General features: G+C 38.5%; 47 protein-coding genes, 4 tRNA genes and 2 pseudogenes (1 of these 53 running past the window's edge). 30 read left to right on the top strand and 23 right to left on the bottom strand.

Annotated elements, in window-relative coordinates:
• Together ACH8JV_RS12785 and ACH8JV_RS12780 are read left to right on the top strand one after the other, a co-directional pair.
• Nucleotides 1-25, top strand: the 3' end of a protein-coding gene (locus ACH8JV_RS12785; protein ID WP_396521594.1) for a poly alpha-glucosyltransferase. It extends 1,631 nt beyond the left edge of the window; the window shows 25 of its 1,656 coding nt (coding positions 1,632-1,656); its start codon lies beyond the left edge, outside the window; its stop codon occupies nt 23-25.
• Complete coding sequence (locus ACH8JV_RS12780; RefSeq protein WP_396521592.1) at nt 22-1,746, top strand: CapA family protein; 1,725 nt, start codon at nt 22-24, stop codon at nt 1,744-1,746. The genes ACH8JV_RS12785 and ACH8JV_RS12780 overlap by 4 nt, the downstream gene beginning before the upstream one ends.
• Here ACH8JV_RS12780 and ACH8JV_RS12775 read toward each other — a convergent pair.
• Entirely contained in the window at nt 1,743-2,459 is a 717-nt protein-coding gene (locus tag ACH8JV_RS12775; RefSeq protein ID WP_311069499.1) for a metalloprotease, read from the bottom strand. The genes ACH8JV_RS12780 and ACH8JV_RS12775 overlap by 4 nt on opposite strands.
• A 79-nt stretch (nt 2,460-2,538) precedes the next feature.
• Here ACH8JV_RS12775 and ACH8JV_RS12770 point away from each other — a divergent pair, with 79 nt between their 5' ends.
• Both ACH8JV_RS12770 and ACH8JV_RS12765 read left to right on the top strand, forming a co-directional pair.
• Nucleotides 2,539-2,868: an MGMT family protein gene (locus tag ACH8JV_RS12770; RefSeq protein WP_396521590.1), complete on the top strand. Its 330-nt coding sequence runs from the start codon at nt 2,539-2,541 to the stop codon at nt 2,866-2,868.
• Nucleotides 2,869-2,892: 24 nt separating this feature from the next.
• A complete protein-coding gene (locus tag ACH8JV_RS12765; RefSeq protein WP_311069498.1) occupies nt 2,893-3,639 on the top strand; it encodes a hypothetical protein in 747 nt (248 codons plus the stop codon).
• Nucleotides 3,640-3,677: 38 nt separating this feature from the next.
• Here the strand turns inward: ACH8JV_RS12765 and ACH8JV_RS12760 are convergent, their stop codons facing one another.
• From ACH8JV_RS12760 to carA, 5 genes are all read right to left on the bottom strand, one after another.
• On the bottom strand, nt 3,678-4,115 hold the full coding sequence (locus ACH8JV_RS12760; RefSeq protein WP_233929902.1) for a universal stress protein: 438 nt from the start codon (nt 4,113-4,115) through the stop codon (nt 3,678-3,680).
• A gap of 120 nt (nt 4,116-4,235) precedes the next feature.
• A complete protein-coding gene (locus ACH8JV_RS12755; protein ID WP_396521588.1) occupies nt 4,236-4,868 on the bottom strand; it encodes a CatB-related O-acetyltransferase in 633 nt (210 codons plus the stop codon).
• Between the two features lie 75 nt (nt 4,869-4,943).
• A complete protein-coding gene (gene greA, locus ACH8JV_RS12750; protein WP_191010364.1) occupies nt 4,944-5,420 on the bottom strand; it encodes a transcription elongation factor GreA in 477 nt (158 codons plus the stop codon).
• 87 nt (nt 5,421-5,507) lie between these two features.
• The gene (gene carB, locus ACH8JV_RS12745) at nt 5,508-8,738 is read right to left on the bottom strand and encodes a carbamoyl-phosphate synthase large subunit (RefSeq protein ID WP_396521587.1); all 3,231 of its coding nucleotides are present in this window, start codon (nt 8,736-8,738) and stop codon (nt 5,508-5,510) included.
• Between the two features lie 14 nt (nt 8,739-8,752).
• Nucleotides 8,753-9,892 (bottom strand): glutamine-hydrolyzing carbamoyl-phosphate synthase small subunit, encoded by a 1,140-nt coding sequence (gene carA / locus ACH8JV_RS12740; protein ID WP_191010362.1) that lies wholly within the window; start codon nt 9,890-9,892, stop codon nt 8,753-8,755.
• Between the two features lie 313 nt (nt 9,893-10,205).
• Between carA and ACH8JV_RS12735 the strand changes: the two genes are divergently transcribed.
• Complete coding sequence (locus tag ACH8JV_RS12735) at nt 10,206-10,793, top strand: hypothetical protein (RefSeq protein ID WP_396521586.1); 588 nt, start codon at nt 10,206-10,208, stop codon at nt 10,791-10,793.
• A gap of 58 nt (nt 10,794-10,851) precedes the next feature.
• Here the strand turns inward: ACH8JV_RS12735 and ACH8JV_RS12730 are convergent, their stop codons facing one another.
• Together ACH8JV_RS12730 and yhbY are read right to left on the bottom strand one after the other, a co-directional pair.
• Nucleotides 10,852-11,388 (bottom strand): DOMON-like domain-containing protein, encoded by a 537-nt coding sequence (locus tag ACH8JV_RS12730; protein ID WP_396521585.1) that lies wholly within the window; start codon nt 11,386-11,388, stop codon nt 10,852-10,854.
• Between the two features lie 14 nt (nt 11,389-11,402).
• Nucleotides 11,403-11,726 carry a ribosome assembly RNA-binding protein YhbY gene (gene yhbY / locus ACH8JV_RS12725; RefSeq protein WP_000729551.1) on the bottom strand — a complete coding sequence of 108 codons (324 nt, stop codon included), beginning with the start codon at nt 11,724-11,726 and terminating at the stop codon, nt 11,403-11,405.
• A 199-nt stretch (nt 11,727-11,925) separates the two neighbouring features.
• Between yhbY and rlmE the strand changes: the two genes are divergently transcribed.
• The 4 genes from rlmE (at nt 11,926) to ACH8JV_RS12705 (ending at nt 16,041) form a co-directional block, all read left to right on the top strand.
• Nucleotides 11,926-12,576, top strand: a complete 651-nt coding sequence (gene rlmE / locus ACH8JV_RS12720; protein WP_000235573.1) for a 23S rRNA (uridine(2552)-2'-O)-methyltransferase RlmE — start codon at nt 11,926-11,928, stop codon at nt 12,574-12,576.
• A 134-nt stretch (nt 12,577-12,710) separates the two neighbouring features.
• Entirely contained in the window at nt 12,711-14,606 is a 1,896-nt protein-coding gene (gene ftsH / locus ACH8JV_RS12715) for an ATP-dependent zinc metalloprotease FtsH (protein WP_263614916.1), read from the top strand.
• Between the two features lie 134 nt (nt 14,607-14,740).
• Nucleotides 14,741-15,592, top strand: a complete 852-nt coding sequence (gene folP / locus ACH8JV_RS12710; RefSeq protein ID WP_396521584.1) for a dihydropteroate synthase — start codon at nt 14,741-14,743, stop codon at nt 15,590-15,592.
• A 134-nt stretch (nt 15,593-15,726) separates the two neighbouring features.
• Complete coding sequence (locus ACH8JV_RS12705; protein WP_004699637.1) at nt 15,727-16,041, top strand: DUF5713 family protein; 315 nt, start codon at nt 15,727-15,729, stop codon at nt 16,039-16,041.
• A gap of 418 nt (nt 16,042-16,459) precedes the next feature.
• Here the strand turns inward: ACH8JV_RS12705 and ACH8JV_RS12700 are convergent.
• Nucleotides 16,460-16,545, bottom strand: a tRNA-Leu gene (locus ACH8JV_RS12700).
• A 196-nt stretch (nt 16,546-16,741) separates the two neighbouring features.
• Here ACH8JV_RS12700 and ACH8JV_RS12695 point away from each other — a divergent pair.
• The gene (locus tag ACH8JV_RS12695; RefSeq protein WP_396521583.1) at nt 16,742-18,505 is read left to right on the top strand and encodes an alkaline phosphatase D family protein; all 1,764 of its coding nucleotides are present in this window, start codon (nt 16,742-16,744) and stop codon (nt 18,503-18,505) included.
• Nucleotides 18,506-18,606: 101 nt separating this feature from the next.
• On the opposite strand, the gene ACH8JV_RS12690 is transcribed toward ACH8JV_RS12695, so the two are convergent.
• Both ACH8JV_RS12690 and ACH8JV_RS12685 read right to left on the bottom strand, forming a co-directional pair.
• A tRNA-Leu gene (locus tag ACH8JV_RS12690) sits at nt 18,607-18,692 on the bottom strand.
• Between the two features lie 11 nt (nt 18,693-18,703).
• A tRNA-Cys gene (locus ACH8JV_RS12685) sits at nt 18,704-18,777 on the bottom strand.
• A gap of 152 nt (nt 18,778-18,929) precedes the next feature.
• On the opposite strand from ACH8JV_RS12685, the gene folD reads away from it, so the two are divergent.
• Nucleotides 18,930-19,778 (top strand): bifunctional methylenetetrahydrofolate dehydrogenase/methenyltetrahydrofolate cyclohydrolase FolD, encoded by an 849-nt coding sequence (gene folD, locus ACH8JV_RS12680; protein ID WP_396521582.1) that lies wholly within the window; start codon nt 18,930-18,932, stop codon nt 19,776-19,778.
• Nucleotides 19,779-20,013: 235 nt separating this feature from the next.
• The gene (locus ACH8JV_RS12675; protein WP_396521581.1) at nt 20,014-20,682 is read left to right on the top strand and encodes a class I SAM-dependent methyltransferase; all 669 of its coding nucleotides are present in this window, start codon (nt 20,014-20,016) and stop codon (nt 20,680-20,682) included.
• A 22-nt stretch (nt 20,683-20,704) separates the two neighbouring features.
• Here ACH8JV_RS12675 and ACH8JV_RS12670 read toward each other — a convergent pair whose 3' ends face one another.
• Both ACH8JV_RS12670 and ACH8JV_RS12665 read right to left on the bottom strand, forming a co-directional pair.
• Nucleotides 20,705-21,127 carry a hypothetical protein gene (locus ACH8JV_RS12670; protein WP_348889197.1) on the bottom strand — a complete coding sequence of 141 codons (423 nt, stop codon included), beginning with the start codon at nt 21,125-21,127 and terminating at the stop codon, nt 20,705-20,707.
• Between the two features lie 116 nt (nt 21,128-21,243).
• Nucleotides 21,244-22,575, bottom strand: coding sequence for an MFS transporter (locus ACH8JV_RS12665; RefSeq protein WP_396521579.1), 1,332 nt, complete (start codon nt 22,573-22,575; stop codon nt 21,244-21,246).
• Between the two features lie 373 nt (nt 22,576-22,948).
• Between ACH8JV_RS12665 and glpK the strand changes: the two genes are divergently transcribed.
• Nucleotides 22,949-24,457, top strand: a complete 1,509-nt coding sequence (gene glpK, locus ACH8JV_RS12660) for a glycerol kinase GlpK (protein WP_396521577.1) — start codon at nt 22,949-22,951, stop codon at nt 24,455-24,457.
• Between the two features lie 149 nt (nt 24,458-24,606).
• Nucleotides 24,607-26,124: a glycerol-3-phosphate dehydrogenase gene (gene glpD / locus ACH8JV_RS12655; RefSeq protein ID WP_396521575.1), complete on the top strand. Its 1,518-nt coding sequence runs from the start codon at nt 24,607-24,609 to the stop codon at nt 26,122-26,124.
• A gap of 41 nt (nt 26,125-26,165) precedes the next feature.
• Here the strand turns inward: glpD and ACH8JV_RS12650 are convergent, their stop codons facing one another.
• Complete coding sequence (locus tag ACH8JV_RS12650; RefSeq protein ID WP_233929914.1) at nt 26,166-27,998, bottom strand: phosphoenolpyruvate carboxykinase (GTP); 1,833 nt, start codon at nt 27,996-27,998, stop codon at nt 26,166-26,168.
• Nucleotides 27,999-28,389: 391 nt separating this feature from the next.
• Between ACH8JV_RS12650 and ACH8JV_RS12645 the strand changes: the two genes are divergently transcribed.
• The 4 genes from ACH8JV_RS12645 (at nt 28,390) to groL (ending at nt 32,236) form a co-directional block, all read left to right on the top strand.
• Complete coding sequence (locus ACH8JV_RS12645; protein ID WP_396521573.1) at nt 28,390-29,328, top strand: diacylglycerol/lipid kinase family protein; 939 nt, start codon at nt 28,390-28,392, stop codon at nt 29,326-29,328.
• Nucleotides 29,309-30,067 (top strand): metallophosphoesterase family protein, encoded by a 759-nt coding sequence (locus tag ACH8JV_RS12640; protein ID WP_396463441.1) that lies wholly within the window; start codon nt 29,309-29,311, stop codon nt 30,065-30,067. The genes ACH8JV_RS12645 and ACH8JV_RS12640 overlap by 20 nt, the downstream gene beginning before the upstream one ends.
• A 185-nt stretch (nt 30,068-30,252) precedes the next feature.
• A complete protein-coding gene (gene groES, locus ACH8JV_RS12635; RefSeq protein WP_000065579.1) occupies nt 30,253-30,543 on the top strand; it encodes a co-chaperone GroES in 291 nt (96 codons plus the stop codon).
• 58 nt (nt 30,544-30,601) lie between these two features.
• Complete coding sequence (gene groL / locus ACH8JV_RS12630) at nt 30,602-32,236, top strand: chaperonin GroEL (protein WP_134263511.1); 1,635 nt, start codon at nt 30,602-30,604, stop codon at nt 32,234-32,236.
• A gap of 172 nt (nt 32,237-32,408) precedes the next feature.
• Here the strand turns inward: groL and ACH8JV_RS12625 are convergent, their stop codons facing one another.
• Complete coding sequence (locus ACH8JV_RS12625; protein WP_004699662.1) at nt 32,409-32,783, bottom strand: diacylglycerol kinase; 375 nt, start codon at nt 32,781-32,783, stop codon at nt 32,409-32,411.
• 107 nt (nt 32,784-32,890) lie between these two features.
• Here ACH8JV_RS12625 and ACH8JV_RS12620 point away from each other — a divergent pair, with 107 nt between their 5' ends.
• On the top strand, nt 32,891-33,853 hold the full coding sequence (locus ACH8JV_RS12620) for an MBL fold metallo-hydrolase (RefSeq protein ID WP_263614438.1): 963 nt from the start codon (nt 32,891-32,893) through the stop codon (nt 33,851-33,853).
• Nucleotides 33,854-33,897: 44 nt separating this feature from the next.
• Here the strand turns inward: ACH8JV_RS12620 and ACH8JV_RS12615 are convergent, their stop codons facing one another.
• Nucleotides 33,898-35,037 (bottom strand): glycerophosphodiester phosphodiesterase, encoded by a 1,140-nt coding sequence (locus ACH8JV_RS12615; RefSeq protein WP_396521571.1) that lies wholly within the window; start codon nt 35,035-35,037, stop codon nt 33,898-33,900.
• A 264-nt stretch (nt 35,038-35,301) separates the two neighbouring features.
• Between ACH8JV_RS12615 and ACH8JV_RS12610 the strand changes: the two genes are divergently transcribed.
• On the top strand, nt 35,302-38,397 hold the full coding sequence (locus ACH8JV_RS12610; protein WP_396521569.1) for a multidrug efflux RND transporter permease subunit: 3,096 nt from the start codon (nt 35,302-35,304) through the stop codon (nt 38,395-38,397).
• Nucleotides 38,398-38,469: 72 nt separating this feature from the next.
• Nucleotides 38,470-39,045, top strand: a complete 576-nt coding sequence (locus ACH8JV_RS12605; RefSeq protein ID WP_396521567.1) for a DUF4112 domain-containing protein — start codon at nt 38,470-38,472, stop codon at nt 39,043-39,045.
• A gap of 39 nt (nt 39,046-39,084) precedes the next feature.
• Here the strand turns inward: ACH8JV_RS12605 and htpX are convergent, their stop codons facing one another.
• Nucleotides 39,085-39,990 carry a protease HtpX gene (gene htpX / locus ACH8JV_RS12600; protein WP_004699673.1) on the bottom strand — a complete coding sequence of 302 codons (906 nt, stop codon included), beginning with the start codon at nt 39,988-39,990 and terminating at the stop codon, nt 39,085-39,087.
• 257 nt (nt 39,991-40,247) lie between these two features.
• Nucleotides 40,248-41,114: a lytic transglycosylase domain-containing protein gene (locus tag ACH8JV_RS12595; protein ID WP_396521565.1), complete on the bottom strand. Its 867-nt coding sequence runs from the start codon at nt 41,112-41,114 to the stop codon at nt 40,248-40,250.
• Between the two features lie 504 nt (nt 41,115-41,618).
• Between ACH8JV_RS12595 and ttcA the strand changes: the two genes are divergently transcribed.
• The gene (gene ttcA / locus ACH8JV_RS12590; RefSeq protein ID WP_107972573.1) at nt 41,619-42,524 is read left to right on the top strand and encodes a tRNA 2-thiocytidine(32) synthetase TtcA; all 906 of its coding nucleotides are present in this window, start codon (nt 41,619-41,621) and stop codon (nt 42,522-42,524) included.
• Nucleotides 42,525-42,732: 208 nt separating this feature from the next.
• Nucleotides 42,733-43,116: an SCP2 sterol-binding domain-containing protein gene (locus ACH8JV_RS12585; protein ID WP_001110719.1), complete on the top strand. Its 384-nt coding sequence runs from the start codon at nt 42,733-42,735 to the stop codon at nt 43,114-43,116.
• A gap of 92 nt (nt 43,117-43,208) precedes the next feature.
• Here the strand turns inward: ACH8JV_RS12585 and ACH8JV_RS12580 are convergent, their stop codons facing one another.
• Nucleotides 43,209-44,321: a transglycosylase SLT domain-containing protein gene (locus ACH8JV_RS12580; RefSeq protein ID WP_107972574.1), complete on the bottom strand. Its 1,113-nt coding sequence runs from the start codon at nt 44,319-44,321 to the stop codon at nt 43,209-43,211.
• A gap of 373 nt (nt 44,322-44,694) precedes the next feature.
• On the opposite strand from ACH8JV_RS12580, the gene greB reads away from it, so the two are divergent.
• The 3 genes and pseudogenes from greB to ACH8JV_RS12565 all read left to right on the top strand — a co-directional run.
• Nucleotides 44,695-45,189, top strand: coding sequence for a transcription elongation factor GreB (greB, locus tag ACH8JV_RS12575; RefSeq protein ID WP_396463447.1), 495 nt, complete (start codon nt 44,695-44,697; stop codon nt 45,187-45,189).
• An 89-nt stretch (nt 45,190-45,278) separates the two neighbouring features.
• Nucleotides 45,279-45,368: transfer RNA gene (locus ACH8JV_RS12570), tRNA-Ser, on the top strand.
• Nucleotides 45,369-45,723: 355 nt separating this feature from the next.
• A pseudogene (locus ACH8JV_RS12565) lies at nt 45,724-45,875 on the top strand (heme-binding protein); the annotation flags it as partial.
• 84 nt (nt 45,876-45,959) lie between these two features.
• Here the strand turns inward: ACH8JV_RS12565 and ACH8JV_RS12560 are convergent.
• Nucleotides 45,960-46,856 (bottom strand): LysR family transcriptional regulator, encoded by an 897-nt coding sequence (locus tag ACH8JV_RS12560; RefSeq protein WP_396521563.1) that lies wholly within the window; start codon nt 46,854-46,856, stop codon nt 45,960-45,962.
• A 135-nt stretch (nt 46,857-46,991) separates the two neighbouring features.
• On the opposite strand from ACH8JV_RS12560, the gene ACH8JV_RS12555 reads away from it, so the two are divergent.
• Nucleotides 46,992-48,560: an MFS transporter gene (locus ACH8JV_RS12555; RefSeq protein ID WP_396521561.1), complete on the top strand. Its 1,569-nt coding sequence runs from the start codon at nt 46,992-46,994 to the stop codon at nt 48,558-48,560.
• A gap of 564 nt (nt 48,561-49,124) precedes the next feature.
• Here the strand turns inward: ACH8JV_RS12555 and ACH8JV_RS12550 are convergent.
• Nucleotides 49,125-49,598, bottom strand: a pseudogene (locus ACH8JV_RS12550) (SgcJ/EcaC family oxidoreductase).
• Nucleotides 49,599-50,242: 644 nt separating this feature from the next.
• Between ACH8JV_RS12550 and posA the strand changes: the two are divergent.
• A complete protein-coding gene (gene posA / locus ACH8JV_RS12545; protein ID WP_396521559.1) occupies nt 50,243-54,241 on the top strand; it encodes a delta-poly-L-ornithine synthetase PosA in 3,999 nt (1,332 codons plus the stop codon).
• A gap of 110 nt (nt 54,242-54,351) precedes the next feature.
• Here posA and ACH8JV_RS12540 read toward each other — a convergent pair whose 3' ends face one another.
• Together ACH8JV_RS12540 and ACH8JV_RS12535 are read right to left on the bottom strand one after the other, a co-directional pair.
• On the bottom strand, nt 54,352-55,158 hold the full coding sequence (locus ACH8JV_RS12540) for a hypothetical protein (RefSeq protein ID WP_284079706.1): 807 nt from the start codon (nt 55,156-55,158) through the stop codon (nt 54,352-54,354).
• A gap of 166 nt (nt 55,159-55,324) precedes the next feature.
• Nucleotides 55,325-55,633 (bottom strand): hypothetical protein, encoded by a 309-nt coding sequence (locus ACH8JV_RS12535; RefSeq protein WP_396521557.1) that lies wholly within the window; start codon nt 55,631-55,633, stop codon nt 55,325-55,327.
• A 268-nt stretch (nt 55,634-55,901) separates the two neighbouring features.
• Here ACH8JV_RS12535 and ACH8JV_RS12530 point away from each other — a divergent pair, with 268 nt between their 5' ends.
• Both ACH8JV_RS12530 and ACH8JV_RS12525 read left to right on the top strand, forming a co-directional pair.
• Nucleotides 55,902-56,237: a hypothetical protein gene (locus ACH8JV_RS12530; protein WP_396521555.1), complete on the top strand. Its 336-nt coding sequence runs from the start codon at nt 55,902-55,904 to the stop codon at nt 56,235-56,237.
• Nucleotides 56,238-56,378: 141 nt separating this feature from the next.
• On the top strand, nt 56,379-57,119 hold the full coding sequence (locus ACH8JV_RS12525) for a hypothetical protein (protein WP_396521598.1): 741 nt from the start codon (nt 56,379-56,381) through the stop codon (nt 57,117-57,119).
• Nucleotides 57,120-57,671 lie beyond the last annotated feature (552 nt).

Raw genomic sequence — 57,671 nt, 5'->3', positions numbered from 1 at the left:
AGATTTCGAAGGAGAGGAGACATGACTGATCCTCTTTTTGAAATTAAGTTATTGGCAGCTCTCGATAATACGAACTTTGATGATGCAGTTTGGGAGTTTGAAATTGATGGAGACATCTCAACTTTATTGCTCATTGATTATGCATTAGATCAGTTTCATCAAAAAAATATCAAAGCAGATAAGACCTATGTTGTATCTGAGCAAAAGCTTAAGCAAATGGGTGAGCAAAATTTAGGTTTAGAAAAAAATGAAACGTATACATTTGTCGAGCTCCTACAATTCTTAATTTTTACTCAGGCAAATGATGTCAAACATGCTTTAAGCAATATGCTTTTTGGTTCCGTTGAGCAAGCACAATTGGCCTTGTCTCAAAGAGCAGCAAACTATCATTTAACTTTAAATCCATCTCATCAATTAAAAAAACTCTTTCTATTAGTACAGCACATTTATAGCTATCCAGCCGAGCTAAAAAATCTTTTCTTTATTAAAAACCTTTCCTTTAAAAATAAAGTATATCAACCCATTTCGCCTTTGCTTGCTCATCCGGTACTCACTTCAGTTTTATATATCTCATATACAGTTAGACAAATTTATATTACTTATCTTGAAGATAACCAGAGCATTGGCTTTTTCTCTTTTTTAGATGACATTCACCGTCTCGAACATTTAGTTCCTTATTATCACTGTTTCAAAGAAGAGCACGTAAAGGCGAAGAGTTGTACTTCACAGACTGGGATCATCAATATTCTTGGAGATACTTATTTTGGTGAAATGTATACTGAAAAGCGAAAATCTAGAGGGAAAATAGATGCTCTACAACAATATGGATATCACTATTCATTTGAAAAAATACAGCCATTTTTAGGTAAAAATGACATAAACATAGCTAACTTTGAAGCAGTCTTTTCTCTAGAAAACCAATCACCATTAAAAGATAAAAAGCCATTCATTCTAAAAGCCGATGCTAAAAAGACATTAGAAGAGTTTAAGAGCATTCATTTGAATTATTTGGTGTTGGCAAATAATCATTTGAAAGATTATGGCGATGAAGGGCTGGTCTATACACTACAACAGTTGGAACAGGCGAATGTTTCATATATAGGTGCTGGACTAAATCAAAAAGATGCCCACAATTACTTTGAAATATCTTTTGAAAATAAGCACTATGCGATTTTTAATGGTTACTGGCATAGAGACACCGCTTATCTAGACTATGATTTCTATGCATTAGGATCGCGAAGAGGAGTAGCTTGTTTAAATGGAGTTTTACTTGAGCAGATGGTACGTTATAAACAGACTCATCCTAAGCATAAAATTATTGTTATTTGCCATTGGGGAATCGACTTTAAACCTCCCACAAAAGAGCAAATTAAACTTGCCGCTATTCTTACACAGGCGGGAGCTGACCTGATTATTGGTCATGGTGCTCATACTATTCAACCCATTCAGATCATCAACCATAAGCCAGTTGTGTTGGGTATTGGTAATGCTGTGTTTAATAGTGATGGAGAGTATGAACAGCAAAGTGCTTTGCCATTTGGCTGTATAGCGAGACTAGATCTAGCAAAGGACTTGCTTCGACTTTATCCAATTTATACGAATAACTTAAAAACTTTTTGGCAACCGTATCCTGTAGATACTGAGGATTTCTCAAAGGCCAGTACTTATATGACATCTTTACTGGCCCATGAAGATTACATTACTACTAAAGATAGCTTTGGGGCGTATATTGAAATTAAATTTTAAGTATATTGTTTATAACTAGATAAAATGGTTTGAAGCTGTGCTTGAGTAAAGCCTAAGTTTCTTAATCCACCACTGCCTAATTTACATTCAGCACTGGCCATAATATTGGTCGGAGTAGTTTTAGTAGCATTAGGTGCACATACATGTTTTAAGCCGAAAGCATGACCCATTTCATGAATACTACCTGCTTGAATATTGTAATTTAAACGATTCCAGTCTAATAAAATAAAAGGTTTTCCGTTATTACGGAATGTCCGACTGGTAACATCATCAAACTCTAAGTTTTTTGAATATGCATCGTATATAAAGATGATGACTTCTTTACGTGCTGTGCGTTTAGGGAAACATGCATTGGCACTTGCGGGAATAGAGCCTATAGAAATAGGACGAGCTTGGTTTATTTCATTACCAAGTTCGCAGTGCATTTTTGAAAAATCTTGGTAAGAAATATAACGATTTAATTTGAAATTAAAGATTTTATTTCCTTGGTCATCTAAATAATATTTATTTAAGATGCGGACTTCTTTTCGCATTTGTGTCAGATTATCAAAACGTGCAGCAGAAGGATTGTCAGTAGTAAAAACGAAAGTGACTGGAACTACAGGTCTATTATTGGCAGGCTCCTCTGATAAATCTGGCGTTTGTAGAGGAGGGCGGGTCGTACAAGAAACACACAGAAGTGTCCCTGTAATCATCAGCAAGGTTTTTTTCATATTCATCGCATTGTCTCTGCATATTCTTTTAAAGAGATTTAAAGTAAATTTTTATATGATATGAACGATGTCAATTTTTATGGATTCCATTTTGACAACTCAGTATGAACTACATCGACAAATTTTAGAAGTCATCGCTCTCATTCCATATGGAAAAGTAGCAACTTACGGACAAATAGCACGTATGGCTGGGTTACCTAAACACGCCAGACTAGTGGGTTATGTTCTTAAACATCTTGAAGCAGATCATCAAGTTCCTTGGTACCGTGTTATTAACTCACAAGGTAAAATTAGCCTAAGTAAATTTAATGAAAAAGGTGAAAATGTTCAGCAGTTAAAGCTTGAAGCAGAAGGAATCTATTTGTTGAATGGCAAAGTGAGCTTAAAGCAGTTTGCATGGCAACCTTAAAATTATTAAAGAGAACAAATACAAATGCAGAATTATAAATGGCGGAGTCTAGCCATATTACTATTAGGTTTAACAGTGCAATCGAGTTTTGCAGAGCAGGCTATTTCAGCTCAACCTTTTATAAATGTGAAAGCTTCATCACAAGATATACATTCGATTTGTCAGCAGTTGAGTCAGAAATGTAGCGATGAAGCTAAGCTATGGAAATCCAAAAATACACAAGATCAGATTTATTATTTAATAGATGAGACTCCGCAAATTGCTCAAGTTAAAAAGCTAAATAACCAATACACAGTAATAAATCAGTGGAACTTTAAAAATTATGAACATAGTAATAAAGAGCCACACTCTGATGATTTAGGCCCTAATGGACTCAAAATCTTTCCAGCACTATATCCACTTAATAAAAGTGAATATGCCATAGCAGTGCTAAATATATGGTTTACTGGTTATTCTGGAGGAGGGCGTTTTGAGGAAAATGCTGATTTTGTTGAGCTTAAGCCTAAAGGGCAGTATCAGGTTGCATTAAAAGATATTAATTTTTCTTCGAGTGAAATGATTCGGGCATGTTTTTCAGAACAAGAGTATAAGAAGTCACCGCATTGCCATGATGAAAAATGGATGACATTAAATATTAGGTTTAAAGATATCGGTCAATCTTACTATTTATGGCAGTTAAATTATAAAAATTATTCTTGGGATGCTTTTAAAAGTAAAAAAACGATAACGGTTGAGCAATCAAGAGAAGATGTTATTCCTTTTAAAAAATAGGTGCCTATCTGGCTGAATTGAGCCAGACAGGCATTTTTTTAGCGAACAATTAAAACTGGAATATGACTTTCACCTAAAACTTTTTGTGCGACACTTCCTAATACAAGTTTTCGCACACCTGTACGGCCATGAGAGCCCATTACAATCAGGTCAGCATTAAGCTCTTGTGCAGCTTGAATAATTTCTTCGTGAACAACGAAACCTTCAAGTAATTTGGTTTCTACAGTAAGCCCTTCTTGTAAAAATTGTTGTTTGGCTTGTTCTAAAATATCGAGTAAGTATGTTCTAGTCCGCTCAATTAGTTCATTGGTTTGACCAGTCTTCACATAAAGATCTGCAATAATTGGATCAAGTGCCATGACCTGTACGATAGTAATTTTACTATTTAATGCTTTTCCAAGTTTTATCGCTTCTTTCATAGCGACCATAGAAGTTTCAGAACCGTCAATTGGTACAAGAATATGTTGATATAACATGAGATTGTTCCTTATTGTAATGATGCTTATTTATTCAATACTTTATACTTCTTTTCTTACGATTTAAATTCGAGCTCGTAATCATTTGTGATTTTAAACAATAAAACTTGAGAATACATTTTATTTGTCTCGTAAATTTTCAATATGAACTGTTAGAGCATCAATATCATCAGTTTGCAAATATTCCCGCATTTTTAAAACTCGTTTTTCATCTAATTCATAAAGCTTTAAAGCGAGTAGTTTCTCTATTTGCTCGGGAGGAAAACGGTATTTAATAATTGTTGCTGGTACACCACCAACAATTGCATAGGGTGGAATGTCTTTTGTTACGACGGCTCCAGTTGCAATAACAGCACCTTCACCGATTTTTACACCTTGCATAATCATTGCACGGCTTCCAATCCAACAGCCATCTGCAATTATAGTATCACCAGCAGCTAAAAAACTGCGGGTATCAAAAGGGAAAGTCGAAATCCAGTCTGGTCTATGAAGCTGATTACCACCCATCATAATCATGCACTCAGCCCCAAAACACACAAAATTACCAATATAAAGCTGATCGATAGGTTTGTCTGGGGTCGAAGCTTTGTCGTGTAAATAGCGTACGACACAACGTTCAAAACCTTGATCCCAATAGGCTGAGTAGTAAGAATAATTACCTTTAATATGGATATTCGGATTTTTTACAGTTTTGGAAATAAACTCAAATTCGCACCAATGACGGACTGGTGTGTTAATCAGAGGCGTATCCATAATCTATTATCCAAAAAATGAGCTAAACCATATTAAATAAAAACCCCTCAGGAAGAGGGGTTCAAGGGCAGTATCTTAGAGATATTCTACACTTACAACTTCATACTCAACTTCGCCTTGAGGAGTGGTGATTTTTACTTCATCACCTTCATTTTTACCCAAAAGGCCGCGAGCGATTGGTGAGTTCACTGAGATTTTATTAATTTTAAAATCAGCTTCGTCATCACCAACAATTTTATAAGTCTTGCGTTCTTCAGTATCAAGGTTTTCAATCGTTACCGTAACACCGAATACAACACGACCGTTTTGTTCTAAGTCTTTAACATCGATGACTTGTGCAGCACCCAATTTTCCTTCGATATCTTGGATACGGCCTTCACAGAAACCTTGCTGTTCACGAGCAGCATGATACTCTGCGTTTTCTTTTAAGTCCCCATGTTCACGTGCCTCAGCAATCGCTTGAGTAATACGTGGACGTTCAACAGATTTCAGATGTTGTAATTCTTTCTCTAAGGCACTTTTACCTTCAGGGGTCATTGGATAACGTTGCATTTCGGTCCCTCTTAAGTTGAGAAAACACAGTTAAAAAAATGAAAAAATCCCGCCACCGATAAGGTGGCGGGACTTATCGGAAAAAAATTAACCTACAGTTAAATCTTGCAAGCGGTATACATCCATTGGCAATTTCACAGCAAAGGCTTGGCAAACCGCTTCTGCACCATTGATAGTCGTTGTGTAATACACTTTGCCTTGTAGGGCAGCACGACGGATCATTGCAGAATCATATTGAGCTTGTTTGCCTTCAGTAGTGTTGACAATAAGGTGTATTTCACCATTTTTCAAGCGGTCAACAATATGTGGACGTCCTTCAGTTACTTTATTTACAGGTTCACATTCCAAACCTGCTTCTTTAAGTACTTTATACGTTCCACCTGTTGCTACCAGTTTGAAACCATATGCCACGAACTTTTTAGCGATATCAGCAATATATTTCTTATCAGATTCACGAACAGATAAGAAAGCAATCTTTTCTTCGCCTTCAGTTGGTAGGCCTGGTAAACGATCATTCGAACCTAAAACGGCTTTATAGAACGCTTCGCCAAATGTCTTACCAACGCCCATTACTTCACCTGTAGATTTCATCTCAGGCCCAAGCATTGGGTCTACGCCTTGGAACTTAGCAAATGGGAAAACAGCTTCCTTCACAGCAAAGTGAGTTGGAATGATTTCTTTAGTAAAGCCTTGAGATTCAAGTGATTGACCTGCCATACAACGAGCAGCTACTTTTGCTAAAGATTCACCAATACATTTTGATACGAACGGAACAGTACGTGATGCACGTGGGTTTACTTCAAGAACGTAAATATCATCGCCTTTAACTGCGAACTGAACGTTCATTAAACCAACTACACCAAGTTCTTTCGCCATAGCAACTGTTTGACGACGCATTTCATCCTGAACTTCTTTAGAAAGAGAGTAAGGAGGAATAGAACATGCTGAGTCACCAGAGTGAATACCAGCTTGTTCGATGTGCTGCATGATACCGCCGATTACGACATCTTTACCGTCAGATACGCAGTCAACGTCAACTTCAGTTGCATCATCAAGGAAGTGGTCAAGAAGAACAGGCGCTTCATTAGAAGCCTGTACCGCTTCACGAAGGTAACGTTTAAGTTCATCTTCGTTATACACGATTTCCATTGCGCGACCACCCAATACATAAGATGGACGAACAACTAACGGATAACCAACTTTCGCAGCTTCAGAGATACCTTCTTCAGCAGATTTTACGATGCTGTTGTTTGGTTGGCGAAGCTGTAAACGTTGAATCATTTGTTGGAAACGTTCACGGTCTTCTGCGCGGTCAATTGCATCTGGAGAAGTACCGATAATAGGAGTACCAGCTTCTTCTAAAGCACGTGCTAACTTAAGTGGAGTCTGACCACCGTATTGTACGATTACGCCTTTTGGCTTCTCAGTACGTACGATTTCAAGAACATCTTCAAGTGTTACAGGTTCGAAGTATAAACGGTCAGATGTGTCATAGTCGGTAGAAACAGTTTCAGGGTTACAGTTCACCATGATTGTTTCATAACCGTCTTCACGCATTGCTAAAGCAGCGTGTACACAGCAGTAGTCAAATTCGATACCTTGACCAATACGGTTTGGACCACCACCAATTACCATGATCTTGTCACGGTTTGATGGATTTGCTTCGCACTCTTCATCGTAAGTTGAATACATATATGCTGTACCAGATTCAAACTCGGCAGCACATGTATCAACACGTTTGTAAACTGGATAAACACCCAAGTTCCAACGTTGCTTACGGAATTGCTTTTGAGAAATACCCATAAGGTTCGCAATACGAAGGTCAGATAAACCTTTACGTTTGAACGAACGGATATTTTCAGCAGTTAGATCACCAAAACCTAAAGTTTTTACTTGAGCTTCTGTCTTAACGATATCTTGAATTTGGATCAAGAACCAACGGTCAATCTTAGTTGCTTCAAATACGTCATCTAAAGAGAAGCCATGACGGAATGCATCTGCTACGTACCAAATACGCTCAGGACCCGGAACTTTAAGCTCTTTTAAAATGGTTTCTTTTACATTTGTTGCACCAGCTTCGATTTTTTCATCGAAACCGCTTACACCAACTTCAAGACCACGTAATGCTTTTTGTACAGATTCTTGGAAGTTACGGCCAATTGCCATGACTTCACCAACAGATTTCATCTGAGTGGTAAGAACTGGTTCTGCTTGTGGGAATTTCTCGAAGTTAAAACGAGGAATCTTCGTTACAACATAGTCGATTGATGGTTCAAAGCTCGCAGGAGTTACGCCGCCAGTGATGTCATTTTTCAATTCATCAAGGGTATAACCAACAGCTAGTTTCGCAGCAATTTTTGCAATCGGGAAACCAGTTGCTTTAGAAGCAAGAGCAGACGAACGAGATACACGAGGGTTCATCTCGATCACAACCATACGGCCGTCTTTCGGGTTAATACCGAACTGAACGTTAGAACCACCTGTCTCAACACCAATTTCACGAAGAACCGCAACTGAAGCATTACGCATCAATTGGTATTCTTTGTCAGTTAATGTTTGAGCTGGTGCTACAGTGATTGAGTCACCTGTGTGAACACCCATTGGGTCAAAGTTTTCGATCGCACATACGATAATACAGTTGTCGTTTTTGTCACGAACAACTTCCATTTCGTATTCTTTCCAGCCAATTAAAGATTCATCAATCAATAATTGGTGAGTAGGAGAGAGGTCGAAACCGCGTTCACAAATTTCAAGGAATTCTTCACGGTTATATGCAATACCGCCGCCTGAACCACCCATTGTAAATGATGGACGGATAATTACTGGGAAACCAAAGCGAGCTTGGATTTCCAATGCTTCTTCCATGGTTTCAGCAATAGCAGCTTTTGGACATTCCAAACCGATTTTGCGCATAGCGATGTCGAAGAGTTTACGGTCTTCAGCTTTTTCAATCGCTTCTTTCGTTGCCCCAATAAGTTCTACGTTGTATTTCGCTAATACGCCGTTTTCATCAAGTGCAAGTGCGCAGTTCAATGCAGTTTGTCCACCCATAGTTGGAAGGACTGCATCTGGACGTTCTTTTTCAATGATTTGAGCAACAGTTTGCCAAGTAATTGGCTCAATGTAAGTTGCATCCGCCATTGAAGGGTCAGTCATAATGGTCGCTGGGTTAGAGTTAACCAAAATAACACGGTAGCCTTCTTCACGAAGTGCTTTACATGCTTGAGCACCTGAGTAGTCAAACTCACATGCCTGTCCAATCACAATCGGGCCAGCACCAATAATTAAGATGCTTTTAATATCCGTACGTTTAGGCATTATTCGCTCCGTAATTACTGTTTAGATGCTTCGATAAGTTCGATGAAGTGATCGAACAAAGGTGCACAATCATGTGGACCAGGACTTGCTTCAGGGTGACCTTGGAAGCTGAAAGCTGGTTTGTCAGTACGGTGGATACCTTGTAAGGTGCCATCGAACAATGATTTATGCGTTGCTTTTAAGTTAGCCGGTAATGTCTCTGCATCTACAGCAAAACCATGGTTTTGAGAGGTGATCATCACTGTACCGTTTTCAAGATTTTGTACAGGATGGTTTGCACCGTGGTGACCATGATTCATTTTTACAGTTTTTGCACCAGAAGCGAGTGCCAAGATTTGGTGTCCTAAACAGATACCAAATACAGGTAATGTTGTGGTTTCAACAATAGTTTTTACAGCTTCGATTGCGTAGTCACAAGCCGCTGGGTCGCCAGGACCGTTTGAAAGGAATACGCCATCTGGATTAAGTGCTAATACTTTTTCAGCCGGAGTTTCAGCAGGAACAACTGTAAGTTTGCAACCGCGGTCTGCAAGCATACGCAAGATGTTGGTTTTGACACCATAATCGTATGCAACCACATGGTATTTTAACTCAGGTTGAGTAAAGCCCTTACCTAATACCCATGAACCTTCAGACCATTCAAAACCTGTAGGATCACAGCACTCTTTGGCAAGGTCTAAACCATTTAAACCACCAAAAGCGCGAGCTTTAGCAATCGCTTCTTCTTCAGTAATATTTTCGCCAGCAAGGATGCAACCATTTTGTGCACCTTTGTCACGTAAGATACGAGTGAGTTTACGTGTATCAATATCAGCAATTGCAACAACATTGTGCGCCTGCAAATATTCACCTAACGACTGCTCAGAACGAAAGTTACTGTGTAGTAGTGGAAGGTCACGAATAATTAAACCATTCGCCCATACTTTATGGATACGACCAGATTCAACGTCTTCTTCGTTGCAACCAGTGTTACCAATATGAGGGTAAGTTAATGTCACAATTTGTTGTGCATAACTTGGGTCAGTCAAAATTTCTTGATAGCCTGTCATGGCTGTGTTAAAAACGACTTCTCCAGTCGTACTTCCCGTTGCGCCGATTGACGTTCCTTTAAAGATCGTTCCATCTGCGAGGGCTAAAATGGCGGGGGTGCTCAAACCAAAGCTCCTGAATTTCGGCTGTAAAAAAGCGAGTAGACCTAAAAAAGATAGGCGATGTTCTAAAAAAACATGCCCCTCCCTATCGGTCTGCCCGCTTGTAACTTAACAGCGCATTATACGCATGGAACCCTAAAAAGTCTATTTATTTTCTATTAAAAAATATAATTCCTTGCTTGCTTTTTGCAAAAAAATTCATCCGCTTGTCTGAAATTGATACTTTTAGCAAATTGTCTAACAATCTGGTGGCTGAAATAAGTCAATTCCACTTATTGTAATGCTAGTTAAAAAATAAACAATATGAGGAAATAGCATGAGCAATAATCAAGTTTCAAAAGATATAGCTGAGAATGCTTCGTCTGTAGCAGAGTCGGTTAAGACTGAAGTAACTGAAGCAAAAGAAGCTGTAGCGAAAACAACAACTCGAGCTAAAAAAGCAGTGAGTACTAAAGCAACACAGGTAAAAGAAGTTGTAACTGAAAAAACAGAACAGGTGAAAGAAGTCGCTCATGAAGCAACTTCGCAAGTTAAAGAAGCTATTGCAGAAACTCAAGAACACGTCAAAGCTGTAATTAGCGAGACTGAAGAAAAAATTGAGGCTGAAACTCAAGAGTTGAATCAGAACATTCAAAACCAGTTTGCTCAGATTAAACAAGATATTTTGCAACGTCTTGATGTGATTAAAGCTCAGTTCAATACTTCTCAAGAAGGACTGAATGAATTGAAAAATACATTGAAAGCTGAAATTAATGCATTAATTGAAGATTTAACGAAAGTGACTAAAGAACTTAAGGGTGACATTAGTCAAATTTCTTTAAAACATAAAGACTCTTTAAGTGAGAGCTTAAAGCGCACTAAAAATAATGCGGTTGAGGCTTGGAACAAAGCAAGAGACCACTAAAGATTTAAGATTAAAATTCAATAAAAAAGCGAGAATTAATTTCTCGCTTTTTTATTTTTTAAAACTGATGCAGCCAATCACGTTTATTGTGAAAATCAGCATTTTTTCCACTATGCTGCATTGCATAGTACTGCATACCATCTTTTGTTTTTAAAACAGCAGTTAAACCTAAATAAAGATTTGCCCATTTCAAACTGTACTGCTGCATAAACTGGCCTAAATCAAGACTTACATTTAAACCATAATGGGTACGTTTGAGATGATTTAGTTCAATATCGTAAGCAACGAGGGGAGGCATGCTTTCTGGATATCGATATTCTTCAAACTGGTAGGTCTGCCATGCTTGAGAAGGGGAAAGGTTAATTTCCCGGTAGAAATCTTCATCATGCACGCCGATAAAAATTTCAAAACAAGTCTCTTCCCACAAAAAATCTTGACGAGGATGAGCCGCGACTTCTTGGGGCCAGATAATAAGTTGGTTTGGATCACGAATCCAAAAACCCACATTTAATGTATGCGGGGCTTGCTGTTCAATTGCGCCAACAACAGAAACAGCATGAAAACGATCAAAAGCTGAAAGTTCGTAACTTGCCATAAGTAGTCAATAAGTTAGTTTGCTAAGTGAGCGTGACGAACGAGGTTAGATAAATGTTGGTTTTGCTTAGCTGCTTTTTTGTAGAGTAAAACGATTTTACCGATTTTTTGCACAGCTTCAGCACCAGTCGCTTCTACAATTGCATCAATTACAGCTGCACGAGCTTCGCGGTCTTCACCAGCAATTTTTACTTTGATGAGTTCATGATCATTTAAAGCACGAAGAGTTTCTTCGATTACAGCATCTGTTAAGCCTTGTCCACCAATCATGACAACCGGATTAAGCACGTGACCAATTTGACGTAAACGTTTACGTTCATGAATAGATAAAGCGGCCATTAAAAATACCTGATTTTAAAAACGACTTAGTATAGCAAAAAACTTAAAATCAAATGTACGAAAAACTGTATAAATAATCGATCAACATTATTGGAAAAAAACTGTAAAAGTTATTGAGATTAGGTTACATCCGTACTGTAATGAGAGTAATTTTCACGTACAATGAACAATCAGAAGTTTTTTTGATATTTAGTGAGTTATGGCAACACGCATCACAAACCAAAAATTGTCTAAAAGTAGTCGTGCGTGGATGAGGGAACATCTAGACGATCCTTTTGTAAAAAAAGCACAAAAGGAAGGATATCGTGCACGAGCAGCATATAAACTTCTTGAAATTCAAGAAAAATATAAGTTGATCAAGCCAGGCATGACAGTGGTTGATTTGGGAGCAGCTCCTGGGAGTTGGTCGCAAATTGCTGGGAAACTTGTTGGTAGCAAGGGTTTAGTTATTGCTTCCGATATTTTGCCTATGGATGCTTTGCCGGATGTCACTTTCTTACAAGGCGACTTCAGAGAAGAAGCTGTATTTGAAAAATTGTTAAATATTTTAAACGGAAGACAAGTAGACATTGTAATTTCTGATATGGCCCCCAATACATCAGGTAATAGGGCTGTTGATCAACCTAGACAGATTTACTTGTGTGAACTTGCTTTAGACTTTGCTCAGAAAGTTTTGGGTCCCAATGGACAGTTTGTTGTTAAAGTGTTCCAAGGCGCAGGATTTGATGAGTTTCGTAAACAAGTCGTTGATAGTTTTGATGTGTTAAAAACAGCAAAACCAGCAGCTTCTCGGGCACGATCTAAAGAAGTTTTTTTGGTTGGACAAGGGCGTAAGAAAGCATTGCAATAAAGTTTACTTGCCAAGCTCCTAAAAATTGTGCATTTTGTATCTTTTAGGTTATCCGCAAGCAAGACAATTGCTGTTTTTAAGACGATCGGCCAAGATTGGGCATGATCAAATTAGATCGATATGGGAATAAAGCTTTGAGCGATTACTTCAAGAATGCCGTATTGTGGCTAATAATACTGGGTGTTCTGATTTTAATTTTCAGTAATATCAGTGACCGCAATAAGCCTACTGCAATGAAATATTCAGATTTTGTTGCAGCGGTGAATGCTGGCCAAATTAAGCAAGTCACGATTGACGGTTTAAATATTAGTGGTGAAAAAACTAACGGATCTCAGTTTGAAACTGTTCGTCCGCAAGTTGAAGACACTGAACTTATGCCAAGCTTAAATAAGCAAAATGTTGTTGTAGAGGGCACAGCACCACAACGTCAAGGCATTTTGATGCAACTTCTCATTGCTAGTTTCCCTGTACTGTTAATCATTCTGTTATTCATGTTCTTTATGCGTAACATGGGTGGTGGTGCAGGCGGTAAAAATGGTCCGATGAGTTTTGGTAAATCGAAAGCAAAAATGCTTTCCGAAGACCAAATCAAAGTGACTTTTGCTGATGTTGCCGGTTGTGATGAAGCGAAACAAGAAGTTGTGGAAATTGTAGATTTCTTAAAAGATCCTGCAAAATTCAAACGCTTGGGCGCTACGATTCCACGTGGCGTACTTATGGTTGGTCCTCCAGGTACTGGTAAAACGTTATTAGCTAAAGCAATTGCTGGTGAAGCAAAAGTTCCATTCTTCAGCATTTCTGGTTCTGACTTTGTTGAGATGTTCGTGGGTGTGGGTGCGTCCCGTGTCCGTGACATGTTTGAACAAGCAAAACGTCATGCACCATGTATCATCTTTATCGATGAGATTGATGCAGTAGGTCGTCACCGTGGTTCGGGTACAGGTGGTGGACACGATGAACGTGAGCAAACCTTAAACCAAATGCTTGTAGAGATGGATGGTTTTGAAGGTAATGAAGGCGTAATCGTTATTGCTGCAACAAACCGTGTTGACGTATTAGATAAAGCGTTATTACGTCCAGGCCGTTTTGACCGTCAAGTTATGGTCGGTTTACCTGACATCCGTGGTCGTGAACAAATCCTGAATGTACATTTGAAAAAGTTACCTTCAGTCACTGGCGTAGACGTTAAAGTTTTATCTCGTGGTACACCTGGTTTCTCTGGTGCTCAGTTGGCGAACCTGGTAAATGAAGCCGCTTTGTTTGCTGCTCGCCGTAATAAGAACACTGTCGATATGCATGACTTTGAAGATGCAAAAGATAAGATCTATATGGGTCCAGAACGTAAATCAATGGTTTTACGCGAAGAAGAACGTCGTGCAACTGCTTACCATGAAGCTGGGCACGCAATTGTTGCTGAGATTTTACCGGGTACTGACCCTGTGCATAAGGTAACGATTATGCCGCGTGGTTGGGCTTTAGGTGTAACTTGGCAGTTACCTGAACAAGATCAGATTAGCCACTATAAAGACAAAATGTTAAATGAAATTGCAATTTTGTTTGGTGGCCGTATTGCCGAAGAAGTCTTTATTCAACAGCAATCGACTGGTGCTTCAAATGACTTTGAGCGTGCTACGAAAATGGCACGTGCGATGGTAACGAAGTACGGTATGTCTGACAAAATGGGTGTTATGGTTTACGAAGATGAAAACCAAAATGGATTCTTTGGTAACGTAGGTAGCCGTACAATTTCTGAAGCTACTCAACAACAGGTTGATCAGGAAGTACGCCGTATTTTAGATGAACAGTATAAAGTTGCTCGTGATATCTTGGAAAACAATAAAGATATCGCACATGCAATGGTTAAAGCTTTGATGGAATGGGAAACCATTGATCGTGAGCAAATCCGTGACATCATGGAAGGACGCGAGCCTCAACCACCTAAAGTTTATATTGCTGAAAATCCGGTATCGGCATTTGAACCACCGAAAGATGGCCCATCTACTCCACCGCCATTACCAGCGATGAATTAAGTTAAATAATGAAAAAGCCACAGTCATGTGGCTTTTTTTTATTTGTATTAAAACTGGGTAAAGCTGAAAAGAAATCAACAGCATGTAACGTATAGTCTTGCTAAAATAATCGCTGTTTTTAACCGGAGCTTTTTATGCAGTTAATATCTTTACCCAAGCAGATTTTACAGTGTGGGCAGCTTCAATTAGATTTATCTCAGCCACATGTTATGGGTATTTTAAATGTCACCCCAGATTCTTTTAGCGATGGTGGTAAACATAACCAATTAGACCAAGCGGTTGGCTACGCGCTTAATATGATTGAACAAGGCGCTACTATTATTGATATTGGGGGGGAGTCTACCCGACCTGGTGCTTCGGAAGTCGCAGTAGAAGAAGAAGTACGCCGTGTGGTGCCTGTCGTTGAAGCTTTATCTCATCATAATGTTATTTTATCGATTGATACGAGCCAGCCAGAAGTTATTCGTGCAGCAAAAGCAGCAGGGGCGCATATTTGGAATGATGTTCGTGCCTTGACACGTCCGAATGCTTTAGGAACTGCTGTAGAGTTAGATATCCCTGTAGTGATTATGCATATGCGTGGTGAACCAACCACAATGAATCAGTTGGATCAGTACACTGATGTAACACTTGATGTGATGCAAGAGCTGCAACAACGCATTGATGAGGCTTTGGCTGCCGGGGTAAAAAAGCATAATATTATTGTTGACCCTGGATTTGGTTTTGCAAAAAATGCTCAGCAAAATTTAAAACTATTAAAAGAATTTTGGAAACTTAATGAATTGGGCTATCCAATTTTATCTGGTCTTTCTCGTAAAAGGTTTATCGGGGAGGCTTTAAAAGGAGCTGCGGCTGATCAGCGTGCTGTAGGAAGCGTTACTGGGCATTTGTTAAGTATTCAGCAAGGGGCGTCCATTGTAAGAGCACATGATGTGAAAGCGATGCATGAGGCTGTTTTAGTTTGGCAGGCTATGCAACAAGCTTGAAATGTAATTTTGGAAAAGTAGACTAGATCATTGTCTATTTAAATAAAGTGGAAGAGTGAGTCGGGTAAAAATCTCGTGATTTTTGTGAAAATATGTTATAAGCGGCAAGTTTTTGCTGTTGTGTAATCTTTTGTATGTTCGAAGACCTACTTCTCCCGATGTTTGATGATGAATATTATCCAGATATTTTGGTCGCTGAACTTAAGCAGTTAATTGAACAATTTGCCAAAAAAGTTCAAAAGCCTGCTTTAGCCGATCAAGATGTTTATCGATATGCTCATCAGACTGTAAATGAAATTAATGAAATGAAACCGCAGTTTGAAGATCTGGATTCATCGCTTGATGATAGTGCTGCTGATTATATTGCTGAGGCAATGATGATGGTGGTACAGGATGCAGGATTTTTAGATCTTGAAATGGAAGAGCTGGTTATGAATCGAGAGTGGTAATTACTCTCGATTCTCAAAATTTTTGATCGCATCTAATAAATGACATGATGTTCCGAGATGAACATCAATTACTTTCTCAACTTCTAAAGTTAAATTTCCATTCCGCTGTTTATTTACATCTGCTACTACGCTTATCCAATAGTTTTTTTCATGCTGCTGTAATGCTTTTAATTGAGTGATTACGTCTTGGGATGTTTCAATTAAATAATCATCTTGAGTAATAAAACAGCGTATAAAATGCCACTAATTATTTTTGAATGAGATTGTGCCGTTAAAAATATCTCCAGCATTTGCAATGGATATAAAGAGTAATGTGTTTATAAATATTAATATTCTTATCGTAAGTGTCATTTTTAACAGGCATAAAAAAACCAGCTTACGCTGGATTCTTTGTAGCACCAAATTCAATAGTTGAAAATGGTGCCCGGGGCCGGACTCGAACCGGCACGCTTTGAGGGCGGGGGATTTTAAATCCCCTGTGTCTACCTATTTCACCACCCGGGCATGAGCGCAATAATAGAGGACAAGTGCGCGATTGGCAAGAGAAAATCAGAGAGTTTGCTTTATTTTCAATCAGTTCTTGTTTGTATTTATATAAATTAATCAATTTTTGTCATGATTTGTTCATCAAACTGAGATCAGCTGTTCATCTTATGTACTTAAGTTTAAAGCACTCATTGCTTAAAACTTAGAGAATTTTATGTCAGAGAAAATTTCACGCCGAGAATTAATTCAAAAAAGTCTACTCGGTTTTGGGGCTTTATCTATGCCTGTTGCTTTTACAGGTTGCAACGACGGTTCCGATGATGATAGTCCGCAAATACAAGCAGATTTTCTTCATGGTGTCGCAAGTGGAGACCCCTTGCAAGATAAAGTCATCTTATGGACACGTGTAACACCTACAGACTTAGGAGTGCGCTTAAAAGTTGTGTGGGAAATTTCAACCGATAATCAGTTTAAACAAAATTTAAAGACGGGAATGGTTGAAACAAGCAAGACTGATGACTTTACAGTGAAAGTTGATGCAACTGGTTTGCAAGCAGATACGGTGTACTACTACCGTTTTAAGTTTGGTAGTAAGGTCTCACCAGTAGGGCAGACGAAAACATTACCAACATCGACCAATAAAGTAAGCTTTGCAGTATGTTCTTGCTCGAACTATCCTGCGGGTTACTTTTATGTTTATCGTGAAATGGCAAAGCAGAATGTCGATGTCATTATTCATTTGGGTGACTATATTTATGAATATGGGGCAGATGGCTATGCGACAGAGGATGCTGCAAAACTAGGTCGTACGTTACCTGCTGACAACAATAAAGAAATTATTAAATTAGATGATTATCGCAAACGCTATGCACTTTATCGTCAGGATAAAGATTTACAGGCAGCTCATCAGCGCCATCCTTTCATTGTAATTTGGGATGATCATGAGTTGGCGAACGATGCGTGGCGTGATGGTGCAGAAAACCATCAAAGTAACGAAGGACCTTTCTCGGATCGTAAATTAGCTGCTCTGCAAGCTTATTTTGAATGGATGCCGATTCGTCCAGTTTCTAGTACGGACCATTTAAATATTTATCGCCAGTTTAACTTTGGCTCACTTGTTCAATTAACCATGCTAGATACGCGTATTATCGCGCGTGATAAGCAGCTTGAATATAAAGACTACATGACAGCCTCGGGCTTGGATATTGCAAAATTTCAAGCAGATTTAACAAATCCGGCGCGTACTTTAATGGGATATACGCAAAGAGATTGGTTGGTCGATAAATTAAAGCAATCTACAGCAACATGGAATGTAGTAGGGCAACAAGTCTTAATGAGTAAAATGTGGATTCCAGCTGAGTTATTGGCATCGTTAGGGCAAATTAATTCAGGAGGAACTTCATCTGAAGCACTCGCTAAGATGAACGCACAAATTACCGAGTTGGTCACTTTAAAACTTCGTTTACAACAAAATGATCCAACATTAACAGCTCAAGAAAAAGCAAGGATTATGACGGTGGCACCTTACAATCTGGATGCTTGGGATGGTTACTATGCTGAGAGAGAGTTTGTATACGATAAATTGGCAGAGTTTAATAAAAAGATGATTGTACTAGCAGGAGATACGCATAATGCATGGGCATCTTACTTGTATAGTCAAAAAGGAAAATATGTTGGAGTTGAACTTGCGACGAGCTCTGTATCATCTCCTGGTTTGGAAAAATATTTAAGTATTCCTTTGGCACAGTTACAGCAGTTTGAATTTGCATTTACTACATTAATTGATGAATTGGCCTATTGTAATTTAAACCAACGAGGATACTTGCTAGTTACTTTGGATCAGGCACAAGTTCACTCGGAATGGGTATTTTTAGATTCTATTAAAAATGCTGAATATCAAATCGATTCAAGTAGACAAAATGATATTGTATTGGATCTGAATTTGATGCCGTTAAAACAAGGTCAAAAGACGGCTTAAAATTTTAGAAAAATAGAGGGTTACATAGTAGCCCTTTTTTTAGACATAAAAAAACCAGCTTACGCTGGATTCTTTATGACACCATATTCAGTACTTGAAGATGGTGCCCGGGGCCGGACTCGAACCGGCACGCTTTGAGGGCGGGGGATTTTAAATCCCCTGTGTCTACCTATTTCACCACCCGGGCTTTACCAAATTTGGAGGCGGAGGTCGGAATCGAACCGGCGTCCACGGAGTTGCAGTCCGCTGCATGACCACTCTGCCACCCCGCCTACATTTGGTGATGCACATATTAGCAACCTTTACAGAAAAAACAATACTGTTTTGAGCGAAGATGCACATAAAAACAGCATCTAGAATAAAATTGTCGAAATTATCATGTATTATTAGCACATTAAATTCATGTCTACCTTGGAGATGTGCTGTGGCATTGGTTTTAGACGGTCGTGCATTAGCAAAGCAAATTGAAGAAAATTTGTTGGTACGTGTTGAAGCTTTAAAAGCGAAAACAGGTCGTACCCCGATTTTGGCGACTATTTTAGTTGGGGATGATGGTGCATCTGCAACTTATGTACGTATGAAAGGTAATGCCTGCCGCCGCGTAGGTATGGATTCATTAAAAATCGAATTACCACAAGAAACGACAACAGAACAATTATTAGCTGAAATTGAAAAGCTTAATGTCAATCCAGATGTTCACGGTATTCTTTTACAACATCCAGTTCCTGCACAAATTGATGAGCGTGCGTGTTTTGATGCGATCTCATTAGCGAAAGATGTCGATGGCGTAACCTGCCTTGGTTTTGGCCGTATGGCAATGGGTGAAGCTGCGTATGGTTCAGCAACTCCTGCTGGCATTATGACGATTCTTAAAGAAAACAATATCGAAATTGCTGGCAAACACGCGGTTGTAGTTGGTCGTTCAGCAATTTTAGGTAAACCAATGGCAATGATGTTGTTGCAAGCAAATGCGACGGTAACGATTTGTCATTCACGTACACAAAACTTACCTGAGCTTGTGAAACAAGCTGACATTATTGTTGGTGCTGTAGGTAAAGCTGAACTTATTCAAAAAGACTGGATTAAACAAGGTGCAGTTGTTGTAGACGCTGGTTTCCATCCACGTGATGGTGGCGGTGTTGGCGATATTCAATTACAAGGTATTGAAGAAATCGCTTCTGCTTATACACCAGTACCGGGTGGTGTTGGTCCAATGACAATCACAACTTTGATTCGTCAAACTGTAGAAGCTGCTGAAAAAGCTTTAGGTTAATTTATTCATGATGGCGTCCTAGCATTTAATGCAAATGTTAGGACCTCGTATGCTACTTTTCTTTCGGGATGAGTAGCGAAGCTATGCAAGACCAAAACCGTTGCTGTAATTAATACAGTTGAATTGAACTAACGTATTTTTTAGTAACTAAAGGCTATCATGTTATAAGCCGTAGTTTTAGTCTTGCTCGCAATGTGGTTAATCAAATAGTAATTATAAATTGTTGAGCTTATTTATGAGCTGCACCTTTCAATTGCCCAAAGCCCCAGAACATTTACTTCAAGCCTTACATGAAGTGATTCCTCACTGTGAATTAATGGCACAACAGTTGCCTGAAACACCAATCTCTTTATGGTTGATTCCACCTGTTTTCCCAACTGATCGTTTAGACGATGAAGTTATTCGTCGTATTTGGAATGACACGCCATATTGGATTTTCTGTTGGGCATCTGGTCTGGCGATGGCGCAGTGGATACTTGCAGAGCCGCATCATGTTAAAGACAAAGTGGTATTAGATTTTGGCGCGGGTTCAGGTGTAGTTGCTATTGCTGCGAAAATGGCTGGAGCAAAACGAGTAATCTGCTGTGACATTGATCAGGTTAGCCTAAATGCTTGCCGTGAAAATGGATTGCTTAATGGAGTAGAGCTCGAATATCTGGACGATTTATATAAAGCTGAACAAGTCGATGTTTTATTGGCTGCCGATGTTTTATATGACCAATGTAATCGTTTCTTTTTAGATGAGTTTTTAAAGTTTGCACCAGAAGTTTGGGTAGCAGATAGCCGAGTTAAAAATTTTAGTCATCCAAAATATGAAAAAATTGAAGAAAGAAGTGCTACTACGTGGCCAGATCTGGATGAAGCAAGAGAATTTAGAAACGTAAGTTTTTATAAGACGCTGTAAAAGAACAGCGTCTTTTTTTATATTATGAACAAGTATAACGAACCACTTTTAACGTGCTTGGGCGAGCTTCAAGTGCTTGGCGAGTCGCATAGTCTTCACCATTATTTAAACTAGGTGTGTTTGATAAACCAAAAGAAGCACGAGTTTCACCAAGTTTAATTCCATACTGCTCATCTTTAGCTGGGTTTGGAATTTCGTTGATACTTAAAATTGATAATTTATAAACTTTCTGAGCACCTAACACATTCTGACAAGCACGTTGTAATTTACGCTCATCAAGTTGCTGGTTACTACGACCAGCTAAAGTATAAGCTAAAGTCGCTGAAGTTTTAGTTTGGTTTTCAATCTGATAGCCAGTTGAACCATTATATTGGCGAGGTGTAGTCTGGCAAGCAGTTAAAATAAACATACTACTTAATGCCAAACATAAAATACTTTTATTCATCAGTATCGTCCTTATTTTCTTATATGAAGTATCTCATAAAATAGAAGTGTTGTTTGTGCTTATTCGCTTGGTTAGAGCCAATATTGAATGACAATATTGGCTCTAATTGTAAAATATTAATGCTCTTTAATTTTTGAATGATGCTTGGTGTCTTTCATAAATATATAGATCAGTAATGAAATGAAAATCATAATACTGACATAAATAAAGAACCATGATTCATGACCAGCTTCTTTGAAACTTAACGCGAAAAACTCGGCTGTGCCACCGAATAAAGTATTGGCAATTGCATAAGGTAACGCGACCCCCAAAGCTCGAATATGTGCAGGGAAAAGTTCGGCTTTTACGACAGCGTTAATTGAGGTGTAGCCGGTAACCATTACAAGCCCACCTAAACATAACCAGAATGCTGTCCAGTAGTTATGCGTGTTTGCGAGTGCATCAAACAAAATATAGGTGAATAAAACACCTGTTACCCCGAATGCAATCATAAGCGGTTTACGGCCAATTCGATCCGATAATGCACCTGCCAGTGGCTGTAAGCACATAAAGATGAATAGGGCTAAAGTGGTAATTTGAGTAGCTTCAGGTTTGGTAAAACCAGAAGTATTCACTAAATATTTCTGTAAATAGGTGGTGTAAGTATAAAAAGCTAAAGTACCACCAGCAGTTAAAAATAATACGGTGAATGCTTCTTTTGGGTAATGCTTAAATAAAGCAAACATGCCTGATTTTGGTTGGTCTGTTTCTGCTTGTGCATTTTTAAAAGATTGGGTTTCCATTAAACCGCGGCGAATACGGAACACAACAATTGCTAAAAGAGCCCCGATGAAAAATGGAACACGCCATCCCCAGTCATGTAATTGCTGCTCTGTTAGTACCATTTGTAAAATGAGAAGTACACACAAGGCAGTGAGCTGTCCGGCAATTAAAGTGACATATTGAAAGCTTGAGAAGAAACCACGTCGGTCTTTTTCTGCCATCTCACTTAAATAAGTGGCGCTTGCACCATATTCACCGCCTACGCTTAAGCCTTGAATTAAACGTGCAACAACCAGTAGTAATGGGGCGAATACACCAATGCTTTCATAAGATGGTGTAACTGCAATGAGTAGAGAGCCAACACACATTAAAGTAACGGAAAGTGTAAGACCCGCTTTACGTCCTTTACGGTCTGAATAAATCCCCATAATCCATGCGCCGATGGGACGCATAAGGAAACCTACTGCGAAAATTGCAGCTGCTTGAAGAAGTTGAGCAGTTTGACTTCCTTTTGGGAAAAAGGCATGAGCAAAATAGAGCGTAAATGCGGCATATACATACCAGTCGTACCATTCGACAAGGTTACCGGCAGAACCGCCCAAAATTGATTTTAGACGAGTTTTTGTATCTAAATTAGAATGTGGAGGTATTGCGGTAGAAGGTTGATCAACCATGAGTCGCTCCATGTTTCGCTTGGGTTGAATGCTAAAAAAAGAGAAGATTTATTCCGTTTTTACATGTTATCTAGAGGAGTATTTCACTTTATTTTTTTTATGTCTGTAAAACAATGTTTATTATTTAAGCAAAGGAATAAGTTGAATATTTATGTGATTTCAAATTGGCCGATCAGTTCATTTTGATGATCTTATTCGGATCTTTGGCCTATTATTTTTTCCAAGTAGTAAAAACTGATAAAGAATGAGTAATGTTTGGACGAAGAAAACCTATATCTCTTAAAAATAATGATATATTCCAAAGAAAATTTTAAATAAATACAGTTAGGCATGATGTCTTAGCATTGTGGACTAGATGTGTGTGGATAATGAAAGGGACATTCAGATGTCAAATTGCCCGAAAAAATATATTGTTGCTTTTGATCAGGGAACAACAAGCTCAAGAGCAATTGTTTTAGACCATGATGCGAACGTTGTGAGTATTGCTCAAAAAGAATTTACCCAAATATATCCTCAGCCGGGTTGGGTTGAGCATGACCCTATGGAAATTTGGGCAACACAAAGTGCGGTATGGGTAGAGGCATTGGCTCAAGCTGGCATTAAGAGCGAACAAGTTGCGGCAATTGGGATCACAAACCAGCGCGAAACCACAGTTGTTTGGGACAAAAAAACAGGCAAGCCGATTTACAATGCGATTGTTTGGCAAAGTCGACAGACGACTGAAATATGTAATCAATTGCATAAAGCAGGTTGGCAAGAATATATCCGTAAAACAACGGGTTTAGTCATTGATCCTTATTTTTCGGCCACAAAAATTAAATGGATTTTAGATCACGTTGAAGGAAGTCGTGAGCGTGCTGAGCGGGGAGAGTTGTTGTTTGGTACGGTGGACACGTGGCTCATTTGGAAACTAACCAATGGCGCTGTTCACGTCACTGATTTTACCAATGCTTCACGAACCATGCTGTTTGATATCGAAAAGCTTGAGTGGGATGAAAAGCTTTTACAGGCCTTAGATATTCCTAGAGCAATGTTACCTGAAGTTCGTAGTTCATCTGAGGTTTATGGATATACACATACTATTAGTGGGCAAGAAGTAGGGATCCCAATTGCGGGAATTGCAGGTGATCAACAAGCTGCGCTTTTTGGTCAAATGTGTGTTGAGTCAGGACAGGCTAAAAATACTTACGGTACTGGTTGTTTTCTTTTAATGAACACGGGGAAAAAGATTGTCCGATCAGAGCATGGATTACTCACAACTATTGCATGTGGTGCAAGCGGTGAGGTGAACTATGCTTTAGAGGGCGCCGTGTTTAATGGTGGTTCTTGTGTACAGTGGCTACGTGATGAGTTAAAGGTCATTAAGAACGCTAAAGACTCAGAGCTTTATGCAACACGTGTAAAAGACAGTAATGGTGTATATGTGGTTCCTGCTTTTACTGGATTAGGTGCACCATATTGGGACCCGACAGCTCGAGGGGCAATTTTTGGGCTGACACGTGGTGCCAGTATTGAACATATTATTCGTGCAACTTTAGAGTCCATTGCTTACCAGACAAGAGATGTACTTGATGCTATGCAGCAAGATGCAGAAGAAGAGCTTCGCACACTTCGAGTTGATGGGGGAGTAACGGAAAATAATTTCTTGATGCAATTCCAAGCCGATATTTTAGCAACACCAGTAGAACGCCCAATAATGAAAGAAACAACTGCTTTGGGTGCAGCTTTCCTTGCAGGTTTGGCGACGGGTTTTTGGCAGGATCTTCATGAGTTAAGAAATAAATCTGCCATAGAAAAGGTATTTGAGCCAAAAATGTCTGCTGAACAATCTGAGCTGATTTATAAAGGTTGGCTTAAGGCGGTTAAGCGTAGTCAAAATTGGGCTGAGGATTGATTTTTTCTTAAATTAATTAAATTGTAGAGTAATCAATTAATGGCTAAAGGTTTGCTAATTCAAATTTGATTATTCTACTTTTTAGATTGTTGTTTCATCAATTTGATGTTTTAATTTTTATAAGATCAACAATAAAAAGAATATGAGAAATGACAATACAATCTAATGATTATTCAAAAGTATATGATATTGCCGTAATTGGTGGCGGTATTAATGGTGTCGGTATTGCTAATGATGCAGTAGGCCGTGGATTATCGGTATTTTTATGTGAAAAGGATGATTTAGCCAGTCACACCTCATCTGCTAGCAGTAAATTAATTCATGGAGGTCTACGTTATTTAGAACATAAAGAATTTAGACTGGTCAGAGAAGCATTAGCAGAGAGAGAAGTGTTGTTGGCTAAAGCGCCACATATTATTGCACCAATGCGTTTTATTATGCCTCATCGACCGCATTTACGTCCTGCGTGGTTAATTCGAGCGGGCCTATTTTTTTATGATCATTTGGGAAAACGAGAAAAATTATTAGGTTCAAATCTTATTTATTTCAAAGAAGATAGTCCCTTAAAACCAGCTATAACGCGTGGCTTTGAATATTCTGACTGTACTGTAGATGACGCACGTCTTGTTGTATTAAATGCGCTCCAAGCTAAAGAGCAGGGTGCCAAAGTCGTGACACGAACACGATGTGTGAAGGCTTATCAAGAACAAGAACTGTGGCACTTGGAACTACAAAGTGGAGCTGAGTCTTATCAAATACGTGCAAGAGCTTTAGTAAATGCAGCTGGTCCTTGGGTTGAAGAAATTATTAGTGAAAACCTAAATTTAAGATCGCCTTATCAAATCCGATTGATCCAAGGAAGTCATATTGTTGTGCCAAAGCTATATGACTGTCATAAAGCCTTTATTATGCAAAATGAAGACCGACGCATCGTGTTTGCAATACCATATTTAGAAAAATATACCCTAATTGGTACAACAGATCAGGAATACACAGGTGATCCACAAAAGGTAGAGATTACCGATGTAGAAATAGATTACCTTTTGACAGTCACAAATTCACATTTTAAAAAGCAGTTAACGCGAGCAGATATTGTAAGTCAGTACTCAGGTGTACGTGCTTTATGCGATGATGAGTCTGATAACCCTTCGGCAATTACCCGTGACTATACTTTGGCACTACAGGCAGAAAATACTAAGGCACCATTGTTATCAGTATTTGGCGGCAAGATTACGACCTATCGAAAACTGGCTGAGGCTGCTTTAGAACATTTGTCTCCGTTCTTTAGTGAAATGGCAGAGGAGTGGACTGCCAATAAGCCATTACCAGGTGCTGAGAACTGGACCACACTAGATGATTTAATCAACCAGATTCAATTACGTGTAAATGGAGTTTCAGAATCCCTTGCCAAACGTTGGGCACATGCATATGGCACAAGAGTTTGGAACATACTTCATGAACGAAATGCTATAGAACAATTGGGTCAAAATTTTGGTCACGATTTATTTGAATGTGAAGTTAAATATTTATGTGAATATGAGTGGGCAAATACTGCAGAAGACATACTCTGGCGAAGATCTAAATTAGGTTTGGCGTTTAATGAAAAACAGGTAAAACTGTTAGAAGCTTATTTATCTGAACGTAGACTAAAAGATGATGCCGCATAATAAAAAAGGCCGCATAAAGCGGCCTTTTTTATATTGGGCAATTAGAAGCCAGTTTTTACAGCTTCAAGTAATGCTGCTTGACGTTCTTTTAATGCTTTTGGTAAGCGCTCGCCAAGTTTGTTGAATAACTCAGTGTGGCTTTCAATTTCAGTAACCCACTGGTCTTTATCTTGAGTAGTGATAAGGTCAAATTGTTCTTTGCTGAACTCAGTGCCTTTCCAGTTCAAGTCTTCATATGTTGGAACAAAACCGATTGGTGTTTCAACAGCGTTTGCACGACCTTCACAGCGGTCAATGATCCACTCAAGAACACGCATGTTTTGACCGAAACCAGGCCATACGAAGTTGCCTTCAGCATCACGACGGAACCAGTTTACGTTGAAGATTTTCGGTAATTTGTTGCCAGAAGCTTCAGCTTTCTCGCTTACTTTTGCACCAAGGCTTAACCAGTGGTCAAAGTAGTCAGCCATGTTGTAGCCAGCAAATGGAAGCATCGCGAATGGGTCACGACGAACAATACCTTGTTGACCAACAGCAGCAGCAGTAGTTTCAGAACCCATAGTTGCAGCTTTATATACACCGTCAACCCAGTCAAAAGCTTCAGAAACTAAAGGAACTGTATCTGCACGGCGACCACCAAAGATGAATGCAGAAATTGGAACACCTGCTGGGTTTTCCCAATCAGCATCGATAGATGGACATTGACCTGCTGCAACAGTGAAACGCGCATTTGGATGTGCTGCTTTTTCGCCGTTTACGTGAGGTTGACCTTTCCAGTTCGTTAAGTTTGTTGGAACTTCTTTAGAAAGACCTTCCCACCATACTTGGCCATCTTCAGTTACCGCTACGTTTGTATAGATAACATCTTTATGAAGAGTTGCCATACAGTTCGGGTTAGTCTTGGTATTTGTACCAGGCGCTACACCGAAGAAACCAGCTTCAGGGTTAATCGCATATAAGCGACCGTCTTCACCTGGTTTGATCCAAGCAATATCGTCACCTACAGTTTCGATTTTCCAACCTTCATAACCTGCTGGTGGAATTAACATCGCAAAGTTTGTTTTACCACAAGCAGATGGGAATGCAGCAGCGATGTAGTGTTTTTCACCTTGAGGGTTAGTTACACCAAGAATAAGCATGTGTTCAGCTAACCAACCTTGTTCGCGGCCCATGACAGAAGCGATACGAAGAGCTAAACATTTTTTACCAAGTAATGCGTTACCGCCGTAACCAGAACCGAAAGACCAGATTTCACGAGTCTCTGGATAATGAACGATATATTTCTCTGGGTTACAAGGCCAAGCAACGTCTTTTTGACCTTCAGCAAGTGGAGCACCTACTGTGTGTACACAAGGAACAAATTCGCCGTCTGTACCTAATACGTCATAAACTGCTTTACCCATACGAGCCATTTTACGCATGCTAACAGCAACGTAAGGAGAGTCAGTTAACTCGATACCGATATGAGCAATATGGCTACCTAAAGGACCCATAGAGAAAGGAACAACGTACATCGTACGGCCTTCCATTGAACCTTCAAATAAACCATTTAATTTTTCACGCATAACAGCTGGATCTTCCCAGTTGTTTGTCGCACCAGCATCTTCTTTATTTTGAGAGCAGATGTAAGTACGATCTTCAACACGCGCAACGTCAGATGGGTCAGAATTTGCAAGATAAGAACCAGGATGTTTTTCTTGGTTTAATTTCTGCATGGTGCCGTTAGCGATCATCAAGTCGATTAGACGTTGATACTCTTCTTCGCTTCCGTCACACCATTCGATTTTTGCTGGTTTGGTTAAGTTTGCAATTTCTTCAACCCATGCTATAAGCTTAGGATGACGAACGAATTCTGGTGCGTTCACTGTGGTCATGGTGAGGCCTATTCAAAATATGTACAACGTACAAGTCTATTCATTGGGGTACAATGAAAGATCAAATAAAAAAGTGGCTGTATTAAAGCATAAAATCATAAAAAAAATAAGACTAAAGACTAACAATTAGATATTTGGAATTCCGATCATTTTTTAATGAAAATCATTTGTTTATAGTTTTTTATAAGGTTTTTACTTTTATATTTTTATGTTGTATGTGTGTTATTTACTTAAATTATTTTGTTTTAAATCAACAAATTAACTCTTAAATTTTTCTTGAGAATTATTATTGATTAAACAAATGAAGATCATTCAAAATTTACATAAAGAGACTTTTAATAGGTGATTTTGTGTACAAAATAGAATAAACATCCCACTTTACGATAATAAAATGCGGCCTTTGAAACCTCTTTCGATCATCTATAACGAAAAATCAGGATTTCATGCTTCGAAACATGAAGATGTTTATGAGCAACTGATGACTGTACTCACTGAACATGGTTTTGAGATACAAGTTTTTGAATTAAATGAAAATACATTGTTTGATGATCTGATGAATAACGTGATTCATCGACATTCACAAAACGAAAATATAGGGGTAGTTGTTGCAGCAGGGGGAGATGGCACTTTAAATGCTGTCGCTTCTAAACTTAAAAATACTTCTATCCCAATGGGAGTTTTGCCTTTAGGTACTTTTAATTATGTGGCTAAAGTTTTAGATATTCCGCTAGATCTTTTGGACGCTGCCGAAGTTATTGCCACGGGCACACCTCGATCGGTTCATATAGCTGCCATCAATGATCATATTTATTTGAATAATGCCAGTTTAGGTCTATACCCCCTCTTTATTAAAAAGCGCGAACTCTACAATAAATATTTAGGAAGACTTCCTTTACACGCTTATACCTCAGCTTTAGATGTTTTATTAAGAGAAAATAAGTCAATGAAGCTATCTATAACAGTAGATGGGAAAAAATATCCCGTTAAAGCGCCTCTTATTTTCTTTGGAAATAACCAACTACAGTTGTGTGATATGAAACTCAGGATTGCAGAGTGTGCGGCGCAGGGAAGAGTGGCTGGAGTTGTAATTACAAAAAGTGATAAGCTGAGTTTGCTGCATATGCTTTGGCAATGGGTTCAAGGTAAAGTTGAAGATGCAGAAGATGTATATAGTTTTTGTGCAGATCATGTTGTGGTGGAATGTGCAAAGAAATCGAAACTCACAGTTGCTTTAGATGGTGAAATCATAGAGATGAAACCACCTCTAAATTTCACTGTAGAAAAAAATGCTTTAAATATTATGGTGCCGAATGTTATTACATCTGTCTGATTTACACTTTGGGACAGAAAAAAAAGAGTGTTTAGAGGCAATAAGACATTTTTGTATTCAGCAAACGCCTGAAGTGATTGTCGTGAGTGGCGATGTTACTCAGCGTGCTAAATATGAACAATTTTTTAAATGTCGGCAGTTTTTAGATAGCCTCAATATTCCTTATCTTGTTGTGCCTGGAAATCATGATATTCCTTTGTATCATGTCTGGAACCGTTTTTTTTCTCCATTTACCCGATATCGATATTTCTTTGGTGAACTAGAGCCGACTTTAGAAACCGAACATTTCTATATTGTTGGGGTAAACAGCATACGTCGTCGTTATCACACACGTGGGCATATTTCGATTGAACAAATTCAAGATACTTATGAGCGTTTAGAAAAAGCCCCAAAAGATAAAATAAAGCTGGTGGTTTTTCATCAACCCTTTTATACACCACCCGATAATAAGCATGGCATAAAGGATTGTCCCGTTTTGGGAAAAATTGCTTTAGAAAAGTGGAGTACAACCGGATTATTTGGAATGCTGCATGGTCATCTTCATAAAACGGCTATATATGATTTAACTCAGATTTACCATCTGGAAATAGACCATCCTATATATGATATTCATGCGGGTACAGCAACTTCTACTCGTTTATATCATCACAATCCGAATAGCTTTAATACAGTTTCAAATACAGGAAAGATTCAGCATTACTGGTTCAATGAACAGTTGGCTGAATTCACTTCAGATTGATTTGGTTTAGATGAGATTAAATATTTGATTGTTTAAAAAATATTCAAAAAAGAAGAAAATTTTTCTTATTTCCCCTTGAAGCCATTTTTTTCATCCCCACAAAAGTGACATCTAAATATTTTGTTATTGCTCTGGATTAAGGCAATAACGATTAATCAAAAAGACTAAGTCTGATGGAGTTAATTATGAGCAACATTCGTCCATTACATGATCGCGTTGTGATTCGTCGTGTAGAAGAAGAAACCAAAACTGCTGGCGGTATTTTATTGCCAGGTTCTGCTGCTGAAAAACCATCTCAAGGTGAAGTAATTGCAGTAGGTAATGGTCAAATCACTGATAACGGCGTACGTGCTTTGGATGTTAAAGTTGGTGACAAGGTGTTATTTGGTACTTATGCAGGTACAACAGTTAAAGTAAACGGTGAAGAACTCTTAATCATGAAAGAGTCAGACATCTTAGCTGTATTAGAAGGCTAATCGATCCATAACTCAATTCATTATCAGATTCAGTATTTAAAAAGATTCGGAGTTTAATATGTCAGCTAAAGACGTAAAATTTGGTGATTCAGCTCGCTCAAAAATGATTGCAGGCGTAAACGTGCTTGCAGATGCAGTTAAAGTGACTTTGGGTCCTAAAGGCCGTAACGTTGTGATCGACCGTTCTTTCGGTGCGCCGCACATCACTAAAGACGGTGTAACTGTTGCTAAAGAAATTTCATTAAAAGACAAGTTTGAAAACATGGGTGCTCAACTTGTTCGTGAAGTTTCAAGCAAAACTAACGACATCGCTGGTGACGGTACAACAACTGCGACTGTACTTGCTCAAGCAATTTTAAACGAAGGTATCAAATCAGTAACTGCTGGTATGAACCCAATGGATTTAAAACGCGGTATCGACATTGCAGTAAAAACTGTAGTTGAAAATATCCGTTCTATTGCTAAACCAGCTGATGATTTCAAAGCAATTGAACAAGTTGGTTCTATCTCTGCTAACTCTGATACTACTGTTGGTAAACTTATCGCTCAAGCGATGGAAAAAGTAGGTAAAGAAGGCGTAATCACTGTAGAAGAAGGTTCTGGCTTCGAAGACGCATTAGACGTTGTAGAAGGTATGCAGTTTGACCGTGGTTATATCTCTCCGTACTTTGCTAACAAGCAAGATACTTTGACTGCTGAACTTGAAAATCCATTCATCCTTCTTGTTGATAAAAAAATCAGCAACATTCGTGAATTGATTTCTGTTTTAGAAGCAGTTGCTAAAACTGGTAAACCACTTCTTATCATCGCGGAAGATGTTGAAGGTGAAGCGCTTGCAACTCTTGTTGTAAACAACATGCGCGGTATTATCAAAGTGTGTGCTGTTAAAGCTCCTGGTTTCGGTGACCGTCGTAAAGCTATGCTTCAAGACATCGCAATCTTGACTGGCGCAACTGTAATTTCTGAAGAAGTTGGTATGTCTTTAGAACAAGCGACTCTTCAAGATTTAGGTACAGCGCACAAAATCACTGTTTCTAAAGAAAACACAGTTATTGTTGACGGTGCTGGTGATGCTGCTGCTATCGCTGAGCGTGTTCAACAAATCCGTGCTCAAATCGAAGAATCTACTTCAGAATATGACCGTGAGAAATTACAAGAACGCGTTGCTAAATTGGCAGGCGGTGTTGCTGTAATTAAAATCGGTGCAGCAACTGAAGTTGAAATGAAAGAGAAGAAAGACCGCGTAGACGACGCTCTTCATGCAACTCGTGCAGCAGTTGAAGAAGGTGTTGTTGCAGGTGGTGGTGTTGCGCTTGTACGTGCTGTAAACGTTCTTGACGGCTTGAAAGGTGCTAACGAAGACCAAACTGCAGGTATCAACATTTTACGTCGTGCGATCGAAGCTCCACTTCGTCAAATCGTTGCGAACGCTGGTGATGAGCCATCTGTAGTAATCAATGCAGTTAAGAAAGGTGAAGGTAACTTCGGTTACAACGCTGCAACTGGTGAATATGGCGATATGCTAGAAATGGGTATTCTTGACCCAGCTAAAGTAACTCGTTCTGCACTTGAGCACGCTGCTTCTGTTGCTGGCTTAATGTTGACTACAGAATGTATGATTACTGACATTCCTGAAGACAAACCAGCTGCTCCAGATATGGGCGGTATGGGTGGAATGGGCGGCATGATGTAATAAACATCAACGTCTAAATAAAAAAATCCCTGCATTTGCAGGGATTTTTTTTATTTCTTATATAAATTAAGAAAAAGTTAAGTTGATATTCTTAAACTTATAGTCAGGAACAGTAGCTGTAGTTCCTCTTTTTTGTTACACCATGCTTATCCTTTTATAAGCATGGTTTTTTTTAGCCTAATAAAATGATAAGCCATGTAACCGCAATAATAGACAGTGCAACAAACTGTGCAGCACTTCCCATATCTTTGGCATTTTTAGAGAGTTGATGTTTTTCAAGTGATACGCGGTCAACTACTGCCTCAATCGCAGAATTGAATAGTTCTACAATAATTGCAAATAAACATACAACGACCATAAGTGCATGTTCGCCACGAGTCACATCTAGGAAAAAGCTAGTAGGGATAAGCACAACATTAATTAAAACAATTTGTCGGAAAGCGGCTTCATTTTTATAAGCTGCCTTAAATCCTGAAATTGAATAACCTGTCGCATTCAAGATGCGCTTAAGTCCGCTTTTGCCTTTGTAGGGAGAATAACTATTCATTCACTTATATTTTTAACACTTTTCATGCATTATATATCGCGGCCCTCAAAAAAAATATTAAATCTTTTTTAAAGATTTTGACTTTATAATTTGATAGAGAAGAAGAGATGAAAAAACTATTTGTAGCATTAGGACTTGTCATGGGTGGCTTACATGTAAGCTATGCAGAGCCTGCTTCAGCTCAGCAAGTACCGGGATATTATAAGCATCAATTTGGTAATTACCGCATCACCTCTTTACTTGACGGTACCATTTATTTAGACCCTAAGTTGTTCAAAAATTTGAGTCAGGCTGAGAAGACTAAAATTTTAACCAAGTACGCTGCTGTTAATGAGAAGGGGATTCAAACTTCGGTAAATGCATTCTTGGTAGATGACGGTAAAAGTTTAACGCTTGTTGATAGTGGAGCTTCAAGTTGTTTTGGCCCACAGTTGGGTTCAATTGCTAAAAATCTTGAACTGGCAGGCTATCAACTTGCGAATGTGAAAACGGTTTTATTGACACATTTGCACCCAGACCATGTTTGTGGAATTGCTAAAGATGGAAAAGCAGTATTTCCTAATGCAACGATTTATGCGCATGAACGTGAAGCAGATTACTGGTTAAACCCAGCTTCTGAAAAAACAGTACCAGCAAATCAAAAAGAAAATTATTTAGGCACTGTTAAAAATGTAAAAGCTGCACTTGCGCCGTATGAAGCGAAAAAAGCATTTAAAACCTTTAAAGATGGCGATGTCATTCAAGGTTTTGAAGTGATCAATACACAAGGCCACACACCGGGTCACCATAGCTTCCGTTTGAAGAGTAAAGGTCAACAAATTGTCTTTGTAGGTGACATTGTCCACTCACATTCTTTACAGTTTGATGCTCCAAAAACTGGTGTAGATTTTGATGTAAATTCTGAACAGGCAATCAACACTCGTTTGAAAATGTTTGCTGAAATTTCAAATAAACAGCAATGGGTAGCTGCTCCACATTTGCCATTCCCTGGAATTGGCCATGTGTATAAAGTGAATGCAGAACAATATCAGTGGATTCCTTTATATTTTAATAACAGTCTTGATAAGTAAAAAAAACAGGGCATTGAATGCCCTGTTTTTTATTAAGCATTTAACTATTTAGTTGCTTTCTCAAAATTATTGACTGCTTCACGGCCGAGTGCTGGATCATCTGTAAAGACACCATCCACACCTGCTTTGAAATATGCTTCAAACTCTTTTAGAGCACCTGTTGGACAACGTTCAGCAGGTTTATCGCTACATTTTAAAGGCTGTGGTAAGAAGTTATTTTCTGGGCGGAAAGTATAAGGATGTACTTTTAAACCAGCGGCATGCGCATCTGTAATAAATGAAGTGGTTTGTACTGAACCATCATTATTGAAACTGAGAATATAGTTTTTGCTTGGCCCTACGCCATTTGCATATTTAGCAACATCTTTTAAGCTTTGTGCTGTGGCTAAATCACCATATGTTTTAGACACGCCAGATTCAACAAAGTCGGCTGGTCGAGATGTTTTTGCCTCATATAACTGAATGATTTGTGCATGTTTAAGCGTCTTATGAAGATCAAGTTGATCTTTTAAATATTTTAAATTGCTGACTTCAAACGATTGCAAATAGATAGGTGCGATATCACGTGTATATTGATATTTGGCAAGAGTTTTAAGAAGTGTGTCCTCCATAGCCAAATTTTTATTTTTAAAATAAGTTGGATGTTTGGTTTCGATATATAAACCAATAATCTTGCCAGTTTTTTTATAATTTGCTTCGGCAAGTTCAATGACTTGTTCGAGTGTCGGAATTGAATAGAGGTCATTGTAAGCCGTATTTGCTGGTCGAAACTCAGGAATACGCTCACGTGCTTTAACTTGTTGTAATTCATTTAAGGTGAGGTCTTCCGTAAACCAACCCGTTAAATTTACACCATCAATATTTTTGGTGGTTTTACGGTCTGCAAATTGGGCAAGGGTACTGATATTGGTGGTCCCACCAATTTCGTTTTCATGACGCGTAACCAATACACCATCTTTCGTTGACACTAAGTCGGGTTCAATAAAGTCAGCACCATCATCAATGGCTTTTTGATATGAAGCCAAAGTATGTTCAGGACGTAAAGCGCTTGCGCCACGGTGTCCGATGACTAAAATTTTAGGAAGTTGATATTCTGGTGTGGTTGGGGTTGTTTCGGTTTTATCATCGTCATTACAACCGACCAAGCTAATTAAACTTAAGCATAAAAGTGCTTTTCTAAACATAATTCTACTCATATTGTTTTAATTGAAACGACTCAAGTATTGGGATTTAGTTTGACGTGATGATGAAGAATTCATGAATTTTAAGTGACACTATTTAACTGGTTCTTTATTGCTTTGTTGGAAATAATGAAACACGCTTTGTTTTTGTCTTAATTACATTTATTGTTTTAATTCCACTTGTCTTTTTTACACCGCTCGTTGATGATCACAAGGTCTCAAAGCGGCATTTTCTCCTGTTAATTAACGACACCATACCGAGCAGCCATGCTATCTAAATTTTTTATTCAGCGCCCCATTTTTGCCAATGTACTGGCGATCATTGTTATGGCTTTTGGTATTTTTTCGGTGATGCATTTGCCCGTAGAACGGTATCCCGATATTGCACCTCCGAAAATTACAGTGTCGGCAAGTTATAGCGGGGCAGATGCACAAACGGTTGAGCAAAGCGTTACCCAAATTTTAGAACAACAAATACAAGGGATTGATCACTTACTCTATTTTAGCTCATCAAGTGATTCATCTGGGCGTAGCCGAATTACCATTAGTTTCGATAATGGAACCAACCCGGATACTGCTCAGGTACAAGTTCAAAATAGCATTAGTGGTGTCATACGCCGTTTACCCGATGAAGTTCAGCGCCAAGGTGTTACCGTTACCAAGTCTTTAGGCGATACTTTTATGGTGATTGGCTTATATGACTCAACTGGTAAAACCGGAAATATTGAGCTGTCGGATTATTTAACTACGCATGTCGTCGATAACCTGAACCGTATTGAGGGGGTGGGTGAAACAGATATATTTGGTTCACAATATGCGATGCGTATCTGGTTAAATCCAGAGAAGTTAAAGCAATATAATTTAATGCCAAGTGATGTTGCGAGCGCAATCACTGCCCAAAACACCCAAGTTGCTGCAGGTGCGATTGGCGATTTACCAGTCATTGACGGTCAATATTTAAATACGAAAGTCACCGCAGGGTCTCGACTAAAAACAGTCGAGGACTTTAAAAATATTGTCGTAAAATCGAATAAATCGGCAGGTTATGTTTATTTAAAAGATATTGCTAGAGTAGAGCTAGGGGCAGAAAACTATCAATTTTTGAATACGATTAATGGTTATCCTGCCGCAGGGGTAAGTATTTCTTTATCTTCAGGTGCGAATGCGATTCAAACCTCTAAGCTCATCCATCAAACCTTAGATCAGCTTTCAACGAAACTACCAGCAGGCTATAAAATCGTTTATCCGCGAGATAATACGCCGTTTGTCCAAGAGTCAATTAAGGAAGTTGTAAAGACCCTTGTAGAAGCTATTATTTTAGTAATTTTGGTGATGTTCCTGTTTTTACAAAGCTGGCGCGCGACACTCATTCCGAGTATTACCGTTCCGGTAGTTATTTTAGGAACTTTTGCTGTTTTATATGTGCTCGGTTTTAGCATTAACACTTTAACGTTATTTGCGCTGGTACTCGCGATTGGCTTGTTAGTGGATGATGCCATTGTAGTCGTGGAAAACGTTGAGCGGCTCATGCATGAACAGCACTTAAGCCCTAAAGAAGCTGCAATTGAGTCAATGGGTGAAATTAGTGGTGCCTTAGTCGGCATTACATTGGTTTTAACGGCTGTTTTTATACCAATGTCTTTTTTAGGTGGCTCAATTGGCGTGATTTACCGTCAGTTTTCCATTACTTTAGTTGCTGCTATGGCATTATCGCTTACGGTTGCACTTATTTTAACGCCTGCATTATGTGCATTAATTTTAAAACCAAATCCTGAACCTATGCGTTGGGCAGTGTGGTTTAACCAAAAAATTGATCAACTTAAAAATAAATATATCAAGCTTGTTCAGACGAGTATTCACTACAGTAAATCGGTTATTGTAATTTTTGTGGCGCTGATTGCTATTTTTTCGCTGTTCTATAGTGGTTTGAAAAGCGGATTTATTCCTAAAGAAGACCAAGGCATTTTAAGTGTTCAAATTAAGCTAGTAGATAGCGCTCCCATGTCTGAGAGTAAAAAAATTGGTGAGCAAGTGCGCCAGTATTTTCTCAGTAAAGAAGATAAGAATGTTGATCTGGTTTTAATTCGTTATGGTCGAAATAATGCCGGTACAGGGCAAAACTTAGCGCAAGGCTTTATTGCTTTAAAACCTTGGGATGTACGTACGGCTAAAGAGGACTCGGCTGACGCTATACAAAAGCGCGCAATGAAATATTTTAGAAATTTTAGTAATGCTCAAATTAACGTGACCTTACCACCATCGGTAAATGGTTTGGGTCAGACCGATGGCTTAGATTTCTGGATTCAAGATTTAAATGGTCAAGGGCAAAACTTCTTAGATGGTATGTTCCGTCAGTTACAGGCTCAAAGTAAAAACTATTCAACTTTCGAAAACTTTGATAAGCAGTCTACCAATAGTAAAGCGAATCTGAATATCAAGATTGACCAGAAACAGGCTTTGGCAAATGGTTTGGAACTCTCGGCAATTAATAATACCTTGTCGAGCGCATGGGGCGGAACTTACGTAAATGACTTTATTGATCGGGGCCGTATTAAACGTGTCATGATTCAAGGTGATGCCGAGTTCAGATCTAAACCTGAAGATTTATATAATTGGTCTGTGCGTAATAGCCAAAATGAAATGGTACCTTTTAGCTCATTTGCTAACTTTAGCTGGGGCGGTGCTCCGGAAATTGTAAAACGCTATATGGGATATAGTGCTTTACAATTACAGGCAGATGTTGCGAGTAATAGCAGTTCTGGTCAGGCTATGAAAGATGTTGAGCAACTCGTAAACCAGCAAAAAGATATTGGTTTGGCTTGGACGGGCTTGTCTTTTGAAGAACAGAAGTCGACAAATCAGGCGATATGGTTATATCTGATTTCGGCAGGTTTTATTTTCTTATGTTTAGCAGCGTTATATGAAAGCTTGAGCATTCCTGCTGCCGTGATGACTTCTATTCCATTAGGTGTTGGAGGAAGTGTTATTTTCTCTTATATCTTTGGTTTGCCAAATGATGTGTATTTCCAAATTGCACTTCTAACCACGATTGGATTGTCATGTAAAAACGCAATTTTAATTGTTGAGTTTGCTGCATTAGCCCAAGAGAAAGGAAAGAATGCTATTCAGGCTGCTTTAGAAGGGGCGAGCTTGCGTTTAAGACCGATTCTAATGACTTCTTTAGCCTTCGGCGCTGGTGTGATTCCACTTGTGTTTGCACAGGGCGCTGGTGCTATAAGTCGTCAAGAAATCGGGATTAGTATTTTAGGCGGTGTGATGTTTGGTACTGTGCTGGTTTTATTCTTTATTCCAGTTATGTACGTGTTATTACGCTCACTGTTTAAATCGAAAGCTTCGAGTTAAAAGCAAACAATTTAAAAATAGGCATTAAATCAAGTATATTAAGTTTAACTTCTCTTCATATATTTGATTTAGATGCCTCAAGAAAAAAAATTAACACAGCAACAGGTCATTGCATTAGAACGAGATCTGGCTAAATTCGCAACGATGATGGATAGCGCCGTCCGTATCCCTTTTACAAAGCAGGGTATTGGTGCCGATGCGGCGCTAAGTACTATTCCTATTGCGGGTGATGTAGCGGGTTTTGTTCTGACTTGCTATGCCATATATAAAGCCAAGCAAATTGGTGTACCGCAGCATAAGCTCACTCCAGTCATAAAATTGGCTGTAGTGGATGCTGTGGTGGGCTGTGTTCCTGTTGCAGGGACTATTTTCGATATTTTTATACGCCCTAGTAGAAAAGCATTAGATGTGGTTCATACCCATATACGTGAAGAATATGCGATTCAAAGTGATATACATGTTATTCATCCGTATTTACATGAAAAGCTTGAAAAGAAACAGCAACAGTCAGCCTTCTGGCGTAATCCTGTTGTGAGTTGGCTATGGCTACATATACCGGATTTATTAGGGGTATTAGTGCTTGTTCTGATTGGTTTTGCGATGTGGTGGGGAATTAGTTTTCTTTGGGGACTTGCTCATTCAGCCTAATAAAAAAGCCTCCAAAAGGAGGCTTTTTTATTTAGTGTATTATGGGCAATCTAACTGATGTAGAGCTGCTACACGCTGTTCGATAGATGGGTGAGTTTGGAACAAAGCAGCTAAACTAAAGCCTTGTTCTTTACCTTCCGCAATAGCGAACGCTTTCATTTCTTTTGGCATTTGGTCAGGTAACTCTGTTTCAGCTTGCAAACGTAATAAAGCAGAAATCATTGCTTGTTTACCAGCTAAACGTGCACCAGCTTCATCAGCACGGTATTCACGGTAACGAGAGAACCACATCACAATAGCTGAAGCAAGAATACCGAACACGATATCTAGAACCATCGTAATGAGGAAATAACCCATACCAGGGGCTTCGTTGTCTTGACGACCAAAAACATTACGGTCGATAAAGTCACCTACTACACGAGCAAAGAACATCACAAAGGCGTTTACTACACCTTGAATGAGTGCGAGTGTAACCATGTCACCATTTGCAACGTGGCCGATCTCGTGCGCAAGTACTGCACGCAACTCATCTTTGTTCATACGCTCAAGTAGACCGCTTGAAACGGCAACTAAGGCATCATTTTTATTCCAGCCTGTTGCGAAGGCATTAGACTGATATGAAGGGAAGATACCAACTTCTGGCATATTAATACCAGCACGTTGAGAAAGTTCAGCGACTGTTTGCAATAACCAGCTTTCAGCTTGGTTACGAGGAGCATTTGGGTCAATCAGTTCTGTACCAGTAGTTTTCTTAGCCATCCATTTGGACATAAATAGAGAGACTAAAGAGCCCACCATACCAAACACAAAACAGATGACTAAAAGGTTGCCTAGATTCAAGCCACCCGCGCCATGGTAACTACCGACACCGAAGAGTGACAAAATAATGCCAGCTACAACCAGTACCGCGAGGTTGGTAAGCAAAAACAAACCAATCCGCATCATTGAGAAAATCCTCTTATAAATAAAATATTATCTGATTTATAAATTATAAATCACTCAGCTAATATGCGGCGCTTAGGGGAAAAATTCAAGGAAAAAATAAGGAATCGATACATTCTTTCCTGTGAAAGAATGTATTTAAATTAAACAAGTTATTTATAAGGGGCGTGTAAACACTCGGGTAGGGGTAATAGATCATTACAATTTTTAGACAATGGATCTCGTTAAAAGATTAACCGCAATACATGCGATTTTAAACTTTACTCGATTCTAATATGTGCAATTGCTGTTGCGTTATTGGTGACATAAGTACCCGTCGGAGCATCTGTATAAGTGCCATCTGACAATGTCACGATTTGGCGCCTAGAAGAGTATTTAACAGGTTTAGCCGATACTTGTTGAGGTGTGGTGGCTTGTGGCGAAACAGGGGGATTTCCTGCTTGAGCAGAAATATTTGAGTTACTAAATGATGAAAGGCTTACCCCAGAAGAATATAAGTTTTGATATCGACTAGTTACACGGCGAACATAATCTTGGGTTTCACGAAATGGAGGGATACCACCATACTTATCTACGTTACCTTCACCAGCATTATAGGCAGCAAGCGCCATTTGCGTATTGCCATTAAAACGCTTGAGCAACCAACCTAGATATTTCGCACCAGCAAAGATATTTTGCTGAGGATCATAGGCGTTAGATACATTAAAACGGCGAGCAGTTGCAGGCATCAGCTGCATTAGGCCTTGAGCACCTACTGGAGAGTGAGCATTCACATTAAAACCAGATTCGGTATGCATGACCGCTTTAATTAAACCTTCGGATACACCGTGCTGTTGTGCGGCCTGTTTAATAATATGGTCAAACGCATTTTTATTTCTGCTATAGCTCGGTAGGACAGAAGCTTCAGAAGCGCCCCAGTTTGTATAACTATGAATATTACTATCTGGATAGTAAGTCACTTTTACTTTCTTGAGTGAATTGTCATAGCTTTTACGGTTAGTCAGTAAAGTACTGCCATTTTTGTCTTGGTAAACGTACATCTGACCCGCAAAAGTCGGCGTTATACCTACCGAAAAAGTGGTCATCCCCAGCAAACAAGAAAAAAGATATTGAACCGAATTTTTCATTTTATGTTATTCACAATTTTAAGGTATTCGAAACTTGTCAAAGAGTTTATCAAAAAATATTACAGAAAGAAGTTTTGTGTAATTTTTTTTATTTTGGCTGTTTTAAAAAATCAAGCTGTTTTGTTCGAATGATCATCAAAAAAAATTAAAAAAATTTTTTAAAATGATTCTATTGACTTGAATAACTATTTGAAAATTAAAGGTAAAAATCATTGGTTAAAAAATGATCAATTTAAATAAAACCCTTAACAGAAGGTGAAAACAGTTTGTCAAGTATTAAGAAATCCACAATTTTATCCACAGGTTTTGTGGAAAACTGTGGAAAAGTCCAAAAAGTAAGCATTTTGCGCAAAAAATGAACTCATCGGTCAAAATGGAGCACTGCTTTTGCATCATGCCTGAGCATTATGACGACTTCAAGAATTGAAACTATTCTTTTGATGCGATTCCCGTCCGAATCATATAAAATTGCGCGGTATTTTTATTTATGGGTATATCTCGTCTATGTACGCGCCAGTTGAGTCCAACGAAGGATTTAATTTTAAGCCTGAACTTCCAACAAGCTCGGTCTATTATCGTTTGCTTAAGAAGCTTCGCCGTCAAGTTGGACATGCCATTCGTGACTTCAATATGATTGAAGATGGTGACAAGGTCATGGTGTGTGTGTCTGGTGGTAAAGACAGTTATACCTTGCTCGACATTTTGTTGCAGTTCAAACGTATTGCACCGATCAACTTTGACATTGTTGCGGTTAACCTTGACCAAAAGCAGCCGGGCTTTCCTGAAGATGTCTTACCACGTTATATGGAAGAAAATAACATTCCATATTACATTTTGGAAAAAGACACTTATACCATTACCAAGCGTTTAACACCTGAAGGTAAAACATACTGTGCAGTGTGTTCACGTTTACGTCGTGGTTCGCTTTATGGCTTTGCTCAAGAAATTGGTGCCACTAAAGTTGCGTTAGGTCATCACCGTGATGACATCATTGCAACGTTCTTCTTGAACTTGTTCCATGGCGGCAGCTTAAAGGCAATGCCACCTAAGCTTTTGTCGTCAGATAAGAAGAACATTTTGATTCGTCCTTTGGCTTATGTTGAAGAAAAAGACATTATCAAATATGCCGAATTACGTAAGTTCCCAATTATTCCGTGTAACCTTTGTGGTTCACAAGAGAACTTACAACGTGCCATGCTTAATGAAATGCTACGTGAGTGGGATAAACAATATCCGAAACGTTTACACAGTATTTTTGGTGCTTTACAAAACGTATCTCCGTCTCAGTTAGCGGACCGTGATTTGTTTGATTTTGAAGCGCTAGATTCTCAGCGCGAGATCGACTTTAAAGACCCTGAAGAACTTAAAAAACGTTTAGATGTAGTGAACTTAAGTTTTGCTGCTGAATAAAACGATTAAGTAAGTCAATTAAAGGCACTTTATAAACAAGTGCCTTTAATGTATCAAAATACTAAAAAATGAATGTTCCGTACAAAAAGTCATAGCCCAACCTTAAAATTACATGCTATAACAACGCACAAGCAGAAGTGCTTCATATGATGTTGTCTGGATAGACAACTAACTAGAGAAATTGAACAAATAAATTTGAGGAAGAATCATGCCTGCATTTTTAACTGATGATTGGTTTGCGACTGTCGAAAAATTAACTGCTGAAGCAGGTGATCTTAATTTGCCACCAGCTCTTGCGAATTTGGCAATTAATTTAGTAGTTACAGATGCTTCTGGAAATACCGAATTAGCGTTAGATGGGGGTAAAATCCAAAAAGGTTTGTCTTCAAATGCCAAAACAACCTTGAACATGGATGCTGAAACTTTACGTAAAGTATTCCTTGAGTTTGATATGGCTGCGGCTATGCAAGCATTCATGACTGGTAAAATTAAAGTTCAAGGCGACATGTCTCAGTTAATGGCTTTACAAACAGCTAAACCAAGCCAAGAACAAAAAGATTTGTTCAAGAAAGTATTAGAACAAACAGCTTAAGTCTAAAAGAATTCATATAAAAAGCTTACCCCAAGAGGTAAGCTTTTTATTGATACAAACACTGAATTTATCAACTTTTAAAAACAATAAAACTAGATATTGATTCGCGTTTGCGCCGTTTTAATATGCTCAAGATAAGCACGAATACGAGTCACGTACTGCACCGCTTGTTTGTATCGACCATTCCGCATTTGATTGCGTTGTAAATAGTCATAGAGATTTACCCACTGATTTGGATCTTTCCCTTGGGTTTGTAAGCGCTTCTGGATTTGGTTGACTGCACCAGGGCCCATATTGTAGGCCACAAGGGCATACCAGTTACGATCTGGGAAGGGAATATCACCATACTCACTTAGCATGAGATCATAATATTTCGCACCGCCCTGAATGCTTTGCGCTGGATCGCTACGGTTACTTACACCCATTGCCCGAGCTGTACTGTTGGTTAACATCATTAACCCGCGTACGCCTGTTGGTGAAACAGACTCTGGCTTGAGATACGATTCTTGATAGCTCATTGCTGCAAGCAAATGCCAATCTAAATCGTACTTCGCCGCGCTTTGTTTAAAGCTGGCTTTGTAAATAGGTAAACGTGTACTTATGTCACGTTGAATCGTAGACCAAGACTCAGGTTTTACAACGTTACGGTTGTAAAATGAAGCCAGTTGTTGAGTCAGACCATTTTGCTTGCTTTGACAAACAAAACCACTGGCAGTTTGTGTAAGAGGATCATCAGCTTGTTTAAACACCCAGCTTAAATCGGGATTTAATCCATTTTTTTGCAAATTTACGATGTCACCACAACTTGCAGAAAAAGACATTAAACCTTTGTTCTCGATTGAGCTTAAGCTCGCGGTCGTCATGGCAAGATTTGCTTTACCTTGCTGGACCCATTTGAGTGCGGTGGCGTTATCAGCCACGATTTTGAAGTCCAACTTTACATTTAAGCTTTGCGCATAGTTACGAGCCAGGTCATAACCGAAGCCATGTAAAAATTGATCTTCTTTAAAAACAGTAGTTGGGCTTTCTACAGCAACTACGGTTAATGTGTTTGTGTTAACTACAGTATTGTACTGTAGGGTTTTTCCTGCATTGATACTATGAAAGGGAAAAAACATAGTGCTGAGTGCAAGAACTTTCAATGGGAGAGAAGAAAATAAAGAGTTAAGGCTAAGCCTCGACCCAGAACTTGAATTACTGTGCATGTTGTCTCCGCTACAGATAATTTATGCCCTAGAAAGCCAGGCAAAAAGCTGCCATAACTTCTAAAAGTTGATAAATTCAATAAGGGGTGGGCAGTCATGACGTCATTCAAAATGACATGAAATGAAAAAAATAAACTGTGTAGAAAATCTACATAGTTGCTGGTTGGGTTAAAAAATACTCAACATTTAAGATGCGCGCATCATAATATTCAAAAAAAAGATTGTCAAATTTTGAACAATTAAATATTCGATATATCAACATAACAACATGAATTTATTAAGGAAGAAAATTTATACACTTCTGATATGGGTAAATAGGGTATAAAATGCTACATCTTGTAAGCAGTATGTTGTTCATCAGTGGTTTTTTATCATGAAATCTAACTTAATCACGCGGTCAGGACATGACAAATTAGTTGCTGAATTAAAACAACTTTGGCATGAAGAACGACCAGAAATCACCAAGAAAGTGAATTGGGCTGCAAGCCTCGGCGACCGCAGTGAAAATGCCGATTATCAGTACAATAAACAGCTACTGAGAAAAATTGATCGCAGAGTACGTTATTTAGGAAAACGTTTAGAAGAGTTAAAAATTGTTGATTATGCTCCGGAGCAAGAAGGCAAAGTTTATTTTGGAGCTTGGGTCGAAATTGAAAATGAAGAAGGGGAGCAAAAAACCTTACGAATTGTCGGGATTGACGAAATTTATGATCACCATCCTCAGCATATCTCGATTGAGTCGCCAATGGCGCGTGCACTGTTGAGTAAAGAAGTCGATGATGAGGTCGAAGTACACACCCCTTTAGGTAAAAAACTTTGGTATATCAATGCAATTCGTTATGAAAAGCCTAAAAATGATGAAATTTAAATAGATTTGTTTTTATTTTGAGCGTTTGAATTAAAAATTAAATAAAAGATTTGCCAACTTGCATTTTTGTTTATATCATAGCGCTCGTTGGAAGCGTGGCAGAGCGGTTTAATGCACCGGTCTTGAAAACCGACGAGGGTGTGAGTCCTCCGTGAGTTCGAATCTCACCGCTTCCGCCAAAATTCTTAAAAAGCCCTTGTTAATGACAAGGGCTTTTTTTATCTATTATTTTATCCCTCAACCGCTTCACCTTAAAGCGTGGACTGGAATAGTCCGAATAAGAATAAATCTAGCTGAAATTTTAGAAAACATACGACTCTGTAGCTACGCACTACATGCATGATTTTTGACTCTGCTTTTAGTTGTTAATGACAACATCTCTGCGTATTTCTTGATTTTTATTCAATAGTATTTTGCCAACTCAATGATTTTTAGTGAGATAAATTCATTCTAAGATGCCTGTCATCTCTAAACGATAAGTCCTTTTAAGAACGATAAAAGGCTGTTTTAAAATGAAATATTCATGTGGAATACATGAAAACCAAACATTATTTAACATTGAGTGATGCAGAAATTTTATTGGAACAAGCATAGCAAGCAGCCAGTGAAATGGGCTGAACGTCAGTCTTTCTGTTGTTGATGAAACAGGAAACCTTTTAACCATGAAACGTCTTGGTGGAGCATCACTGCAAAAGGAATTAGTACAGAGTGTCAGGGTACTGAATTAAGGAACCTTAGGACCGTTTATTGCCTATGTTCTTTTTTTATTTTCATATTTTTAATGTAAACAACTTTTTTGAAATAAAATCCACAAAAGCTCTGATTTTGGGAGAAAGATGGCGGTTTGACGGCCATAATGCCCAGAACTGAACGAGTTCCTGTTCGGCGTTATTCAATACAATTTGAAGTTTTCCTTCTTCGAAAGCTTTATGCACCAAGAAATCAGGCATGTAAGCAATCCCGTGTCCATCAATCGTAGCAGTCAATACGGCCTCCATGTTGTTAAACGTTAAGATAGTGTGTAGCCGTAGTTGTGACCAGAGGGGATCGGCTGACATCGTCCATGCCATGAGCTTCCCAGTATTTGGAAAGCGATAACGTATGCAGTCATGCTGTTCCAATTCAACAGGTGTGCGTGGGATGCCCCTATGTGCCAGATATGCAGGCGCTGCACACAATACATGACGACATGTTCCTAGCCGCTGCGACATCAGTTTAGAATCTGGTAGATCTCCACTACGTATGACGATATCAAAACCCTCCTTGATGACATCGACAAGTTGGTCATTAAAATCAATGTCTAGCTCAATTTCTGGATAAAGTCGGCGAAATTCAGGTAGCTCAGGAAGTAAGAAGTGGTAACCGATGGTTGGTAAGCTTAATCGTAGCTTACCGCGTGGTGTCTGGATCGCATGAGACAGCATAGCCTGTGCTTCGTCGAGATCGTCCAAGATTGATCGACAACGTTGATAGAACATCTCACCTTCAGCAGTCAAATGAACTTTGCGCGTGCTGCGCTGAAACAATCGTACTCCCATCGCTTGTTCAAGCTTAGCAATACTTTTGCCCACAGCAGATGCGGACACACCGAGTGCGCGGGCAGCACCGACAAAGCTGAGTGCTTCAGCTGTTTTTACAAAGTAGACAATTCCATTAAAGCTATCCATGAAATACCCGATTAATTATAGAATTTTATTCCATTATAAGTGGAATTATATCGTATTTATCTAATATTAAGTCGAAATTATACTCACCATAGCAATTCATTCACTGAAATCATCTTTCTCAGAATAGGTATTTTCATGACAAATACGACTTTCACCACTGACCGAAGCAAAGTACTCATTCTGGTTTCGATTTGCCTTGCTGCGGTAGTCCTGCCATTGAGCTTTACTGGAGGAGTAGTTGCAACGCCTATGATTGGCCATACTTTGGGCGGTAGTGCCACAGCCCTTACATGGATCACTAATGCTTTTATGTTAAGTTTTGGCAGTTTGTTAATGGCCACTGGAGTCTTGGCCGATAAGTTTGGCCGGAAACGTATGTTTATTCTAGGCATGACATTATTCATTATTACTTCGCTGGTTTTAAGCATGTGCTCGACTGTAGTATGGCTTGATGCATTACGTGCCATACAAGGAGTCGCTGCAGCGGCAGCGCTGTCTGGTGGTTCGTCTGCGCTGGCACAGGAGTTCGAGGGACATGCGCGTACACGCGCTTTCAGTATGCTAGGCACAAGCTTTGGGGTAGGCCTTGCTTTCGGTCCTCTAATGTCTGGTGCATTAATTGACATATTTGGTTGGCCATCAATTTTCTTTGCAATTGCAGGCATTGGTACTGTGGCACTGATTTTGGGAATGTCACAAATGCGTGAAACGCGTGATCCCGATGCGACAGGATTTGACTGGTTAGGTATGCTGACCTTTACAGGGGCCTTGTCGCTTTTCACATTTAGTGTCATTGAGGTGCCTGAAAGTGGCTGGACGAGTCCAAAGGTGATGACTTTATTGATTGCTTCATTGGTTTTGTCGGTCATCTTTATTTTTATTGAACTACGAGTGACGAAACCAATGCTTGATCTCAGTTTGTTTCGTTATCCACGTTTTATAGGCGTGCAGATGCTGCCTATCGGAACTTGCTATTGCTATATCGTGTTGATTGTACTATTACCGCTGCGCTTTATTGGAGTTGGTGGTTATTCTGAAATTGAAGCAGGTCAGTTGATGCTGGCTTTATCGGCACCATTGCTCGTAATCCCCATGCTGGTTGCTTCGTTGACACGCTGGATCTCAGCCAGTGTTCTGTGCGGAATTGGTTTCGTAATCGCTGCGATTGGGCTTTATTTGCTTGGCTTGATCAACGATGGTCACTCTGGGTATGCTGTCATCATTGCAATGTTACTTATTGGGATTGGCGCTGGTATGCCGTGGGGACTCATGGACGGGCTTGCAATCAGTGTTGTGCCTAAAGAGAGGGCAGGGATGGCGACTGGTATTTTTAATACCACGCGAGTTGCGAGTGAGGGTGTTGCGCTAGCCATTACCGTAGCTTTGCTGTCGACTTTCGCTAGCATGAAGCTACAGTTTTTATTATCAAATAGTGGGAGCTCTGTTACAGCTTTGCGAATCACGGAAGCATCACAGCATATTGCAGTAGGCGATCTCTCTTCTGCATCTGCAATGTTACCTGAGATGAATCGCAACCTTCTTATGTCGAGTTATACCAATGCTTTCCAGAGCCTGACTCATGTTTTGATCGTCATTACTCTCTTGTCGGCTCTTATTGCCTTCTTCTTCTTGAATCGTACATCGCGTACGAATTGCGGTTATTCAGATAATGAGCATATTGAATCAAAGTCAGATACCATATGACGGTCACTTCATTGATTAGTCAGTCTTTGGATATATTGGTATGAGATACAGTAATAGTGTAAACGGTGGAGCACAAGTGCTCCTAAGGAATAATTGAGGTTGTATGGCTTGATATTGTTTTTCCAAATCTGAGCAAATTGTAGGTTGGGGCCGGCTAGGATTACTGGCTCAAGTCGGTCAAAAACCGCCAATCGAAGCTGCTTTGAATTCGATTTGCTACAAAATGAGGTAAAAATTACGTTGTAGCTGATGAACTTTCTGAAAAATTTGCTATCACGGTTACATTCTCTTTATCTGCTTAAGACAATACGGTTGTTTGCTTTAATTGTAATAAAGCAAATGTAGATGCCAAAAAGATAGTAAAAGTGCACAAGTATTTTTCTTTCCCGCCACGTGAGATCGCAGAGTTCGTCACCCCCCCCCTCACCAAATCAAGAACATGAAATTGATCTACGACTGTTAAAGGTGCGAACACTTCGTGGTGGTTGAAAAATAACCAAATTCTTAAAAAGACAAGGGCTTTTTTTATGCATATAAATTACTAAAAAATAATCTTACGCTCTTTTATATATTTCTAAGTATGGTCTCTCCCGTTCGTGGGTTTGTTAAAGTCACATTTTCAAGCGCTTGAATGTACCAAGAATTGTTCTTCTTGGTGAGTACAGTAAGAATGAGAGTATCAATTTGATGGGGACCCTGAGGGTGAGCTACGCCCGCAGTTAAGCGACTCCAAAAGTGTGAAATACAGATATCATCACTTATCGGTGTAATGTCTATGAGTTCATTCTCTAGTGTTGAGTCGCTATAGATGGTGTCATGAATAGGCTGATGAAGTGCAACAATTTCATCAACGCCTTTAACGTAATGGCCAAAACGATTAACGAAAGTCGCATCTTGATGAAAAAGAGCAGCAAAGGCCTTCATATCATGATTATTCCAAGCAATTTGAAATGCTAAAGGAATGTCTTCTGGGTTTATTATGTGTTGACTCATATCATTCCCACTATTTAAGTTTTAAGTCCATTTTGAATATATTATAAATGAATGGGCTTCGACATGCTTAAACGGAACAGCTAGTCATAGCTCAGCATGCAAGGACTTATTCCTATAAACACGCCATACTTTTAACGCAAAAAAGTTTAGGGGTGAGCAACTATAAGTTTGAGCTAATCGATGGATAAGTTTTTAGAAAAATATAGATAAAAATATAAGATAAATAGAAATGACTCATATTGACTTTAATATACTGTTAATAATCAAACATCCGTTAAAAATTTAAATAGAATCTTCGATTGTTTGGGGGCATTTTAAATGTTCAGAACGAATCAATTAAGTTTAAAATATGGAGAATTTGATACAGGATAGCGTTTATTAGTTTTATTAAAATTAGAGTTATATAAATCTTGTGAATTATAGGTTTTTACTTCGCTAGTTTTGTACATTTTTCATCCTAATGGTGGTGGTGAAATTCAAACATTGCAGCTAAAAGCTTAATTTTTTTAGAAAATATGAGCCTAAACAATCGGAATTTATATATTATTAAATAGACTTCAAAACTAAAACTTTAATCTTGATTTAAGTTCAATTATTTAATTTATGACATATCTTGATTTCTTTAATGAGTCAGAAAAACAAACATGACTTCATTTGAGCCAAATCAGAAAATTAAAGAGAGTATAAAAATGAACCAGTTTGTAACAAACACGAATAATATTATTCGTGGAAAGTATCATCCGGAATTTTTGCAGCATGAAGTCTTGGCCGATATTTTTGTCCATACTGCACAAACTCTTCCTGATAAAACGGCTTTAATTGAAGCAGATAAAACGTTGAGTTATGGTGAGTTATATCAGCAAGCCTTAATTATGGCTCAACATTTGACGATAAGGGGGGTAAAACCTGGTCATATTGTTGGCTTATGGTTGCCTCGTGGTATCGAGCTTTTAAAAGCTCAATTGGCGATTTGTTTAAGTGGTGCAGCTTGGCTTCCTTTTGATATGGATACGCCAGCAGACCGTATTGCGGTGTGTCTTGAAGATGCAGACGCTGTAGGAATGATTACTACAGATGAATGGCATGCGCATTTAGATGAAGTACCACAAACAAAGTGGACCAATACTGAACTGCAAAAGCCACTTAGCGAAAATATTCCTTTAGCTAAAACCACCCCAGAACAACCTGCATATATTATTTATACGTCAGGTTCGACAGGTAAGCCGAAAGGGATTGTGATTACTCAAAGAAATATTTGTCACTTTTTACGTAGTGAAAATAATGTTTTGGGTATTCAAGAGCAAGACAAAGTCTATCAAGGCTTTTCTGTTGCTTTTGACATGTCGTTTGAAGAAATTTGGCTTTCTTACTTGGTTGGGGCAACCTTGTGGATTGCACCTAAGTCGCTTGTGAGTGACCCTGAACGTTTATGCCAAACATTAAAGCAAGAACAAATTACAGTATTGCATGCTGTACCGACATTACTTGCTTTATTCCCAGAAGATGTACCTAACTTAAGAATTATTAACTTAGGTGGGGAAATGTGCCCGGATTCACTGGTTGACCGTTGGGCATTGCCTCATCACAAAATGTTTAATACTTATGGTCCAACTGAGACTACGGTTACTGCAAGCCTTGAGGCGTTAGAGCGTGGCAAACTCGTCACGATTGGTAAACCTTTACCAAACTATGGCATGTTGGTCATTAACGCTGAAAGAGAATTACTGCCGCAAGGTGAAACAGGTGAGCTCTGTATTTTTGGTCCAAGTGTGGCAGAAGGATACTTAGGTCGCCCTGACTTAACTGCTGATAAGTTTATTCAAAACCCGTGGGCAGACGGTCCAGATGAACAATCGCTCTATCGTACTGGCGACTTAGCTAAAATTGATGAGTTTGGTCAAGTACATTGCTTGGGACGCGCGGACGATCAGGTAAAAATCCGTGGTTTCCGTGTTGAACTTGGTGAAATCGAAGCTGCGCTTTGCGATATTGAAGGTATTGGTACTGCGGCAGTTATTCTTCGTCCTGAAGACGGTATTGATCAGCTTATTGCGTTTATTGCACCAGAAATTGATGCAAAAAAAGCAATCGAAATTAAAGAGCTTCGTCATAATCTAAGCCAACGTTTACCACCTTATATGGTGCCAAACCGTTTTGAGATTATTGAAGAAGTTCCGCGTTTATTGTCAGGAAAAATTGACCGTAAAGCTTTAAAAGCACGTCCACTTACGAGTGTGATTGACCGTAGTGAATCTGACCAACCGCAAAACCCAGCAGAAGAAATCTTATTTGGTATTTTGAATCGCTTGTTCCCAAACATGCCGATTAAACTCGATTCAGATTTTTTTGACGACTTAGGCGGCCATTCACTTTTAGCGGCTGTTTTAATATCGAACTTGCGTGAACACCCAGAATATAGCCATCTGACTATTCAAAACTTATATCAAGCGAGACGAGTTGGTGCAATTGCAGCACTCATGCTAGAGCAACCAACGCCGACTGTATTTGATAGCCAGATTGGACAAGATAACCCTCGTAACCAAACTTATAAATGGTTATGTGGTATTGCACAGTTCGTTACCATTCCAGTTTTAATCTCGATTAATATCTTGCAGTGGTTAGCGCCATTCTTTACCTATCACTATTTTACTGGTGGAACACGCGACAGTATTCCAAATGCAATCGCGATGTCTTTATTGGTTTACATCAGCGTTATTATTGCCAGTTTTGTTGTTTCAATTTCTGTAAAACGACTATTAATGATGGGCGTTGGTGCAGGGCAATATCCATTATGGGGATTAACCTATTTCCGTTGGTGGTTAGCAGACCGTATTAGCAACATTTCACCAGTCTATCTTTTATCAGGCTCGACTTTACTTAACTTATATTTGAAAGCGCTTGGTGCGAAAATCGGCCATGACGTGACGATTAGTTCAGTGCATATTCGTATGCCGTCTTTACTTACTGTTGAAGATGGGGTGAGCATTGGCTCTCAAGTAAACTTAGAGAATGCCAAAGTCGAACATGGTCACTTGGTTTTAGGTTCAATTCACTTAAAAGAAGACAGTTATGTGGGTTCTTATGCTGTATTAGAAGAAAATACAGTGTTGGAAAAACAAGCTCATGTAAATGCGTTAACTTCAATTGAATATGACACAGTGGTACCAGCTGGAGAAATTTGGGATGGTACACCTGCGAAGAAAATTGGACATGTGGATGATCACGATAAATTACCAGAGCGTCCAAAATTATCGTTTATTCGTAAAATTGCAGAATATGCATATTATGGAATTAGTGCGTTAATTATTGCGTGTTTGTTCTTTATTCCAATTTTCCCAAGCTTCCTGTTGGTCGACTGGTTAGATGCAAACGTATTTAATATTAACCCGAATGAACATTTACAAATCGCACTGTACTACTTCATTTTAGCGATTCCAGCTAGTGCAATGATGATGATGATTACTGCTATAATTTCTTCAGTTATTCGTAAGGTTGCATTGCCTCGTCTTGAAACAGGAACGTATGCGGTTCATGGTGGTACGTATTACCGTAAATGGTTTGCATCTCAAATTTTAGAAACAAGCTTACAAACCTTACATGGCTTGTTTGCTACGATTTATGCGCCAACATGGTTCCGTATGCTCGGTGCAAAAGTAGGTAAAAATACTGAAATTTCTACCGCAAACGGTGTTATTCCAGAAATGCTGACTTTGGGTGAAGAAAGCTTTATTGCCGATGCTGTAATGCTAGGTGATGAAGAAATCAAAGGCGGCTGGATGACTTTGAAATCGACGACTATCGGTAACCGTAGTTTTGTCGGAAACAGTGCGTATATTGCTGATGGTACTGTGTTGCCAGACAACGTCTTGATTGGCGTACAATCTAAAACACCTGATAACGTTGAAATGTACGATGGTCAAACTTGGTTTGGTTCACCACCATTGTTATTGCCTGCACGTGAAGCTGCAGAGAAATATCCAGATCATTTAACATTCTTGCCAAGTATCAAACGCCGTTTAATGCGTGGTTTTATTGAAGGCCTTCGTGTTGTATTACCTGCCGCTCTTGCGATTGGTGTGGGTTATATGATCGTGCTTGAGATTATTGATGTTATTAACAAATACAACATTCCAACTGGTTTGTTGGCTTTAACGCTTGCTGGTTTGCTCTATGGCGTAGGCTGCTTCATTATTGTTGCGCTATTGAAATGGATTTTGATTGGTCGTTATGAGCCACGTTCAGCTCCTATGTGGACTATGTTTGTATGGTTAAGTGAAGGGATCACGAGCTTATATGAGTCAGTTGCGATTCCTAACTTCTTAAACTACTTAAGAGGAACGCCAATGTTGCCATTCTTCTTGCGTATTTTAGGTGTTCGTATTGGTAAAGACGTGTATATGGATACGGCTGATATTACAGAGTTTGACTGTGTAAGCATTGGTGACCGTGCTGAGTTTAATAGCTTCTCGGGTCCACAAACTCACTTGTTTGAAGACCGTATTATGAAAATCGGACAAGTGAATATTGGTAATGATGTTGTGGTAAATACACGCAGTATTATTTTGTATAACGCCAACGTGAGCAACCATGCTGTGTTAGGCCCATTAACATTGGTCATGAAAGGTGAAAATATTCCGGCTAAATCTGCTTGGATTGGTTCACCGGCTGTGCCTTGGGTTCATAAATAATTAATTGTTGAATTGAAAAAAAGCCTCTGTAGAACAGGGGCTTTTTTATACTTTAGATAATGCTCATAATTTAAATTGATCAAAAATTGGGTTAAATATTGGAAGTCAGTTCATTTATGCACATTCCAAGCTTTTAATAAACGCCAGATATTTTTATCTACCTTTTTCCAATCTTTTAATGATTCGTAAGTCATTGTCCATTTTATACTTATATTTGGATATAGAGGTGTTTCAACTTCTGTAGTCACTACAATTTGATTATTTCCCTCATGTTGTTTAGCAATTGTCATTAAAAATTCAGAATGGTAGGGGTCTGATGCATTTCCTATACAATGATAAAAACGAGAAATATGAGCTTTCAAATTCTTAAGTGAGTAACATTCTAAGTCAAATTTTTTAAATAAATCTTCATCTTTAATAACTTCTTGAGATGTAAAATAATTTATCCACTCTCGTGGTGTTTTTTTATATGTCAAATATATTGGATCAGCTGTACTAAAATTTTCTACTAATACTTTTACTTGGTTTTGATGACTTGTATCATAGAAATTATTAATTTCTATATTTTTAGCATCATTCAAAAGTAAGTTAAATTGCATAGGATTTTCACGATCTGCAACATTTTCGATGGCATCATTTTCCTTTAGAGATTTTATTTTAGGAATAAAGTTAATAGGAAATTGACCAAGAAAAGGGCTCGACAAAATAGTACCTTTTGCAATATTTGTTTTATCACCTACAACTGTTTTTAAAGTTAAATCCGATGAAATACCCCAAACAACTAAATCCCCTTGTTTAGAGGTGTCTTTATAATATTTGACATTAGATTTTTCAGATAAATGTTGAGATGCTGTTTTCGATGAGTCTGTACATCCGAATATAGCAGTACACTGTATTAGAATAATTATAATTTTCATGAAGTTCATAATGAGAATTTTCCATTCATGTCTAGATTAGAATATATAACTATGTGGCTTATAGAGAAATTCAGAGATAAATAAGAATATTTAATTATTAAATTCTATAAAATCAAAGTAATACACCTTATACGGATAAAAAATGGGAGCAATCAGCTCCCGCTTTTTATTTTTGCTCATGTTCTTTGTAGTACTGGTGTGATCTCTTAGAATTATGCTTCCAATTTTTAGCCACTTTGTGGAAATATGTTGGAAGATCATCCCATTCATCAACTAAACTAGGGCCACGGGCTACACGAAGCTTAAGGGGGTAATCTTTATATTCAATAAAATGCATTGAATAAAAGCTTTTCTCTTGCTTAGTACTGAATTTTTTATAGTACACACTTCTCATATTCGGAAAGTGGTTCAGAAAAAACTCATTAAAGTGTGATGTTTTTACAGATTGTTGATACTGATATTTCAGTTTTTTCATTGTTCCTCCTAGGTAACATTACCTAGAAGGGATCCTCTGCAAAATAGTACATTTTCTTGAATCCTACCATGTTGAATATTTTTTCACATACGGACCGCATTGTTGATTTTTAAAAAGCTAAACTATGGTTATCCTGCTTAGCTTAAATCTATTTAAAACAGTATGCTTAAATTCGTATATATTATACATGAGTCAATTTTATATAATATTCATGTGCTAAGTACATTGTAAAATATCAAAATTAAAAGGTATAGGAAGAATTTTAGGGATGTATTTAGTTCATATTTGGACAGTTAACTCTATGGAAGAAGGCGAGTCTCTATTCGCTTATCAAATACAAAAAGAATTTGCAGATATTTTAGTTTCAATTTTTGATGAGGAGTCACTTCCACTTATTTCAGATCTTTCATATGTAGATTATGATTTGTATAGTGGGAAACAGCTTCATCAATTAATTAACGAATTTAAAAAACTCATCGAAATTTATACAGATTTTATAGATGAGGCTGCTAGAATAATAAAAATTATAGAAAAAGCCATTGAGCGCAATGAAAAAATTCTTTTTGACCCTTTTAGAGAATCCATCTTGGGTTTAAATATTTAAATTTTTCCTAAAATACACAATACAGCTTATACGAAATAAATTAAGTATCTATAGAATTGAGTGGATATAAAAATATATGAAGCTAAAGATTTAATAATTATGATACCTGTACAGACATTCTCGGTTTTTGCAATTTTTCTGTTGTTTATTGCGCCATTGATTGGTGTTGTACTAACACTAGGCCTATTAGTGAAAGCACTATTCTTTTGGCGAAAGAAGGCTCAAAAGCCTGTGAGTTTTTTTTCTAAAAAGACATTATTTATTACGCTAGTGGCATTGATCTGTGACCTGTGGGCAGGTTACTTATTTTATATGAGTGCATCGGTAGAGTATGAGATTGCACTTAAGGAGCATTACAAGGAAAGTCGCAGTCATTTCGTTTTATCTCGAGATGCACAATATGGCGAACTGTTGATTCCCAAAGGGAGCTTAATTAGTCGTTACGATGCTTTTGACAACGGTGAGCCACAAGTACCTTTTAGCTTACGTGGATTACAGGCTGTACGTTTCCCTCATCCTGTACAAGTCGCAGGAATGTGGGTAACAGCGATGGAGCCTCCTCGAATGGAATTGGCGTGGGATCAGCAAATAGGTCCAGTTATGCGCTTTGATCCTAAGGAAGAAAATGGCTATGGTAAATGGGTTTACGATACGAAACGTCCTACCATCGCCTGTTCTCGTGGAGACATCGTGCTACTTGAAATTCCACTCATTGATTATGATATTCAAAAAGAATTTGGTAAACCTGAGCCTGATGGAGCTAATGCACGTTTTCGCCCGAGTGAGTGGGGTGTTCAACAATGCGAAAAAGGTCAGGGGCCAATTAAAGTTAGTCCTGCATATAGTGGGACTGCACCAAAGAAACCTTGGTTTCAACTTTGAGACTGACAATATCCCATGTTAAAAAAATCTTTATTTAGCCTAATCATTTCAGTTGTAGTATTGCTCTCAATTTCATTTGTAGATTTGTATTGCACGCATACATCTTTTAAATTATTTAAAGTTTGGTTAGTAGAATTTAACGGAATTAATAATTATTCAATTTTTATTAATAATTTCATAATTAATTTATTAATTATTTTTTTAATCATTTCTCTAATTATATATTTTATAAAAATTAAGAATAGTTTTATTTATATAGCCTTAGTTCTGCTATGTATTTCACTTGGGAACTTCCTTATGAAAACATCTATAAATTTAACTATAGATAGTAGAGAAGAAGTTCTATCAGGTAATTTAGTTGATAAAAGTTTAGCTTTTTTATTGATGCATAAAAAACTTGAGTGTGAAGACTAAATTGTTTTTTCTTTTAGAAATTAGAGTTGATTTAAAGCTGATCTATGAACCTATACAATAGCGTACTAAATTTACATATAAATAAATAGCCATTTAATTATAAAATATTTTATAATTCATATAACGACTATTATGTTA

The organism is Acinetobacter sp. ABJ_C5_2, from assembly GCF_044538485.1.
In the GTDB taxonomy this organism is placed as follows: domain Bacteria; phylum Pseudomonadota; class Gammaproteobacteria; order Pseudomonadales; family Moraxellaceae; genus Acinetobacter; species Acinetobacter nosocomialis_A.
The sequence above is the reverse complement of the archived record's forward strand: the minus strand, read 5'-3'. Positions and strand labels throughout refer to the sequence as shown.

Bases quoted from the DNA above. Each gene is read 5' to 3' on its own strand.
- ACH8JV_RS12530 (WP_396521555.1), top strand. From the start codon at position 55,902: ATGTATTTAGTTCATATTTGGACAGTTAACTCTATGGAAGAAGGCGAG.
- ACH8JV_RS12755 (WP_396521588.1), bottom strand. From the start codon at position 4,868: ATGGATACGCCTCTGATTAACACACCAGTCCGTCATTGGTGCGAATTT.
- carB (WP_396521587.1), bottom strand. From the start codon at position 8,738: ATGCCTAAACGTACGGATATTAAAAGCATCTTAATTATTGGTGCTGGC.
- ACH8JV_RS12540 (WP_284079706.1), bottom strand. From the start codon at position 55,158: ATGAAAATTATAATTATTCTAATACAGTGTACTGCTATATTCGGATGT.
- ACH8JV_RS12675 (WP_396521581.1), top strand. From the start codon at position 20,014: ATGAGCTGCACCTTTCAATTGCCCAAAGCCCCAGAACATTTACTTCAA.
- posA (WP_396521559.1), top strand. From the start codon at position 50,243: ATGAACCAGTTTGTAACAAACACGAATAATATTATTCGTGGAAAGTAT.
- ACH8JV_RS12695 (WP_396521583.1), top strand. From the start codon at position 16,742: ATGTCAGAGAAAATTTCACGCCGAGAATTAATTCAAAAAAGTCTACTC.
- ACH8JV_RS12580 (WP_107972574.1), bottom strand. From the start codon at position 44,321: ATGCACAGTAATTCAAGTTCTGGGTCGAGGCTTAGCCTTAACTCTTTA.
- yhbY (WP_000729551.1), bottom strand. From the start codon at position 11,726: ATGGCCGCTTTATCTATTCATGAACGTAAACGTTTACGTCAAATTGGT.
- ACH8JV_RS12620 (WP_263614438.1), top strand. From the start codon at position 32,891: ATGAAAAAACTATTTGTAGCATTAGGACTTGTCATGGGTGGCTTACAT.
- ACH8JV_RS12535 (WP_396521557.1), bottom strand. From the start codon at position 55,633: ATGAAAAAACTGAAATATCAGTATCAACAATCTGTAAAAACATCACAC.
- ACH8JV_RS12730 (WP_396521585.1), bottom strand. From the start codon at position 11,388: ATGGCAAGTTACGAACTTTCAGCTTTTGATCGTTTTCATGCTGTTTCT.
- ACH8JV_RS12775 (WP_311069499.1), bottom strand. From the start codon at position 2,459: ATGAAAAAAACCTTGCTGATGATTACAGGGACACTTCTGTGTGTTTCT.
- groES (WP_000065579.1), top strand. From the start codon at position 30,253: ATGAGCAACATTCGTCCATTACATGATCGCGTTGTGATTCGTCGTGTA.
- ACH8JV_RS12765 (WP_311069498.1), top strand. From the start codon at position 2,893: ATGCAGAATTATAAATGGCGGAGTCTAGCCATATTACTATTAGGTTTA.
- ACH8JV_RS12625 (WP_004699662.1), bottom strand. From the start codon at position 32,783: ATGAATAGTTATTCTCCCTACAAAGGCAAAAGCGGACTTAAGCGCATC.
- ACH8JV_RS12610 (WP_396521569.1), top strand. From the start codon at position 35,302: ATGCTATCTAAATTTTTTATTCAGCGCCCCATTTTTGCCAATGTACTG.
- ACH8JV_RS12665 (WP_396521579.1), bottom strand. From the start codon at position 22,575: ATGGAGCGACTCATGGTTGATCAACCTTCTACCGCAATACCTCCACAT.
- ACH8JV_RS12640 (WP_396463441.1), top strand. From the start codon at position 29,309: ATGTTATTACATCTGTCTGATTTACACTTTGGGACAGAAAAAAAAGAG.
- ACH8JV_RS12555 (WP_396521561.1), top strand. From the start codon at position 46,992: ATGACAAATACGACTTTCACCACTGACCGAAGCAAAGTACTCATTCTG.
- ACH8JV_RS12705 (WP_004699637.1), top strand. From the start codon at position 15,727: ATGTTCGAAGACCTACTTCTCCCGATGTTTGATGATGAATATTATCCA.
- ACH8JV_RS12560 (WP_396521563.1), bottom strand. From the start codon at position 46,856: ATGGATAGCTTTAATGGAATTGTCTACTTTGTAAAAACAGCTGAAGCA.
- greA (WP_191010364.1), bottom strand. From the start codon at position 5,420: ATGCAACGTTATCCAATGACCCCTGAAGGTAAAAGTGCCTTAGAGAAA.
- ACH8JV_RS12780 (WP_396521592.1), top strand. From the start codon at position 22: ATGACTGATCCTCTTTTTGAAATTAAGTTATTGGCAGCTCTCGATAAT.
- glpD (WP_396521575.1), top strand. From the start codon at position 24,607: ATGACAATACAATCTAATGATTATTCAAAAGTATATGATATTGCCGTA.
- ACH8JV_RS12735 (WP_396521586.1), top strand. From the start codon at position 10,206: ATGAGCAATAATCAAGTTTCAAAAGATATAGCTGAGAATGCTTCGTCT.
- ACH8JV_RS12585 (WP_001110719.1), top strand. From the start codon at position 42,733: ATGCCTGCATTTTTAACTGATGATTGGTTTGCGACTGTCGAAAAATTA.
- glpK (WP_396521577.1), top strand. From the start codon at position 22,949: ATGTCAAATTGCCCGAAAAAATATATTGTTGCTTTTGATCAGGGAACA.
- ACH8JV_RS12595 (WP_396521565.1), bottom strand. From the start codon at position 41,114: ATGAAAAATTCGGTTCAATATCTTTTTTCTTGTTTGCTGGGGATGACC.
- ttcA (WP_107972573.1), top strand. From the start codon at position 41,619: ATGTACGCGCCAGTTGAGTCCAACGAAGGATTTAATTTTAAGCCTGAA.
- greB (WP_396463447.1), top strand. From the start codon at position 44,695: ATGAAATCTAACTTAATCACGCGGTCAGGACATGACAAATTAGTTGCT.
- groL (WP_134263511.1), top strand. From the start codon at position 30,602: ATGTCAGCTAAAGACGTAAAATTTGGTGATTCAGCTCGCTCAAAAATG.
- ACH8JV_RS12650 (WP_233929914.1), bottom strand. From the start codon at position 27,998: ATGACCACAGTGAACGCACCAGAATTCGTTCGTCATCCTAAGCTTATA.
- ACH8JV_RS12605 (WP_396521567.1), top strand. From the start codon at position 38,470: ATGCCTCAAGAAAAAAAATTAACACAGCAACAGGTCATTGCATTAGAA.
- ACH8JV_RS12670 (WP_348889197.1), bottom strand. From the start codon at position 21,127: ATGAATAAAAGTATTTTATGTTTGGCATTAAGTAGTATGTTTATTTTA.
- ACH8JV_RS12770 (WP_396521590.1), top strand. From the start codon at position 2,539: ATGGATTCCATTTTGACAACTCAGTATGAACTACATCGACAAATTTTA.
- folP (WP_396521584.1), top strand. From the start codon at position 14,741: ATGCAGTTAATATCTTTACCCAAGCAGATTTTACAGTGTGGGCAGCTT.
- ACH8JV_RS12760 (WP_233929902.1), bottom strand. From the start codon at position 4,115: ATGTTATATCAACATATTCTTGTACCAATTGACGGTTCTGAAACTTCT.
- ACH8JV_RS12645 (WP_396521573.1), top strand. From the start codon at position 28,390: ATGCGGCCTTTGAAACCTCTTTCGATCATCTATAACGAAAAATCAGGA.
- htpX (WP_004699673.1), bottom strand. From the start codon at position 39,990: ATGATGCGGATTGGTTTGTTTTTGCTTACCAACCTCGCGGTACTGGTT.
- rlmE (WP_000235573.1), top strand. From the start codon at position 11,926: ATGGCAACACGCATCACAAACCAAAAATTGTCTAAAAGTAGTCGTGCG.
- ACH8JV_RS12615 (WP_396521571.1), bottom strand. From the start codon at position 35,037: ATGTTTAGAAAAGCACTTTTATGCTTAAGTTTAATTAGCTTGGTCGGT.